This is a genomic window from Massilia consociata, from assembly GCF_042432755.1.
Classification (GTDB): Bacteria; Pseudomonadota; Gammaproteobacteria; order Burkholderiales; family Burkholderiaceae_D; genus Telluria; species Telluria consociata.
This window is the reverse complement of record NZ_JBHLWP010000013.1, coordinates 1-57,254: the sequence shown is the minus strand read 5'-3', so window position 1 is coordinate 57,254 and position 57,254 is coordinate 1. Positions and strand designations below refer to the sequence as shown.

Below are 57,254 nucleotides of genomic sequence, written 5' to 3'. Positions count from 1 at the left end.
GGTGCGCGCCAGCCGCAAGGGAGGCAGCGTGAGTTCGGTGCGCGCGCCCTTCCTGCTCGCGCCGCCGCCTGCGGACAGGCCGGAAGGCGTGATGCGCCTGGACGGCAGCTGGTTTGCCGACGGCCGCGCGCGTATCACCGGCTGGCGGCCGATCCCGGGCCTGGGGCTGGTGGGCCTGGTCGGGGTGGACGAATACTCGGCAATGGCGGCCTTCCGCGACCACCGGCAGGATGCGCTCAACCGGGCCTGGTGGAACACCGCCTGGCTCGCGCTGGCCGCGCTGCTGGCCACCAGCTTCTACGTGCATGCCAAGTGGAAGCAGCACCAGATCGAAACGATCCGCGCCACCTACCGCCTGGCCACCGAGGACGCCGGCGAGGGCTTCTTCATCCACCGGCCGCTGCGCGACGCGCACGGCCGTGTCGTCGATTTCGAGGTGGTCGACTGCAACCAGTACGGCGCCGCGATGTTCGGCAAGCAGACGCAGCAGGTGGTGGGGCACCGCCTGTCGGAGTTCTATCAGGGCGAGCTGTTTCATGCGGCCTGCGAGCGGCTGTGCCAGGCACTCGAGACCGGGTTGTTCGACAAGGAAATCCCGGTAAGGGGGGCGCCGGAGACGCTGCTGAAAGCGCTGTGGATCCGTTACAAGGCGGTGCGCGCCGGCGACGACCTCGCGGTCACGATCCGCGACATCAGCGAAAGCAAGGCCCACTTGACCGAGCTCGAGCGCAGGAGCAATTCGGATGAGCTCACCGGCCTGCCGAACCGCTACTGGATCCAGCAGTACCTGCCGCGCGCGATCGAGGCGGCGCGCGCCGGCGGGCACGGCCTCGCCGTGCTGTTCATCGACCTCGACGGCTTCAAGACCGTCAACGATGTGCTCGGACACGCGGCCGGTGACGAACTGCTGCGCACCGTCGGCAAGCGCCTGAAGATCGCGGTGCGTCCGCGCGACCATGTGGTGCGCCTGGGCGGCGACGAATTCGTGGTCGTGCTGGAAAACATCGACAGCGAGGACGATGTCGAGCACGTTGCCGGCCGCGTGCTCGGGGCCTTCCGCGACGGCTTCCACCTGCATCACACTACCCACGTGCTGAACGCATCGATCGGGATCAGCCTGTTCCCCGAGCACGGCGACGATGCGCAGACGCTGCTCAAGAATGCCGATATCGCGATGTACTCGGTCAAGACGGAAGGGAAGGGCAATTTCCGCTTCTTCCAGTCGCGCTACTTCGAGGCGATCCGCGCCCGCCTGGAAACGGAGATGGAGCTGCGCAATGCACTCGACCAGCACCAGTTCATCGTGCATTACCAGCCGCGTGTGGACCTGGCCGAGGGCAAGGCGTCGAGCATGGAGGCCCTGGTGCGCTGGGAGCGTCCGGGCAAGGGGCTGACCGGACCGGACCGCTTCATCCCGCTGCTCGAGGAGACCGGCCTGATCGTGCGCCTGGGCGAGCAGGTGCTCGACAGCGTCTGCCGCCAGCTGGCCGACTGGTCGCGCGAGGGCGGTGCGCTGGTGCCGGTCTCGGTCAATGTGTCGCCGCGCCAGTTCAGCCAGTCCGACATCCTGGCGCTGTTTCACAGCGCGATCGCGCGTTACGGCATCGACCCGTCGCTGCTGGAGATCGAGGTGACGGAGTCGTCGATGATGCAGGAGGGAATCGGTGAGTCGGCCGTGTTCAGCCAGTTGCGCGAACTGGGGATCAAGTTGTGCATCGACGACTTCGGCACCGGTTATTCCTCGCTCTCCCAGCTGCAGAAACTGCGCTTCGATGTGCTCAAGATCGACCGCGCCTTCGTGCTGCGGATCGAACATCCCGAGGGCGACACGCTGATCGCCTCCATGATCGCGATGGCGCATGCGCTCGGCATGCGCGTCGTGGCCGAGGGCATCGAGAACCGCAAGCAGATGCAGCTGCTCAAGACGCTCGGCTGCGACGAAGGGCAGGGTTTCTTCTTTTCGCGGCCGGTACCCCCCGGCGCGCGCCAGGCCGTGGCTAGCCGCGAATTCCAGCCGGCCATCGCCCCCAAATCCTGAACAATTCCTCGCATGGCCACGCCGGTGGCCTGCTCCGGCTGAGCGGTATCGGCCCGCAGCGGTCGATTTTTTGTGCGTGCCTCTTGAGACGAGCAAGCTTTTTTTATGCGCGCATCTTTACAAATTTGCTAACGCTGGTAGTAATATTACACGGTAGCGTTCGCTACTGCTGCTGCCAGATTCCCGTGCGGCCGTGAAAAAATCTTTAAAAACAATCACAAAGGAGACAACATGCGCATGAGACGTAGTTTGACTTCGAGGTTGCGCCTGGGTGCGGCCTGCGGCACGCTCGTGCTCGCGGCCGGCTTCGGCCTGCCCATGCCAAGCGCCGCCCAGCAGCCGGCGGCAACCGCCGCCACGGCTGTCGCACCAGGTACGATCCGGGTGCACTTCCGCCGCGTGCAGAACGACACGGCCCAGTGGGGCGTGTATTCGTGGGACGGCCCGGCCAACCCGAGTTCGGCCTGGATTGCGGACCGCTTCATGTTCACGGGAAGCGATGCTTTCGGCGGCTATGTCGACATCCCCCTTGCCGCCGGCAAGACCTCGATGTGGTTCCTCGTCACAGACGGTAACGGCACCAAGAACTGCGGCGCCGACCAGCATGCGCCGCTCAACCCGGACGTGGCCAGCAAAGGGCACGAGATCTGGCTGCTGGAGGGCGACTGCACCGTCTACACGGCGCCGCCGGCGCTCAGCTACGGCAACCTGGCCAATGCCAGCGCCCACTGGCTGGCAGCGGCGACGCTGGCCTGGCCCGGCGTGCCTTCCGCAGGCAGCTACAAGCTGTACTACGCGGCGAACGGCGGCCTGGGTTCCGGCGCGGGCGGCGTGACCGGTTCCGACGGCAGCATGGACCTGCATCTTGCCCCGTTGCCGCAAGCCGTGCGCGAGAAATTCCCGCACCTGGCCGGCGCCACCGGGCTGTCGCTGTCGCAAGCCGACGCGGCCCGGGTGGCAAGCCTGGCCAGCGCCCAGTTTGCGGTGGCGCAGTTCGACGCGGCCGGCAGGCTGGTGCAGGTGACGTCGCTGCAGAACGCCGGCATGCTCGACGACGTGTTCGCCGCGCGCGCGGCCGATGCGAAGCTGGGCGTGAGCTTCAGCGACAAGGGCGTGCCGACCTTCCGCGTGTGGGCGCCAACCGCGCAATCCGTCGCGCTCGACATCTACCCGGACGCCAACGCGCCCGCCACGGCCCAGGTGCCGATGCGCCTGGATCCGGCTACCGGCGTATGGAGCTACACCGCACCGGACGGCGGCTGGACCAACCGCGCCTACTACACCTATACCGTCAAGGTGCTGTCGCGCTGGGCCAACAATGCGCTGGTGACGAATACCGTCACCGACCCGTACTCATTGAGCCTGAATGCCAACAGCGGCCGCAGCTTCGTAGCCAACCTCGACAGCCCGGCGCTCAAGCCGCGCGGCTGGGACGGGCACCGCCTGCCGAAGCTGGACCATCCCGCCGATATCGCGTTGTACGAACTGCACGTGCGCGACTTCAGCGTGTCCGACGACTCGGTCCCGAGCGCCCACCGCGGCAAGTACCTGGCCTTCACCGAGCGCGACTCGCGCGGCATGCGCCACCTGAAGTCGCTGCAGAAAGCCGGCCTCACCCACGTCCACCTGCTGCCGGCCTTCGACATTGCCAACATCGATGAAGTCGGCTGCGTGACCCCGGTGATCCCCGATGCCGGCCCGGACTCCGAGGCCCAGCAGGCGGCGGTGGATGCGGTGCGCGATGCCGACTGCTTCAACTGGGGCTACGACCCGGTGCACTACAACGCGCCGGAAGGCAGCTATGCGACGAACCCCAACGACGGTGCGGCGCGCATCCGCGAATTCCGCGCGATGGTGCAGAACCTGCACGAGACCGGGCTGCGCGTGACGATGGACGTGGTGTTCAACCACACCAGCGCTTCGCAGCAGGGGCCGCTGTCGACCCTCGACAAGATCGTCCCCACTTACTACTACCGCCTGAACGCCAACGGAGCCAACCTCAACGACAGCTGCTGCGCCGACACCGCCGCCGAGCACACGATGATGGGCAAGTTGATGATCGATTCGGTGTCGCTGTGGGCGAGTGCGTACAAGGTGGACAGCTTCCGCTTCGACCTCATGAGCTTCGCGCCGCTCGGCCTGATGCAGCGCCTGAAGGCCAGCGTCGACCGCGCGGCCGGCCGCGAGATCTACCTGTACGGCGAAGGCTGGAACTTCGGCGCGGTGGGCAACGACCAGCGCTTCGTGCAGGCACGCCAGGCCAACATGTTCGGCACCGGCATCGGCTCGTTCAACGACCGCCTGCGCGACGCGGTGCGCGGCGGGGGGTGCTGCGACGGCGGCGACAACCTGATCAGGGAGCAGGGTTTCATCAACGGCGTCTGGTACGACCCGAACCACCTGGCGAACAAGTCGCGCGACGATGCGCTGCGCTTGGCGGACCTGGTGCGCGTGGGCCTGTCCGGCACGCTGCGCGACTACCGCTTCACCGACCGTTTCGGCTCGCTGCGCACGAATGCCCAGGTCGACTACTTCGGCCAGAACGCCGGCTTTGCGGCGAACCCCGTGGAGACCATCAACTACGTCGAGAAGCACGACAACCAGACCCTGTTCGACATCAACGCCTTCCGCCTGCCGCAGTCGACCTCGCTGGCGGACCGGGTACGGGTGCAGAACCTGGGCACGGCCATCGTGCTGCTGTCGCAGGGTGTGCCCTTCATCCATGCGGGGCAGGAACTGCTGCGCTCCAAGTCGCTCGACCGTGACAGCTACAACGCGGGCGACTGGTTCAACCGCCTCGATTACTCGTACACGTCGAACAACTTCGGGGTCGGCCTGCCGATGGCCGGTGTCAACCGCGACAACTGGGGGCTCATGGCGCCGATCCTGGCCAATCCGCTGATCAAACCGGCGCCAGAGCAAATGCGCGTGGCGATCCAGTCGGCGAAGACGGCCTTCGAGGACCTGCTGGCCATCCGCAAGGAAAGTACCCTGTTCCGCCTGCGCACGGCGCAGGACGTGAGCGAGCGCCTGTATTTCCACAACACCGGGCCGCAGCAGGAGCCGGGCCTGGTCGTGATGCGCATCGACGGCGAGCGGCCGAGCCGCTACCCGGGCGCGAAGTACCGCAGCGTGGTGGTGCTGTTCAACGTGGACAAGGAAGCGAAGACCATTGCCATTCCGGCACTGAAGGGCCTGAAGCTGTCGCTGCACAAGATCCAGCGCAAGTCGGACGACCCGGTCGTCAAGGCGTCCGGCTACGACCGCGGCACCGGCAGCTTCACCATCCCGGCACGCACCACCGCGGTGTTCGTGGAGAAGGGCGAGGGAGACGGCGACGACGACTGATGTTCGCAGGGCGGGCGGGGTTTCGCCCGCCATGGGCTCACTTCAGGCTCACTTCCAGTCCTTCGAAGGCCAGGTGGACCTGCAGGCCGCCGAGGCGGTCGCGGTGGCGTGCCAGCGCTTCGGCGAACACCGCCTCGAGTTCGTCGTCGCCGCGGCTCGGCTCATGGTGGGTGCAGTACAGGGCGCCCGCGCCGACGCGCAGCGCCATCTCGATGGCGGCGTCGATGGTGCCGTGACCCCAGCCCGCCCTGGCCGGGTATTCCTCGCGCGTGTACGAACAGTCGACGATCAGGGCGTCGACGCCTTGCATCGCGGCGTCGATGGCGCGCCGGCGTTCCTCCAGGTGCTGTTCAAACCCATCGAAGGCGGCATCGCCCGGCCGATACGGGTTGTGCCAGGGTTCGTGGTCGCCCGTGAAGAACAGCGATCGGCCGGCGCAGCCGATGCGGTAGCCGAGGTTGGTCACCGGGTGGTTCATCAGCACGTTGCCGACCACGGCGCCGCCGACCTCGACCGGCACACCGATATCGAGGGTGCGGTACGCGATGGTGGCGTCCATCTGGGTCTCGCTGACCGGGAAGTAGCTGTTCTGCAGCTGCACGCCCATGACGTGTTCGATGCCCTTGTTCGTCACCGGGTCGTGCGCGCCGTGCAGGCACACCCGGCTGCCCTTGACGAACAGCGGGGTGAAGAAGGGCAGGCCGTGGATGTGGTCCCAGTGGCTGTGGGTGATGAAGATGTTGGCGTCGACCGGACCCCGCTCCTGCGCCAGCAGGTGCTGCGCCAACGGAAACAGGCCGGTTCCGCCGTCGAGGATGATCAGGGTGTTGTCGTCGGTGCGCACTTCGATGCACGTGGTGTTGCCGCCGTAGCGCGCGGTACGTGGACCGGGGGACGGTATCGAACCGCGCACCCCCCAGAAGCGGAATTTCATCTGTACTCCCAGCCCGGCTGTCGTGATGTTGTTGGCACCTTATTGGCACCTCGGCCATGATAGCGATAATGTAACCGATGAGCATGCAGGCGGGTGGACGGCGCCACGCATGCCGTTCACTGAGTATTCTCTCCGCGCGCCCGCGCCAGCAGCAGCGCGCGCTCGCGCGCATTCGCCGTCATGTTCGCCGCGCGCAGGAATTCGGCGCGCGCCTCCGCATGGCGTCCGAGCTTGTGCAGCAGGTCGCCGCGCACGCTCGGCAGCCAGTGGTAGCCGTCGAGCCTGCCGCCGGCGGCAAGCCGGTCGGCCAGCGCCAGGCCGGCGGCGGGACCGTCGGCCATCCCGACCGCCACCGCCCGGTTCAGTTCGACCACGGGCGAGGGCTGGGCCAGCGCCAGTTCGCCGTACAGCGCCGCGATGCGCTGCCAGTCGGTGGCCTCGGCGCCGGGCGCGCGCGCATGGCAGGCGGCGATCTCGGCCTGCAGCACGTACGGGCCGCGCGGCAGGCCGAGCCGGGCTGCGCGCGCCAGGGCTGCCAGGCCGCGCCGCACCAGCACGCCGTCCCAGCGCGAGCGGTCCTGGTCGAGCAGCAGCACGGGCCGGCCTTGCGCATCGAGGCGCGCCGCCGTGCGCGACGCCTGCAGTTCCATCAGCGCGACCAGGCCGAGCGCTTCCGGCTCGCCGGGCGCCAGTTCCGCCAGCATGCGCCCGAGGCGCAGGGCTTCGTCGACGAGGGCCGGGCGCATCCAGTCCTCGCCGGCGGTGGCGGTGTAACCCTCGTTGAAGATCAGGTAGACCGCTTCCAGCACGGCGCCGAGGCGCTCGCCCAGTTCCTGGGGCGGAGGCAGCTCGAAGGGCACGCGCGCCTCGGACAGCGTACGCTTGGCGCGCACGATGCGCTGGGCCATGGTTGCCTCGGGCACCAGGAAGGCGCGCGCGATCTCGGGCGTGGACAGGCCACCCAGCAGTTTGAGGGTGAGCGCCAGGCGCGCGTCGAGCGACAGCACCGGGTGGCAGGCGCTGAACATCAGGCGCAGCAGGTCGTCCTGGAACACGTCGTTGCGCGCGGCGTCGAGGCCGTCGACGAAATCGGGAACGATGAGCGCCTCCTGTGCCTCCAGGTCGAGGCCGATCTGCTCGAGCTTCTGCTGCAGAAGCCGGTCGCGCCGCAGCCGGTCGAGCGCGGCGTGCTTCGCCGTGGTCATGAGCCAGGCACCGGGCTTGTCCGGGATGCCCGCCTGCGGCCAGTGTTCCAGGGCAGCCACCAGCGCGTCCTGGGCCAGTTCCTCGGCCAGGCCGACGTCGCGCACGATGCGCGCCACCGCGCCGACGATCTTCGCCGATTCGATGCGCCAGACGGCGGCGATGCTGCGCTCGACCTGGGCGTCCATCAGATCTGCGGGTCCGCGGCGGCGGCCTCGCTGGCTTGCGGCTGTTGTTCCGGCATGCTCTCCATGTATGCCAGCTCCCACAGGTGGCCGTCGAGGTCTTCGAAGCCGTGCTGGTACATGAAGCCGTAGTCCTTCGGCGCGTTCGGCAACGCCCCGCCGGCGGCCCTGGCCTTGGCGGCCAATTCGTCGACCGCCGCGCGGCTGTCGCACGACAGGCACAGCAGCACTTCGGTGCTCGTCTTCGCATCCGAGACGGGCTTGTTGGTGAAGGTCTGGAAGAAGGGCTCGGCCAGCAGCATCACGTAGATGTCCGGCGAGACGATCATGCATGCCGCGTTCTGGTCGCTGAACTGCGGGTTGAAGCCGAAGCCGAGGGTGCCGAAGAAGGCCTTGCTGCGTTCGAGGTCTCCGACCGGGAGGTTCACATAGATCTGCTTGTTCATGGCGGTTCCTTTCGTGAAGAGGGGACGCGTTACAGGGCGCGCAAGCGTTCGCGGGCTTCCGGTATGCCCGCGGGCAGCTCGTCGGGCTCGTAGAGCCGGCGCACTTCGATCGCGCCATCCTGCAGCGCGCCGTGCGGGGCGGGGAAACGGCGCGACCATTCCATTGCCTCCTCGCGGCTGCGGACCTGGATCAGGGTGTAGCCGGCAATCAGCTCCTTGGTTTCGGCGAACGGGCCATCCGTGATGCTGCGGTGGCCTTCGCGGTAACGGATGCGCCAGCCGTCCCGGGTCGGGCGCAAGCCGTTGGCGTCGAGCAGGACGCCGGCACGGGCCAGCTCCTGGTGGTAGGCGGCCATGGCCGCGAACAGGGGCTCGCCGGGCAGGATGCCGGCTTCGGTGTCGGCGGTGGACTTGACGATGATCATGAAGCGCATGTCGGACTCCTTTGTCGTGGGTGGGAGCGTTTTGGAACGCTCATTGGTACGACGAATGAGGGGTGGAAAATCGACATCGGGATTCAGTTTTTTGCGAGTTCTCTTGCGAGTGACTGCAGCACGAAATTGGGTTCCGGCCTCCGCCGGAACGACGGTTTCCGAGCTGGTGATACCAGTAGGGACGTCGTCCGGCGAAGGCCGGGACCCAACTTTGTATGCGTGGCCACTAGCGATCAAAACACGGCGCCAGCCCCCGCACCTCTACGGTCGCCCACTCCGCCGCTGGACACTGCTGCGCCAGCTTGATCGCCTCCTCGCGCGAATCCACATCAACGAGAAAGAACCCTCCGACCATTTCCTTCGCTTCCGCAAACGGCCCGTCCACGATGCGCGCCTTGCCGCCCGGCGCCGTCACGCGCGCCGCGTTGTCCGTCGATGCCAGCGATTCGGCCGCCAGCAGCAGGCCGCGGCGGCGCAATTCGTCGCCCCAGCGCAGCATGCGCTCATAGGCGGCGCGGCCTTCAGGCTCTGAGCGGGTGGCGCGCTGGCCGACGGGTTCGTGGATCAACAGCATGTACGGCATCGGGAACTCTCCATCACGGGGGAACCCGGCTATTCTAAGCCGCGCGGCGCCTGCGGGCACGCTGCAGCGCGCAAGGCGAGGGCGCGTGCCGGCCGTCCCGCGTGGTGAATAGGGGCTGGAAATGAAAAACGCCCGCCTTGCGGCGAGCGTTCCGGGTTGGCGCCTGCCGCGCCGGGTGCAGCGCGACAGGCGGACAAGACGGGCAGGCTTACAGCACGTCGCTGGCGTGGTCCGCCAGGCGCGAGCGTTCGCCGCGCGCCAGGGTAACGTGGCCGCTGTGGCTCCAGCCCTTGAAGCGGTCGACCACGTAGGTCAGGCCGCTCGAACCTTCGGTGAGGTAAGGCGTGTCGATCTGGGCGATGTTACCGAGGCACAGGATCTTGGTGCCGGGACCGGCGCGCGTGACCAGGGTCTTCATCTGCTTCGGCGTCAGGTTCTGCGCCTCGTCGATGATCAGGAACTTGTTCACGAAGGTACGGCCGCGCATGAAGTTGAGCGACTTGATCTTGATGCGCGAGCGGATCAGGTCCTGGGTCGCGGCGCGGCCCCAGTCGCCGCCGTCGCTGTCGGACTTCATCAGGACCTCCAGGTTGTCGTCGAACGCGCCCATCCACGGCGACATCTTCTCTTCCTCGGTGCCCGGCAGGAAGCCGATGTCCTCGCCCACCGGCACCGTCACACGGGTGACGATGATCTCGTTGTACTGCTTGGTTTCCAGCACCTGGGCCAGGCCCGCGGCCAGGGCCAGCAGGGTTTTACCCGTACCGGCCTGGCCGAGCAGGGTGACGAAGTCGCACTCGGGGTTCATCAGCAGGTTGAGCGCGAAATTCTGCTCGCGGTTGCGCGCCGTGATGCCCCACACGTTGTTCTTGTTGTGGCTGTAGTCGCGCAGGGTCTGGAACACGGCGGTCTTGCCGTTGATCTGCTTCACCTGGCCGTAGAAGGGCGCCTCGCCGTTCTGCGGCTCGATGAACACGAACTGGTTCACGAGCAGGGTCGGGATCACCGGGCCGGTGAGACGGTAGAAGGTGCTGGAATAGCCGTTCTTGTTCTCCTGCCAGGACTCCATGTCCTTGCCGTGCTTGTTCCAGAAGTCGTCCGGCAGCTGGACGATGCCCGAGTACAGCAGGTCGGTGTCTTCCAGCACGTGGTCGTTGAAGTAGTCCTCGGCCGGCAGGCCCAGGGCTCTGGCCTTGATGCGCATGTTGATGTCCTTCGACACCAGCACGATGGCGCGGCCCTTCATCTGGTCTTCGAGCGCGCGCACGACGCCCAGGATCTGGTTGTCGGCCTTGCCCGACGGCAGGCCTTCCGGCAGCGGCGCGGCATCCAGCTTGGTCTGGAAGTACAGGCGGCCCTTGGCGTCCTTGTTGCCGAGCTTGGCCAGCGGGATGCCGGCCTCGATCGCGTCGTCGTCGACGTTGGCGATCAGGGCGTCGAGGGTGCGCGAGACCTGGCGCGCATTGCGCGCGACTTCCGACATCCCCTTCTTGTGGTTGTCGAGCTCCTCCAGCGTCATCATCGGCAGGTAGACGTCGTGCTCTTCGAAGCGGAACAGCGAGGTCGGGTCGTGCATCAGGACGTTGGTGTCGAGGACGAAGACCTTGCCGGCGCCGGCCTTGTCGGCCTTGCGGCTGGTGGACGACTTGACGGTCACCTCGACCGGCTTGTGCTTGGCCGGATGCGGCTGGTCGGCATCGGTTTCGCGCAGGCGTGCGCCGACGCCTTCCTTGCCCTTGCGTGCGGGCGCTTGCGGGCGTTCGGCGGCGGGTGCGCCGGCCTGGCCTTCCGCGGCAGCGTTGGCCACCACGGTCAGTGTCGGGGCGGCCGGGCTTGCAGCAGCGCTTGCGGGAGCGGCTGCAGCCTTGGCCTTGCGTGCGCGGGTCGCCTTCGGCGTGGGCACGGCTTCGCCGCTGATCAGGTCCTCGACGTCTTCGTCGGCCTTGGCAGCCGCGGGGCGAACGGGTGATTTGCCCGTTTCCGCTTTTGGATAATCTTTTGCCAGCAGCATGGTCGCTGGCTTGGTAGGCATTTTTGGCAGTGGCATCTTGTTCTCAATCTAAAAAAGTCTTGGGGAGGACGCGCACGGGCGCAGCCACGGGGCGCGCGCGCTGCACGGGAACGATGCTACTAGGGGAGTTGCACGATGAGTTGCCAGGCAAACTGCCGGGCGGATTGCTGCGCGGCTTGCGCAGCGAATGACTAAAGGATGGTGCTGGGGTGCGGGCCGCCGCCGGAGGATGCCGGTCCGGCGGGCCGGCCGGGTGGGAGTGCTGCGGATGTGATGCGGTTTGACTCAAAATAGGCGGCAGGTATCCAGCAAAGTTAATCGACTGGATTGTTCTGGAGCCATCCGTTGTTCAGGGCTGGCCCTTCACAAATTCCAGCACTTCGGCCACATGGTCGTTGACCTTTACGCCACGCCATTCTTTCACCAATCGGCCGTGAGCGTCAATGATAAACGTACTGCGCTCGACCCCCCGCACTTGTTTGCCATACATGTTCTTCATTTTCATGACGCCGAACTGCTGGCACACCGCTTCTTCCGGGTCGGAGATCAGTTCGAAGGGCAGGCCGAGCTTGCCCTTGAAGCTCTCGTGCGAACGCATCGAATCGCGGCTGATGCCGTAGATCTCGGTGTTCGCCGCCTGGAATTCCGGGTAGGCTTCGCGGAAGGCGATGCTCTCGGTGGTGCAACCCGGGGTGTTGTCCTTCGGGTAGAAGTACAGCACGGTGTACTTTGCCGGCCGGCCGGCCAGTTCGAAGGTCTGGCCACCGGTCATGGGGGCGGAAAAATTGTCGACGGGTGCGGCGGTTGGGCTCTCGGCCACGGGGCTCTCCTGGCGGTTCATGGCGGCGGCAAGGCCGCCGGGTTCCTGGCGGGGCAGGGGTCAGCCAGAATGATAATCGGCGCCGCGCCCCCTTGCCAGTCCTGCGTGATCAAATGATTAAATGATCAAGCGGCAAGTTGCGGCAGGATTCTATTCTTTCAAGATGCATATGTGAAATTATTGTTGGGTCAGCTTCTTGCGAGCAGCACGACCCCGAGCATGATCACGCCGATGCCGAGCAGGCGCTGCAGCGAGATCGCTTCACCCAGGAACATCCAGGCGCCTACCGCGCCGATCACGTAGCCGAGCGAGAGCATCGGGTAGGCCACGGTCACGTCGGTGCGCGACAAACCGAGGATCCAGACCACCAGTGAGACGCCGTAGCAGACCAGGCCGGCAACGATCGGCCATTGCGTAGCGACCTTCAGGCCGGTCAGGAACCAGTTGTCGCGGGTAAGGTGGATGGCGCCGCCGAGGGCGTTGGTGCCGGCTTTGAGCAGGAGCTGGGCTGCGGCGTTCAGGATGACGCCAGTGATGATGAAAGCGAATGCGGAAGGACTCATGTTCTTCTTGGTTGGTGGGGCACGGCCGGACCGGCCGCATTCTTGCGAAGGCGGCCTGGTTGTGCGGCGATGCGGGCACTTAGCCGGGCTCAGGCGTCGGCGGCGCCTTCGATGATCAGGGCCAGCGTGACCTTGCGGCCTTCGCCCATCAGGACGTTATAGGTGCGGCAGGCGGCCTGGCTGTCCATGCAGTCGACGCCGACGTGCCGGCTCGACAGGCTGGCGACCAGCTTCGGATGCACGAAGCGCTGGCGCGCCCCGGTGCCGAGCACCACCACGTCGGGCGTGTCCTGGGCGATCTGTTCGAAATGCTCGGCGTTCAGGTCTTCGAAGCGGGTGACGTTCCAGGGGCGCGGCGCCACTTCCGGCATGACGATCAGGCTGAAGTTGAAACGCTGGGCGTTGATCTCGACCCCGTCGGCATCGTAGCCAGTGACGGTCTGGTATTGCTGGTTGTTGTCGGAATGGAGCTTCATGGCAAATTGGGGTGCAAACTGGTGGGCCGCAGGCGGCGCGTTTGGGCGAACCGGGCGGTCCGCAACAGGGTGCCATTGTAACCGGGAAGGCAAGGTTGCTTAAATCGTGCGCTTTCGGCAGAATGGTATTTTTCGCAGTGCAACAAAGCGGGTGCCTCGTCGACGGGACCTTTGCGGGCACATCGCGTGCAACTGAGCCAGGGGATACTTTGCGACCGATTCTGAAATCGAACAAGCTGGACGACGTCTGCTACGAAATCCGTGGCCCGGCCCTGGAACAGGCCAGGGCGATGGAGGATGACGGCCAGAAGATCATCAAGCTCAACATCGGCAACCTGGCCGTGTTCGGCTTCGACCCGCCCGACGAGATCGTGCACGACATGATCCGCAACATGCACGGCGCGGCCGGCTATACCGATTCGAAGGGCATGTTTGCGCCGCGCAAGGCGGTCATGCACTACACCCAGGGCAAGAAGATCGCCGGCGTCGGCATTGATGACATCTACTTGGGCAATGGCGCATCGGAACTGATCGTCATGGCGATGCAGGGCCTGCTCAATACCGGCGACGAAGTGCTGGTCCCGGCGCCGGACTATCCGCTGTGGACCGCGGCCGTGAGCCTGGCCGGCGGCGCCCCGATCCATTACATCTGCGACGAGGGCGCCGGCTGGCTGCCCGACATCGAGGACATGCGCCGCAAGATCACGCCCAACACGCGCGCGATCGTCGTCATCAACCCGAACAACCCGACCGGCGCCCTGTACCCGCGCGAGGTGCTGCTCGAGATCATCGAGCTGGCGCGCCAGCACCAGCTGATCGTCTACGCGGACGAGATCTACGACAAGACCCTGTACGACGGCGCGGAACACGTGTCGATGGCTTCGCTGGCCGACGACGTGCTGTTCGTTACCCTGAACGGCCTGTCGAAGAACTACCGTTCCTGCGGCTACCGTGCCGGCTGGATGGTGGTGTCGGGCGAGAAGCGCCATGCGAAGGATTACATCGAAGGCCTGAACATGCTGGCCTCGATGCGCCTGTGCGCCAATGCGCCGGGCCAGTTCGCGATCCAGACCGCGCTCGGCGGCTACCAGAGCATCGCCGACCTGGTCGGCCCCGGCGGGCGCCTGCTCAAGCAGCGCGACCTCGCGCACTCATTACTGACCGATATTCCCGGCGTGTCCTGCGTCAAGCCAAAAGCGGCGCTGTACATGTTCCCCCGCCTCGATCCGAAGATGTACCCGATCACGGACGACCAGCAGTTCATCTGCGAACTGCTGGCAGAGGAAAAAGTGCTGCTGGTGCAAGGCACCGGCTTCAACTGGATTGCCCCGGACCATTTCCGGCTGGTGTTCCTTCCCAATTCCGACGACCTGGCCGACGCATGTGGACGCATCGCGCGCTTCCTCGACGGCTACCGGCGGCGCCATGCGCGCTAGCGGTGAGAACTCACGAGAACGAGAAACAAGACCATGAAACCCATCAAAGTAGGCCTCCTGGGCATCGGCACCGTCGGTGCCGGCACCTTCAACGTTCTTCAACGCAACCAGGAGGACATCCGCCGCCGCGCCGGCCGCGGGATCGAGATTACGATGGTGGCGGCGCGCAACCTGGACAAGGCTCGCAAGATTGTCAACGCCGGCGTCGGCGCCGGTGTGGAGGTCGTCAGCGATCCCTTCGCGGTGGTGAACCATCCGGACATCGACATCGTCGTCGAGCTGATCGGCGGCTACGAATTGCCGCATGAACTGGTGCTGCGGGCGATCGCCAACGGCAAGCACGTGGTGACGGCCAACAAGGCGCTGCTGGCGCTGCACGGCAACGAGATCTTCGCCGCGGCCCAGGAAAAGGGGGTGATGGTGGCCTTCGAGGCGGCTGTCGCCGGCGGCGTGCCGATCATCAAGGCGCTGCGCGAAGGCCTGACCGCCAACCGCATCGAATCGGTGGCCGGCATCATCAACGGCACCACCAACTTCATTCTGTCGGAAATGCGCGAGAAGGGCCTGGATTTCGCCACCGTGCTGAAGCAGGCGCAGGAGCTGGGTTATGCCGAGGCCGACCCGACCTTCGACATCGAGGGCGTGGACGCCGCGCACAAGCTCACCATCATGTCGGCGATCGCCTTCGGCATCCCGGTGCAGTTCGACAAGGCCTACATCGAAGGCATCAGCCAGCTGCAGGCGGTCGACATCCGCTACGCCGAGCAGCTCGGCTATCGCATCAAGCTGCTGGGCATCACGCGCCGCACCCGCACTGAGGACAAGGAAGGCGGCGAGGGCATCGAGCTGCGCGTGCACCCGACCCTGATCCCGGCGTCGCGCCTGATCGCCAACGTGGAAGGCGCGATGAACGCGGTGCTGGTGCAGGCCGACGCCGTCGGTTCCTCGCTCTATTATGGCAAGGGTGCGGGAGCGGAACCGACGGCATCAAGCGTGATCGCCGACCTGGTGGACGTGACGCGCCTGGCCACTGTCGACCCGTACTGCCGCGTGCCGCACCTGGCCTTCCAGCCGAACGAGATGACCGACGTCGCCATCGTGCCGATGGCCGAGATCACGACCAGCTACTACCTGCGCGTCTACGTGAAGGACCAGCTCGGCGTGATGGCCGACCTGACCCGCATCCTGGCCGACGCCGGCATCTCGATCGACGCCGTGCTGCAGAAGGAGCCGGGCAACCAGGTCAACCTGGACATCATCATGCTGACGCACCAGACCCGCGAGAAGAACATCGATGCGGCGATCGCGAAGATCGAGGCATTGCCGGCAGTGATCGGCAAAGTGACGCGCATCCGCCTCGAAGCACTGAGCTGACCGGCACCGTCCGCCGGCGGGAACATGATTCGGATTTGGCGGCAAGTGCCGCCAAACCGAATCATTTTTTTTGGTCCCCGTGCCGGCATGGGCCTGCTCTCAAGTCTGCGGGATGTCCATTCGCTGGGGCATGTGCGGCAGCACAGCATCAAGCAAGGGTGCAGGGGAAGCCTCGTCATCGTCGATGAACGCGCAAGCAAGTGCCAGCATGTCGTGCTCGATGTGATCGAACAGCGCGGTTGTCACGCTGGCGTAGCGGAGGAGGAAGTCGGAAGAAGTCATCCGCGGATTCTACCTGCGCTGCGCTGCACAATTCCGGCGTATGCAAACTCGGTTGAGACGTTTCAATGGCGCTTCTTGACACCCCCGATTCTCGCGGGACGCCGCTTGTAGCAGGCTGCGGTCTATGCTTTTTACCCATTCGGTATCGCCAGCCGAGACTTTACGGTTTAGTATCGGCGACGCAAAGATGAGAGAGGGCAACAGCCTTTGTGCATGCCTCGCTTACCTTGTAGAGTATGACTTCCTTGACGACGAGCCTAGCCGCATGAGCCAACCGAGCCAGTTTTCCCTGCTGACACAACGCCGTTTCGGCCCGTTCTTCTGGACCCAGTTCCTCGGCGCCTTCAACGATAACCTGTTCAAGACGGCGCTGCTGGTCATCCTCACCTATGACGCGCTGAGCTGGACCACCATCAGCCCGTCGCTGCTGAACAACCTGATCCCCGGCCTGTTCATCCTGCCTTTCGTGCTGTTCTCGGCCACGGCCGGCCAGATTGCGGACAAGTTCGACAAGGCGCGCCTGGCCCGCTTCGTCAAGGTGTTGGAAATCGCCATCATGCTGGTGGCGGGCATCGGCTGGATGACGCACACGCTCTGGATCCTGGTCCTGGCCGTGGTCGGCATGGGCCTGCATTCGACCCTGTTCGGCCCGGTGAAATACGCCTACCTGCCGCAGCAGTTGAAACCGGAAGAACTGGTGGGCGGCAACGGCGTGATCGAGATGGGCACCTTTGTCGGCATCCTGCTGGGCGAGGTGATGGGCGCGGTGCTGGTGGCCTACAAACCCTGGGGCATCGAACTGGTGGCGGGCGCGACCTTGCTGTGCGCCCTGCTGGGCCTGATCGCGAGCTGGCGCATTCCTCCGTCGCCGGCCCCGGTGCCCGAGCTCAGGATCAGCCGCAACCCATTCGCCGAATCGATCCGCAACCTGAAGTTCTCCGCGCAGAACCGCACCGTGTTCCTGTCGATGCTGGGCAATTCCTGGTTCTGGTTCTACGGCGCGCTGGTGCTGTCGCAGTTCCCGGTGTATGCCAAGGATTACCTGCACGGCGACCACAGCGTGTTCGTGCTGCTGCTGACCGTGTTCTCGCTCGGCATCGGCGCCGGTTCCTTGCTGTGCGAAAAATTGTCGGGTCACAAAGTCGAGATCGGCCTGGTGCCGTTCGGCTCGATCGGCCTGTCGGTGTTCGGTATCGATTTGTATTTTGCGAGCGTGGCCTTCATGGATGCCAACCTCACGGCGACGGTGGATGCGTTCGCGCTGCTGGCGCTGCCCGGCGTGTGGCGCATCCTGGGCGACCTGGTGCTGATCGGCGTGTTCGGCGGCTTCTTCATCGTGCCGCTGTTCGCGCTGATCCAGACCCGCTGCGACCAGAAGCACGTCTCGCGCACCATCGCCGGCATGAACATCCTGAATGCGATCTTCATGGTGGCGGCGGCCGGCGTGGCCATCCTGCTGCTGGGGCAGGGCTTCACCATTCCCGAGTTGTTCCTCGTCACTGCGCTGCTCAACGCCTGCGTGGCCGTGTACATCTTCTCGCTGGTGCCGGAATTCCTGATGCGCTTCCTGGCCTGGATGCTGATCCACACCGGCTACCGCGTGCGCACCGTGGATGCGGACCGCATTCCCGAGCACGGCCCGGCGGTGCTGGTCTGCAACCACGTGAGCTATGTCGATGCGCTCGTGATCGGCGCCGCCAGCCCGCGCCCGATCCGCTTCGTGATGGACCACCGCATCTTCAGGACGCCGTTCCTGCGCTGGATCTTCCGCGCCGCCAAGGCGATCCCGATCGCGCCCGCCAAGGAAGACCCGTTCCTGATGGAGCGCGCCTTCATCGACATCGCCGAAGCGCTGCACCAGGGGGAACTGGTCTGCATCTTCCCGGAAGGGAAGCTGACGCATACCGGCGAGATGAACGCCTTCCGCAGCGGCATCGCCAGGATCGTCGAGCGCAGCAAGGTGCCGGTGATCCCGATGGCGCTGCGCGGGTTGTGGGGCAGCATGTTCACGCGCGACCCGTCGAACATCTTCGAACGCTCGTTTGCACGCGGCATCCGCTCGAAGCTGGCGCTGGCGGTCGGGCAGCCGGTGGCGCCGGAGGCGGCCTCGCCGGAGTACCTGCAGCAGCAGGTGATGGCGTTGCGGGGAGATTGGAAGTAAGCGGCTGGCTTGTCCATGGTGGCCCAAATCACCCACGGAGGGGCCGTCAGGCCGGTGGCGATCGCCCGGGAGTCCAGGGACACATGATGATCGACGACGAACTTCGCCGCAGACTGTTGAGGGATTACCTCGGCCAGTTTGCGGCCATCCTGGTAATGGTGGACTTTGTTGCCTATATTTGCTGGCCGCTGCTTACGCTGGCGTTCGAAAAAGACGCGCTTGTACTCAACGCCGGTAGCCGAACTGGTCCGTAGGTACCAGTCGTGCTGACGTTCGCCGAATCGCCATAGCTCGACGAATAATGAAAAAGGCCAACCCGAAGGCTGGCCTAAGTCATTGAATCTATATGGTCGGGGCGAGAGGATTCGAACCTCCGACCCCCTGCACCCCATGCAGGTACGCTACCAGGCTGCGCTACGCCCCGACTAACTCCGAAATTATATCAGAGCTCGTCGGAATGCTTGAGTTTTTGTTATACGTTTGCATCGTTCTTGCGCTTTCCCTCAGCATTCCATGCCTTGTGGGTCGCGCATCACAGGCACTCGCTAGGGGAAGGCCAGTGCTTCGTCGTCGGTACGGGCCGGCCGGGATGGCGCTGCCGCCACCAGCTCGACGGCCGCATCGGCTACGGCCTGCGGCGGCAGGCTGTCGAGGCAGGCATGGTGGCCCTGCGGGCAGCTGCTGCGCAGGCAGTTGCGGCAGCTGACGTCGTGGAACAGCAGGCGATGCGCGACGCGCCAGGGCGTGTGCTGCGGGTTGGTCAGCGCATACAGGTCAACCAGCGGGGTACCGACAGCCGCCGCGATGTGCGCCGGCCCCGTGTTGCCGGTGATGAGCAGGGCCGAGGACCGGATGAGGGCGCCCAGTTCGCCGAGGTCGAGCTTTCCGATCAGGGAACGAACCAGCCCGCCCTGGGTTTGCAGCAGAGGATGCAGGGAGTCGGCATCGCCACGGTCGCCGGTGAGGATCATCGGATAGCCGAGCCGTGCTCCCAGCATGCCGATGAGCACAGGCCAGTGGCGGACCGGATAGCGGCGCGAGGCCGCGGTCGCGCCCGCGTTCAGCACCAGGTAGGGCGAGGCCGGGTCGATGCCGGCATCGGCCAGCATGGCCTGCATGCGGCCCTGCGCGGCCTGGGGAACGGCGAAGGAAAGCGAGGTGTCCGCCACCGTGCAGCCGATTTCCGCGACGAGGTCGAGCTGGCGCTGGACTTCGTGCCGCGTCGCTCGCCCGTGCTCGCGTTCCGGCACCCAGTGCGTGAGCAGCTGGTAGGGATTCTCGCGGCACGCGGCCAGGCGCAGCGGGATGCCGGCCAGGTGGCACAGCATGGCGGCCGGCAGCGGGCTCTGCGAGTACGAGGTGAAGATGACTGCCGCATCGAAGCGGCTGGCCGACAGTTGCGCCACGCAGTCGTGCAGCAGGGCGGCGCTGGCTGGCCCGTCGTGCTTCATCCATGGCGCCCGGTAACTGATGAAGGCATCGATTTCCGGGACGTACTGCGCCACCGCCGCGCCGGACGGTGACGTGAGCAGTGTCAGCTTACATTCGGGCAAAGCTGCACGCAGGGCGCGGAAGGCGGGCGTGCACATGAGCACGTCGCCCATCGAATCGAGCCGTACGCACAGGATGCGCCGGGCGGCCGGCCACGTGGTGTGCCCTTCAGTGCTCACGGGCTTCCTCGTGGCTGGCAATGAGCACGGCGGCCGCATACAGGTCCGGCGCCATGCGGGTAGGCACACGCCGCGGGCCGAGCCGCCATTCGGTCTCGTTGCCGTTGTCGATCAGGAGCGTGCGGCAGCCGGCGCGGTTGCCCGCTTCCACGTCGTGCAGGATGTCGCCGACCATCCATGACTGGCGCAGGTCGATGCCGTGTTCGTGGGCCGCCTTGATCAGCATGCCGGGCGAAGGCTTGCGGCAGGCGCAAACCATCGCGTAGGCATCGACCGTGCCGAGCGGGTGGTGCGGGCAATAGTAGAAGCCGTCCAGCGACAGGCCCTCGCGGAACAGCAGGTCGGCCAGCCGGTCCGCCACCGGCCCCAGGGCTTCTTCGCCGAAGCAGCCGTGCGCGACGCCAGACTGGTTGGTGACGACGAAGAAGCGGTAGTCGAGCCGGGCCAGCAGGCGCAGCGCGGCGCCGGCGCCGCTGACGAGGCGGATGCGGCGCGGCTCGACGTTGTAGGGCAGGTCGTCCACCAGCGTGCCGTCCTTGTCGAGGAAGATCGCCTTCATGTCAGGGCCAGGAGGTTTCGCGCAGCGGCAGGACGGTGAGCTCGGCCACGACGGTGGTCGGCGGCAGCAGCAGGACCGAGTGGATGGCGTCGGCCACGTCGGCCGGGTCTTGCAGGGCGGAGGCATCGAGCTCGGGGAAGCGGTCGAGCAGGAAGGGCGTGCGCATGCCACCCGCGATGACGGCCGTGACCCGGATGTTGTCGGGCCGCAGTTCGGCATGCAGGGCATGCGACAGGCCGAGCAGGCCCCATTTGCTGGCGTGATACGCGCTGGCGTTTGGCCAGGCGCGCTTGGCGGCGGTGGACGCGATGTTGACGATGTGGCCGCCGCCTTCGCGGCGCATCGCGTCGGCCGCGTGCTTCGACAGCAGGAAGGGGGCGGTCAGGTTGGTGCCGACCACGCGCATCCAGTCCGCTTCGGCCATCTCGCTGATCGGCAGCGTGACGTCGGTGCCCGCGTTGTTGACGAGGATATCGAGGCGGCCGAGCAGGTCGAGGGCATTGCCGACGAGCCTGGATGCAGCGGCGGGATCGGCGATGTCGGCCACCAGTGCGTGGGCCTGCACGTCGCGTTCGCGCAGGCGCGCCATGCTGTCGTCCAGCCGGCCGGCCTGCAGGTCGACGCCGACGATGTCGGCTCCGGAAGCAGCCAGCCGCTGCGCCAGCGCGGCGCCGAGGCCGCTTGCCGCGCCGGTGACGAGAACGGCCTTGCCCTGCAGGGAGGGCGGATGCGTTGTGCTCATGCTCATGGGTTTCCTCAGGTTGGGAAGGCGGTTGGCCGGATGGCGGGCCGGGACGCGTCGGGCCGGGTTTGGTGCACGACCTCGTTGTAGATGGCAGCCAGCTGCGCGGCAACATGGCGCCAGGTGTAGAGCTCGCAGGCACGGCGGCGCCCGGCTTCGCCCATCGCCTGCGCCAGGTCGGGATGCCGGTGCAGCCGCGCGAGCCGCTCGGCCAGCGCCGCCGGGTCGCGCGAAGGAATCAGGAAGCCGGTCACGCTGTCGTGGACCGTGCTCTTGATGCCGCCCACTTCGGAGCCGATCACGGGGCGGGCGCAAGCCATCGCCTCGACCGGGGTGATGCCGAAGGGTTCGTACCACGGGGTGCTCGCGAACACGTTGGCGGCGCTGTAATAGTCGCGCAAGATGGCGCGCGGCTGCTGGCCGGCAAAGCGGACGTGGGCAGCGACGCCGAGGTCGCTGGCGACGCCCTGCAGCCGTGCCAGTTCGAGGCCGTCGTTCCCGCTGGCGGCCGCGTCGCCGCCCACGATCAGCAGTTCGGCGTCGATGCCGTAGTGGCGGCGCAGCATGGCCACTCCCTGGATGACGGTGTCGACGCCCTTGCGCGGGACCATGCGCCCGAGCTGGAGGACCACGAAGCGGCCATCGGCCACGCCAAGGCGGGCGCGTGCCTCGGGCATCGGCACCGGCCACAGTTCGTCGGGCGAGAAACCGCAGGGCGCCACCGCGATGCGCGAGGGCGGGGCGCCATACAGCCTTTCCATGTCATGGCGGTCCTGGGGGCACTCGGCGATGATGCGGTCGGCCGCCCGCATCAGCATCGCTTCGATGCGCATGCGTTCGACAGGGAAGGTGTCCGCCGTTCCCTGCGCCAGCCTGCGCACGCGGCCGAGCGCGTGGAACGTGATCACGAACGGGAGCCCGAGCGCCTGTTTCAGCTGCTGCGCGACCATGCCGGACATGAAGAAGTTGGCGTGCACGATATCGTAGGCGCCGTGCTGGCGCCGTACGAAGCGGGTGACGAAGCGCGCGAACGTGTCGATATGCGGCAGCATCTGTTCCTTGGGCACGTAGCGGGGCGGGCCCGCCGGCACATGGATGACGCGGATGTTGTCTGCCCATTGCACCACTTGGCGCTGCTCCGGCGCATCGCGCCGCGTGAACACGTCGACCTGGTGCCCGGCCCGCGCCAGCTCGCGCGCAAGCTGGGCGACATAGACGTTCTGGCCGCCGCAGTCGACGCTGCCGGGAGCGGCCAGCGGCGAGGCGTGGTCGCTGATGATGGCAATGCGGTGGCGCGGGGCGCCGGCGCCGGCGAGGGGGGAAGGGTGGATCCTGGCCTGGGCCTGGAGGTCGACCTGCACTGCGGCCTGGACTTCGTTGAGTTTCATGCTCTCTCCTGCCGGGTGAAACCGGAGCCGGTGCCGTAGCCGCAACCGGTAATGTGGCGCAGCGCTGCGTCCCAGTCGCTGCTGAATCGGCCAATCGAAAAGCGGTCGCGTGCGGTGCGGCGGGCGCCTTCGCCAAGGCGGCGCGCCAGGCCAGGATCGTCGAGCAGGGCCTGCATGTGGCCGTACAGCGGCTGCAGGCTGGTGTCCGCATAACCCGATACGCCGTTCTCGATGACGGTTGCCATTTCGGCGGTGGCCAGCGCCACGACGGGCATGCCGGCCATCATGGCTTCGACGACGGCCAGGCCGAGGCTGGAATAGCGGATGGGGCTGAACAGGAAGCGGTAGCGCGCCATGAAGGCGGGCAGCAGGGCGTGTTCGATTTCGCCCAGCCCGCCCAGTTCATCCGCGCCCATGCCGACCAGGTCGAGCGGGATGGCGCCGCGCGCCTGCACGAACAGGTCGGGCCCCATGCGGCGGCCGCGGCGTGCGAGATGGTTGGTGACCACCAGGCCGCGCGTCAGTTCGCCGCTGTAGCGGACCCCCGGCACCTCGGGGACGCCGTGCTCGATGACGCGGGTGGGCGTGCGTCCGCTGTCCCACATCAGGGCGTTGAACGGGGTCACGTGTACCAGCAGGACGTCCGGGTCGTCGACGGGGTGGCGGGTATTGGTGGGGTGCGCCAGCGGCGGGTCGTGCTCGAGGTAGATGCGCGGCAGCGCGCGCTGCGCCGGGCTCAGGAGTTCATACTGGTCCTTCTCCCACTGGTGATCGTCCTGGAACAGGATGCAGTCGAATTCGTGTTCTCGCGCCAGCTCCGCCGGCAGGTCGTGCACGTTGTCGCGCCAGGGCATGTGGCCGCAACGGCCGCCGTAGCCCGGCGGATGGCCGGGCTTGGACAGCACGTAGAAATCGTGCGGCGCATGCGACAGGTAGTGCAGGTAGCTGCCGTGGGTATGCCAGGTGAGGACTTTCAGTCTGCGCATGGTGGCCTCACGCGAACCGGACGCGGTAGCGCAACGCGCCGGCCAGGCGCCAGAACACCGACAGCGGCGGCAGCAGCGCGGAGGTGACGATCATTTCGAGCACGTGCGACGGGGTGCGGGCGGCCCCGCGCAGCCGGTGTACGCACAGGCGCGCGGTCAGCACGAACCAGACTGCGAGCGCGAGCCAGGTCAGGAAAGGCAGCCCGAGGAGCTGGCCGGCAAGGGCGACGAGGAGCGCGCCGACGATGGCGTAGTAGTCCCAGCGCGGTCGCGGCTCCACCTTCTGGCGGTACAGGGCAGGGTGTTTCTTGTACAGCAGCGCGTCGGACACGGCGTGCCGGATCTGCAGCAGGCTCGCACCCCACGGCACCGGCCGTACCGGGTAGACCACGAGTGCGCGCGGCGCGCGTCCGAGGGCGATACCGTGCTCGAGCAGCCGGAAATGCATGTCGGCGTCGCATCCGCGCGGCACGTCGAAACGCTCGTCGAAGCCGTCGAGGCGTTCGAGCACTTTTTTTCGGAAGAAGCAGTTGGCGCTCGTGAAGTCGGCCGCTTCGTGGCCGCGCGCGCTGCGCTGGTGGTCGGTCGGCCGGGAGGGCACCGGCGTCTGGATGCGTCCACAGGCCACATCGAGGCCGTCGCCGAGGGCGGCCAGCCCCTCTGTCAGCCAGTTCGGTTCCGGCACTGCGTCGTCGCCCGTGAACGCGACGACCGGCGCGCGTGCCGCCTGCCAGCCGCGGTTGCGGGCGGCGCCCGGGCCGCTGGGCCCCGGGTTAGCGACATAGGACAGGCGCGGCCCGCGCTCGAGCGTGCGGGTGCGCCAGCCGGCGACCAGGTGCAGGGTATTGTGGTTGGGCTCGTCGTCGACGACGATGATTTCGTACTGGACCGGGTCAAACTGCTGGCGCATCAAGGCGTCAAGGTTGCGGTCGAGCAGGTCCATCCGGCCACAGGCCGGCACCACCACCGAAACCGCGATCGCTGCGTCATCCGTCGTTGCTGCCATGGCTCGTCTCCGCGTCTGCTGCCCGTGTCGCGATATGCGTACAACGAGGCGTGTTGAGTGCGGTTGGAGTCGAAGGGGAACGGCCGGGTTCCGACGCGCTCATGCAGCTTGGAGGTGGATCAAGCGTCAGTGCGTATCGGTCGAGAGAAGATGCGCTCCAGCACACCGGAGCGCGATAACGGAGGGGGCGTTACGATCGGGAAGGAAGGATTGCGAGAAGGCGGGCAATGCAGAGGCACAGCGGTGCAGGCATCGGTGTGTGCCGGTAAACGGGCGCAGCGTACCGCTGCCGCCGGCCCGCCGCAGCTGCCCGGCGGCAACGCCACGCACCGCTGGCAGGCGGCGCGTGTCCTGCCGATTGATCGGTGTCTCAGCGAGCCTTATCCACGCGAAAAACCGGTGTCGTCATCCATCTTGCGGTCTCCCGCGAGACGGTTGGCGCCGGCCGGGCTCTTCGGCAAGCCGCCGGCCACGTCGTTCGATTCATGGACCGGGTTGGTTTCGGCCTGCATGCTCTGGCCCGGCAGCCAGCCGGGATTGTCGCTGCGCGGCCCTGTATTGCCGGGGCTGCGCGGCAGCCCGCCGGCCGAATCGTTCGACTGGTGAACGTCGGGACTGCCTGCGTCGCGCCCTGCGGGGCCGGTCTGCGAGCCGTTGCGGTCGGTGCTCGCCTGCTGGTTCGCTTGCTGGTCTTGTTGCTGGTTCGTCTGCTGGTTCATATGCGCTCCCTGGTGCTGACTGATTTGCTGGCTCATCTGTTGTCCCATCTGCCGGTTCGTCTGGTAGGGGCCGACCGCCATCCCGGTGCCCTGGCCGCTGCCGGCCGCGGCGCTTTGCTGGTTGCCATAGCCGACCTGGGCGGTCGTGCCCTGGGACTGGTAGGTCCTCGGCGCCACGCCATGGTGGCGGCCGAGCGAGCCGCCCTGCAGTTCAGGCTGCGCCGCATCGTGCGGGTTCATCGCATGCACGTCCTGGCTGTGGCCCGCCACGTTGGCCGGGTGCGCGCGCAGGTCGGTGCCGGAATCGCCGGGTCGATGGCCGACCGGTTGCTCGAGCAGGCCCCATGCCGGCGAGCGCTGTTCCATCTGGCGCTGGTGGCTGTCGGTGATGCCTTGTTGCGGGCCGGAACCGCCGGTCTGCTGGCTCTGCATCGAGCCGCCCGGCAGGTCGCCCGGAATGGCGCGCGGCAGGGTGGTTTCGTAGTCGGCGCGCCCGCCGTCCTCGGCCGCGACTTTCTGCTGGTCCATGATCGACGGGTCGTGGCCGCCCTGCATTTCATTTTCGCCGCGGATCACCTGCTGCTGGCCCGGCCCCTGCGGGTAGGTGTGGTCCAGCGGGCCGGTCTGGGTATTGCCCTTGGAGCCCGGGGTCCATTTCTCGTTCGCGCCGTTATTGGTCTGGTTATTGAATTCGCTACGTTGGTTCGCGTCCATGTCGACTCCTTTCGGTGTATGGCGGGCCGCAGTGGCACAAGCGCCGCCTGATATTGCCATGATGCGCGCAACTGCCTGCGGACAGTATAGGAAGACGTAGGGGTGCCGTGTAGGACTGTTACCGAAGGGTTTGTTGACTACTGGAAGTACATTTTCGTCAATGCATTTTCTGTCGCGTGAAGTCCTACAAAGTCATCTGAAAACGTCCTATACCCTCATCAATCGGGCCTGCCTAAGATGATTTCGCTGGTCAGTTATCGGATAGCCGAGCTGAACGGCATCAGCCTGCCGCAGGACGCGGCGGTTTAAAAGTGAACAGGGAGAAGATGATCATGGCCTCGAGCAACCAAGGTAACAAGCAAGGCAGCAATCAAGGTGGTAACAGCCAGAGCAGCGGCACCCGCAATCGCGGTTTCGCATCGATGGATCCGGCCCGCCAGCGTGAAATCGCCAGCCAGGGCGGCAAGGCTGCCCACGCCAAGGGCACCGCGCACGAATTCACTTCGGAAGAAGCCCGTCGCGCCGGCAGCATGAGCCACGGCAACCGCCAATCGGCCAATGCCGGTTCGGGCAGCGCGTCGCGCAGCTCGAGCAAGGGCGGCCGCGGCGGCTCGAAAGAGTAAGCCTGTACTAGCGGCAATATCGCCGGCGACGCTGCCAGGAGCGCCGACCGGATCAGCAACGGGGAGCCACGCGCTCCCCGTTTTTGTTTTGAAACCAGGCAAGGGAGTCCCAACTGGACGGTGGGATGCGGTAGAATCGCTGCGCCTTTTTCAACCTTTTCCCTAGGATCATCGTCGTGAAACCAGCGGTTATTCGTCAAGTCAAGAGCATGTCCATGTCGTGCGACCGGGTCGGCAACCTGTTGCTAGTCAAGTTCTCCAACAAAGGCGCCAGCGACGTGGCCATCCATGTGCCGGCGTCGATCGTATTCTGGCTGCTCAGGCACCTGCCGCCGAACCGCGACCCGCAACTGCAGCCGCCGCCGGCCGGCCCGTCGATCACGCAGCAGGACTGGGACAATCCCTACATTCCGCGCGCGGAATACGTGAACTGCAAGGAACTGCAGGGTGCGATCCGCATGACTTTCGCATCGAACGCGAAGGAAGACCTGACGGTCGTCCTCGACCGCAGCAATGTCGAGTTGATGCGCCAGATCATGATCATGTACGCGCAAAAGGACCTGATCGACCTCGACGCACAGTAATCGACACGCCGCAAGGGAGCGGCACGGCGCCGGGACGGGCAGCGCGCGGTCCGGCATCATGCTTATCCTTGAGCCTTTCCGTTGAACGCCATCCAAGGACCAGCCATGCCCATCAAAATCAGCCAGACCTTCGACTCCGGTGCCATCGAGGTCGTCAGTGCGAACAGCCCGAAGCAGATCGACCTGAACCTGCGCAAGGATTCGCATGCGGACATCCACCAGTGGTTCCATTTCCGCCTGCAGGGCGCGCGCGGCCAGGCCTGCACGATCCGTTTCCTGAACGCGGGGCAGGCCACCTACCCGAAGGGCTTCGAGGACTACCAGGTCGCCGCCAGCTACGACACCGAGAACTGGTTCCGCGTCCCGACCACTTTTGATGGGCAGGTGATGACGGTCAACCACACGCCCGAGCTCGACAGCATCTACTACGCCTACTTCGAGCCCTACACCTGGGAGCGCCACCTGCGCCTGCTGGGCGAAGTGGCCGAGAACCCGATCGCGCGCGTGCACGACATCGGCACCACGGTCGACGGCCGCGACATGAACCTGGTGGTGATCGGCAACCCGCAAGCGGAAAAGAAGATCTGGGTCATTGCCCGCCAACACCCGGGTGAGACCATGGCCGAGTGGTTCGTCGAGGGCATGATGGACGCGCTGCTCGACAGCGCGAACCCGGTCGCGCGCAAGCTGCTTGCCCGCGCCGTGTTCTATATCGTGCCGAACATGAACCCGGACGGCTCGGTGCGCGGCAACCTGCGCACCAACGCGGCCGGCGCCAACCTCAACCGCGAGTGGATGACCCCGTCGCTCGAGCGCAGCCCGGAAGTGCTGTGCGTGAAGAACAAGATCATCGAGACCGGCGTCGACATGTTCTTCGACATCCACGGCGACGAAGCGCTGCCGTACAACTTCGTGGCCGGCAATGAGATGCTGGCCGACTTCACGCCGGAGCGCCAGGCGCGCCAGGATGCCTTCGTGCAGCAGTACATGGCGGCCAGCCCGGACTTCCAGAACGTGTATGGCTACGCTGCCAGCAAGTACAACGAAGAACTCCTGACGCTGGCGTCCAAGTACATCGGCCACACCTTCAAGTGCCTGTCGCTGACGCTGGAAATGCCGTTCAAGGACAACGCCAACCTGCCCGACCCGCACACCGGCTGGAACGGTGCGCGCAGCGCGGCGCTCGGCGCGGCGATCCTGCAGCCGATCCTGCAGTCGCTCGACTGAAGGAGGGGACATGGGCGTCGAGATCGAGCGCAAGTTCCTGCTGACCGGCGACGGCTGGCGCGCGTTGGGCGAGCCGGTGCTGCTGCGCCAGGGCTATTTATGCTCGGACCCGGTGCGCACCGTGCGCGTGCGCATCGAGGGTGACGAAGGGGTGCTTACCATCAAGAGCAAGGGCACCGGCGTGAGCCGCGGCGAATGGGAGTATCCGATTCCCCTGCAAGAGGCGCAGGAACTGCTCGACACCCTGTGCGAGCGCCCGCTCGTCGAGAAATACCGGCGCCGCATCGCGCACGCCGGCTTCACCTGGGAAGTCGATGAATTCCTGGGGGAGAACGCCGGCCTGGTGGTGGCCGAGATCGAACTGCCCTCCGAGGACGCCGTGTTCGAGAAGCCCGACTGGATCGGCCAGGAGGTCAGCGGCGACAGGCGCTACTACAACTCCAGCCTGATCCGTTTCCCATTTTCACAGTGGACTAATCAATGATTCGTGTTTCACGTCGCGGCGTGCTCATTTTGAGCCTCGCCGCGGTGCTGCCGGCGCTCGCCGGTTGCGCCACAAGCGCAAGCACCTCCCCATCGGCACCATACTTCCCGCCTGCCGGCGAATGGGCCCGCAAGTCGCCCGCCGAACTCGGCATCGATCCGAAGGCCCTGGCCGCCGCCGTGCAGTTCGCGCAGTCGCGCGAGACCACCCGCGCCGTCGATTTCTCGGACCAGGAAGCCACCTTCGGCAGCCGCCTGGGCTCGATGCCGACCGAGCGGGCCCGCACCAACGGCCTGGTGATCTACAAGGGCTATGTGGTTGCCGAATTCGGCGATACGCGTTTTGTGGACCCGACCTATTCGGTGGCCAAGAGCGTGCTGGCTACCGTCGCGGGCGTGGCCGTGCGCGACGGCCGCATCGCAGTGGACGAACCCGTGGGCAAGCGCGTCACCGACGGCGGCTATGCTTCGGCACGCAATGCCCAGGTCACCTGGAAGCAGCACCTGCAGCAGGAGACGGAGTGGGAAGGCAGCCTGTGGGGCAAGAACGCCGACTTCATCGGCAAGGAAGCCTTCGGCGCCGGCGAGCGCAAGCCGCGCGCGCTGCAGGCGCCGGGCAGCTTCTACGAGTATAACGACGTGCGCATCAACCGCTTCGCGCTGTCGCTGCTGCGCGTGTTCGACCAGCCGGTGCCGCAGGTGTTCCAGCAGCAGGTCATGGACCCGATCGGCGCATCGAACAGCTGGAAGTGGGTGCCCTACCATAACAGCTACGTAGAACTGAACGGCAAGCAAGCGCCATCGGTCAGCGGCGGCACCCGCTGGGGCGGCGGCATGTGGATCAATTCCTGGGACATGGCGCGCCTCGGCTACCTGTGGCTGCGCGGCGGCGCCTGGGACGGCAAGCAGATCCTGCCGCCGTCCTACGTCAAGGACGCGCTCACGCCGAGCGTCCACGGTCCGGACTATGGCTACCTGTGGTGGCTCAATACCAAGGGCAAGAACCTGCCGGGCCTGCCGAGCAATGCCTATGCCGCACTGGGCGCGGGCAGCAACACCGTTCTCGTGTCGCCCGACCACGATCTCGTGATCGTATGGCGCTGGCACGCCGGCAACGCTGCCGAGTTCGCGAACAAGGTCATCGCCAGCCTGCCGCGCTGATACGGCATTGATCCTGCGCTAGTCGGCCAGGCGCGGGATGCCACCGCCGCAGATCGGGGCGGCCGCGGCGACATACCCGGGGTAGCGCGAGGCGAGATCCCGGGCATTGTAGCCGCCCATGCTGATGCCGGTCAGGTAAACCCGCTTGGGATCGACGTTGTAGCGCTTGAGGACATCGTCGAGCATCGACTTGAGCCGGTAAGAGTCCCACCACTCCCTTCGGGAATCTGGGGCGACACCACCATGAAGGGACGACGTGCATGGTTGGCGGGGAAAGGAAGCGATGTGGCTGGCACGCGATGTGCCGGCCACATCGCTTTTTAATGGAAGTGCTCGGTCCCGCTCGGCGCGTCTTCCGGCATCTCGGCGTGCACCAGTTCGCCCGTGGGGTCGGCGAACAAGGGCGCGCCGCAGTCGTCGCAGTATTCGGCGACGTAGCGTTCGCTGATGCGCTTGATGTGGGCGATGCCGGCTTCGTTCAGGTGCGCGACGATCTCGTTGATCGGGGTCAGCGGGGCGGGGGCGATCGCGAACGGGCCTTCCATCGGCGTGCCGTTCTCGTCTTCCTGGCCGTACAGCGGCCAGACGATGCCGTACAGGACGTCGTTGTCCTGGCGCATGGTGAACGAGACGCGGTACTCGTCGATCTGGATGTCGGCCGACTCTTCGCCGAAGCCGGCGATCACGGCGCGCAGGTCCGACGCTTCCACGCCCAGCGTGTGGGTCAGGTAGTGGACGGCGGCGCGGATCGAGATCGGGCGGATCAGCTTGTCCGCTTCGCGGCAGGCCACGTAATAGGCTTCCGGCAGCAGCAGTTCCACCCCGCAGCCCGGCAGCAGGCGCGCGATGTTGGCCGTGCCTTGGGTGCGCCACTGCTCGAGTGCGCGGTTGCGTTCCTCGGCGAAACCGATGTGGTGCTGTGGCTCCTGCCAGCGGAACATGGGCGCGCCCTGCGGGGCGACGATGGCCACCAGCAGGTAGCGCGTGTCGGCCAGGAAGGGCGCGGTTTCTTCCACGCGCGCGGCCGGCTTGACGGTGCCGCCCTTGTGCGCAGCGGCGGCCAGCTTGTGCGTCAGCGCGTAGGTCTCGGCGTGGGTGCGCGGCAGCTGGTCGATCGAGTACAGCGTCGGCGCCATCGCGATGCGCGTGCCTTCGGCCAGCAGGTGGGCCGAGAAATGCGCTTGCAGCGTGCTCAGCATCTCTGATGGGATATTGCCCGAAGCAATGTTGAATCGGGTCCAGGCGAGTACGGGCGCAGCCACCAGCAGGGCCTGCCAGGTGACGTCGCCGTTGGCCGTCTGTTCGACCATGGTGGCCGACTCGCTGACCGCCTCGACCGCATCCATCAGCACATCGTAGGAGGCGAGATCGTCCTTGAACAGGGCGTTCAGCGCGGCGTCGATGCTGTCCTGGTGGTTGGTCTTGAGCAGTTTTTGCAGTTGCGTGTCCAGCTGGCGTTCCCAGGTCCGTTCCTCGACACGGCTGGCGGCCTGCATGATGGCTTGCGCAATGCTGACGAGACGCTGGCTTTCGGCGGAGAGTTTAGGGGATGAATCTTTGGAAGGACGACGCATGGCGCTAGAGAGTCTCTTTTTATATGAAGGTGAAAGGTGATGCGGTGTGACCGGCACGGGTCATGATAAACCCTTGTCCACGGTATTGTAGTTGATTCGGCCACATGCCATGAACACAAGGCATCCCGGTCCGGACAGTAAAGCACGGCGCGCGCTTGCAAAAATCCTAAATACGAAAGATAATGCGAATCGTTCTCATTTAAATTCGCAAATGCCTGGCAACGGGCATTCACCAACAAAAAGCACGGACCCATGACCACGACCACTCCGCAGGCAAGCCGTACCTTCATCAAGAGCAAGAAACACAACCGTCCTTCCGCTCCCTCGTTGGCGGCCCCCGCGCTGGCCGTGCTGGCCACGCTGGCGATGCCGCTGGCCTATGCCGGCGGGGGCGGCGACGATGCACCGGAGCTGGCTGCGGACGCCAGGCTGCCGCAGGTGCACGTTAGCGGCGGCCACGACCGTTCGGTGCAGGGTCCGGTGCGCTCGAGCTCGGACAAGTTCACCGCGCCGCTGCTCGACACCCCGAAATCAGTCACGGTCGTGACCTCGGAAACCATCTCGCAGACCGGCGCCGTGTCGCTGACCGACGCGCTGCGCACCGTCCCGGGCATCACCATCGGCGCCTCCGAAGGCGGCAACCCGGTGGGCGACAACCTGTTCATCCGCGGCTACAACGCCCAGACCGACACCTATATCGACGGCGTGCGCGATTCCGGCTCGCAGTCGCGCGAGATCTTCGCGATCGAGCAGGTCGAAGTGGTCAAGGGCCCGAACTCGGCGCTGGGCGGCCGTTCCTCGGCCGGCGGCGGCATCAACATCGTCACCAAGACGGCCAAGGACACCAACTTCAGCAACGCCACGGTCGGCCTGGGCACCGACAAGTACGCCCGCGTCACCACCGACATCAACCGCGTCATCGGCGAGAACACCGCCTTCCGCCTCAACACGATGGTCCACGGTAACGACATCGCCGGCCGCGACATCGTCGGCGGCGAACGCTGGGGCATCGCGCCCACCGTGACGTTCGGCCTGAACGGCCCGACCCGCGCGATCCTGAGCTACTACCACATGAAGAGCAGCGAGATCCCGGATACCGGCATCCCGTTCAACAACCCGGTCACCACCGGTCCGGACGTCGCGAAGAATGGCGGCGGCACGCCGTTCACCGTGGACCGCGAAGCCTTCTACGGCCTCAAGAACCGCGACTTCCGCGATACCCGGACCGATGTCGCCACCGTCGACCTGCGCCACGAGTTCAGCCCGAACCTGGCCATCCGCAACGTGACCCGCTGGGGCAAGACCGGCCAGGATTACATCTACACCCAGCCGGACGATTCGAAGGGCAACACGGTCCGCTACGGCACCGTCTGGCGCCGCGCCAACACCCGCGACGTCGACACCCGCACGCTGGCCAACGCAAGCAGCCTGACCGGCACCTGGAACACCGCGGGCATCAAGCACAGCTTCAACGTCGGCGTCGAATTCTCGCGCGAGGACACCGACCGCGGTAGCTTCGTGTTCACCCCGGGCACCAACAACCCGCTGACCGGCAATTTCAATTGCCCGAACGCCGGCGCGGCCACCCTGTACAACTGCACCACGCTGGTCAACCCGAACCCGTACGACCCGTGGGCCTATACCCGCACCAAGTCGCCGACCCAGACCACGGTCGAGACCCGCACCCGTGCCGTCTACGGCTTCGACACCATCGAGTTCACTCCCCAGTGGCTGCTGAACATCGGCGCGCGCTGGGACGACTTCTCGAGCACCCTGAACACGGCGGCGACCAACACCCGCGCCCGCGTCGAGTCCACCTTCGACACCTACCAGGCAGGCCTGGTGTACAAGCCGAAGGCGAACGGCAGCATCTACCTGTCCTGGGCGACTTCGGCCACCCCGCCGGGCAACGACGGCGGCGACGGCCTGGACGCGCTGACCGTGCAGATCCAGAACCTGCAGCCGCAAACGAGCCGCAGCGTCGAGCTGGGCACCAAGTGGGAAGTGCTGCCGGGCGGCCGCCTGTCGGTGAGCGCAGCGGTCTTCAAGAGCGACATGGACAACGCCCGCGTCACCGCGCCGGACGGCACCACCCAGAACGTGGGCCGCAAGGAACTGAAGGGCGTCGAACTCGGCCTGTCGGGCCGGATCACCAACGCCTGGACCGTGTTCGGCGGCTACACCTACCTGGACGGCATCATCGCCGACAACGGTTACGTGAACACCGGCACCACCGCCAACCCGGTCTGGACCGCCTCGCCGTTCAACGGCAACGCCTTCCCGACCACGCCGAAGCACAGCGCCTCGCTGTGGAGCACCTACGCGGTAAACAAAAACTTCACGGTCGGCGCCGGGGCCAATTATGTGGATCGCCAGTTCGCCAACGTGAACAACAACAAGTATTCACCCTCGTACACCCGCTTCGACGCGATGGCGACGTACACGCTGAACCCGAACGTGTCGTTCCAGCTGAACATCCAGAACCTGACGGACAAGCTCTACTTCGACCGCGTCTCGTCGCCGCACTATGCTGGCGTGGGCCCGGGCCGCTCGGCCAGCCTGATGGCCAACCTCAAGTTCTGATATCGGGTACCACCCCCGCCGGGCAACCGGACTTCGCCCTCCTGATACCATCGGGAGGGTTTTTTTCGTTCGAGAAGGGAAGCGAATCATGATGCTGCATATCCCGGGCGTGCTCACGCCGGAACAGGTGGCGCACATCCGTGCGCGCATGGCGGGCGCGCCGGAATGGGTGGACGGCCGCGAAAGCGTCGGCACCCAGGGCGCCCGGGTCAAGCGCAACCGCCAGCTGAAGGAAGGCTCGCCGTTGGCGCAGGAGCTGGGACAGGTGGTGAGCGCCGCCCTGATGGCCCATCCGCTGTTTTTCTCGAGCGTGCTGCCGCTGCGCATCCTGGCGCCGTACTTCAATGCCTATGGCGGGGGAGAGCACTATGGCCTGCACGTGGACGGCGCCGTGCGCGCCCAGCGCGGTGGGCTGCCGCCGCTGCGAGCGGACGTCTCCACCACTGTCTTCCTGAGCGATCCGGATGAGTACGACGGGGGCGAGCTGGTGGTGGTCGACGCCTACGGCACGCACGAAGTCAAACTGCCGGCGGGCGACGCGATCGTGTATCCGTCGGGGAGCGTGCACCAGGTGCTGCCGGTGACGCGCGGCGAGCGCGTGGCCTCGTTCCTGTGGACGCAGAGCATGGTGCGCGACGACGGGAAGCGTGCCTTGCTGTTCGAGCTGGATACCAACATCCAGAAGCTGCGCGGGCAGGTGGGGGAGACCGAGGCAGTCGTCGGCATCACGGGGCATTATCACAACCTGCTGAGGATGTGGGCGGAGATGTGAACGCTGCGGTCCGCCCTGCAAGAAAAAAGCCGGCACCCAAGGGGGCCGGCTTTTCTATTTCAGGACGCTATTCGTCAAAGGACTTTTCTGCCAGTAAAGAGGCGAATCAGGATGACGACGGCGGCAGCGACGAGAAGAATGTGGATCAATCCACCGGCCACAGAAGTGGCCATGCCGAGCAGCCACAGAACGAGCAGGATGATAGCAATGGTATAGAGCATGTTGGCCTCCGCTTGGGATGAGGGGGGCAGACCCGATGTGCTGTCTGCTTTCCCGATAAGCCATCATCCGCCTTATTGCCGGCCTGCTCGGTGCGCGGCCGTACACACGGCTTGTTTCCAAGATAATTCTTGAATTTACATGGGCGGTTGTCCGTTCGACGCCGTCAATCCGGCATCGACCGGCAGGTTCACGCCGGTGATGAGGCGTGCATCGTCGCTCGCCAGGAATGCCATCGCGGCCGCAATCCCCTCCGGATCCTCGGGCGCGCCGAGCGGCATGCGTTCCCTGAATTTGGCGACCAGCGCAGGATCGTTCACCATGTCCTCGGTCATCCTCGTTGCTGTGAAGCTAGGATTGACCGCATTCACCCGCACGCCATCCTTTGCCGCATCCATCGCCATCGCGCGCACCATGTTGCTGACCGCGCCCTTCGAGGTGTTGTAGGCGAACAGCTCCCAGTCCCCACCGAGCCCCGAGACGGAAGAGGTCATGACGATCGAACCGCGTGTCTTCACGAGTTCGGGCATCGCCGCCTTGGCCATGTGGAAGTAGCCGGCCACGTTGACCGCCATGACGCGTGCGAAGTCTTCCTCGCTCGTCTGCATGATGTCGCCTTCGGTTGCGACGCCGGCGTTGTTGATGAGGATATGCAGTCCGCCGAAGCGCGCGACGGCCGCCTTGACGGCCGCGGCCGCGGTTTCCTTGTCGGCGGTATCGCCAACCTGCACGAGCACGCAGTCCGGCGGGAGTCCGGCAGCGGCTTGCCTGAGCGTGGCTTCATCGATATCGAGCATCACGACCCGGGCGCCTTCGTCGAGAAAGCGGCGGGCGGCCGCCAGGCCGATGCCTGACGCCGCACCGGTAACGAGTACGACTTTGTCTGTGAAACGATTCATCCTTTCTCCTTCGGTGTCGGCCAACGTGGCTTGATCGACCATATCACAGCCGGTCGAACAGGACGTTTCAGTGCTGGCGGGCAAGCTCAAGCACGGTGACGGTGCCGTGTCCGCCGTCGACCTCGACGAACTGGCCATCATGCAGGCGGCGCAGCACATCGGCGATTCCTGCGACGCAAGGCTTGTTGAACTCCCGCGCCACCAGTGCGCCATGCTGCAGCACCCCACCGACTTCGAGGACGATGGCGCCGGCGCTGACGAACAATGGCGTCCAGCCCGGATCGGTGGTCCGCGCGACAAGAATATCGCCAGGTTCGATGGATTTTTCATGGGCGTTGCCCAGGCATTTCACGCGCCCCCTCGCCACCCCGGGCGAAAGCGGCACGCCGCGCAGTTGCCCGGGCACATCCGCCCCTGGGGGCGCACGCAGGATACGTCCGCGCGAGTCGATCAGGGCAGGGAAGGCATGCACCTGGCGCGCCAGCAGGTCGGCAAAGGCGGTGCGCTGCGCGCGGCGCGCGCGCAGGAAACCGGCAGCGCCGGCGCCCGCCGCTGCCAGCTCGGCTTCCAGCTCGGCTTCCAGGTCGGCGTGGCACAGCCCGAAGACGTCCTCGGGCCTGTCCAGCCGGCCCTTGGCCACCAGCGCTTCGCCTGCTGCCAGAGCCTGGCGCCGCACCTGCTGGCGCGCCAGCAGCTTGAAATACTTCGGCGTGTCGCGCGTCCCGGCAAACAGGCCGCTGATCCGGTACAGGCGCCGCAGCAGCAGGCGCCGCAGCCAGCCGAAGCGCGCCTGCAGCTGGCGATAGCCATCCTCGCGCCGGGCCGCCAGTTCGCGTTGTGCCTGCTCGGGATCGACTTCTGCCGGCGCAGCAGCCATGAACGACATCTGCCGCAGCAGCATCAATGGATCGTCCGCGTAAGCCGGATTGGCCAGGTCCATTTCGCCGGGGCCGCGGCAACCGTGACGGTCGAGAAACGCGTCCCATGCATGGAGGAAGGCGGGCGGCATCTCGCGGCGCGCGATCCTCGCCTTCAGCGCATCGAGGTCGGCATAATCGGCGGGCGCCAGCATGCGGGCCAGGCGGAACATGGCGATACCCATCCCTACCACCAGGTTGCCGGACGTTCCAAGCATCAGCTGCGCCATCAGGCTTTGCTCGTCGGGCCGCCGCTTGTGCGCCAGGCCGGCCATCATGCCCATCGCACCGACGCCGGCGAGCATCGCCGGCATGGCGACTTCGAGGATTGCTTTCATCGCCTGCGGGGCGAGCTCCTCGCCGGCCTGGGCCGGCGTCAGGTCCGCAGCCACGGGGGCCTTGAGCCGGTCGATACAGGCACGTTCACGGGCCAGATACCGGCGGTGTGCGCGTTCGGGCGCGACGAAGGCGACGGCGCTGCGCCACAGCCCGCGCCGCAGCGTCCACAGCACGCGCGGCAGGAGCCGCAGTGCCGGCAACAGCGGCGGCCGCACAGGCGCGCGGTAGCGCGCGACATCGATGGTGGCGAGCGTCTCGGCGAGCAGGCGGTCGGTCGGCGCATTGCTGCGCGCAAGCTTGGCGGGCGTTGCCAGCCACAGTAGCCTGGAGAGATTCAGGTACATGCGCCCGCCTCCGATGCAGAGCCAGCCGTCGGGGCGGTCGAGCGGGAAGTCGACAGGGCCGGCGCAGTGGGCGATCATCCGGCCGATGACCTGCTTCAGCCAGTCCTGTCCCATCGGCGAGACCGGGGCATCGAGCGTGAGCCCTTTGGCGAGCGCCACGTCCATGTAGAGCCGGCGCGGCGCCCCGGGCGCGGTGCACATCTCGGGCGCCAGCGGCACGTACGCCGTCACCGGCCTTGCCTGCAGGAGGTGCAGGGCGCCGCCTGCGCAGGCAAACTCGACGTCGACAGGGAATCCGAACAGCGCTTCCAGGCGCAACAGCACCTCCTTCAGGGCCGCCAGCTGCGCCATGCTCAGGCAGAACCCGTCGCGCCGGGTCTCGTCCCGCCGCGTGCCTCCTTGCGGCGCCAGTACGGAGCGGGACTGCTTGCTTCCCAGGGTTTGCGCCAGCAAGTGTCCGTTGGTCTTGTCGAGGACGAACTGGTCCGGCATCACGCTGCCGTCGACCACCGATTCTCCCAGCCCCCAACTGGCGCTGACAAGCATCTCGTCGAAGTCGTTCGTCAATGGGTTGATCGAAAATCCCACGCCGGCCACCTCGCTGTCGACCTGATGCTGGACGACGACCGCGATGGCGGGCTCGAACACGGGCAGGCCGCGTGCGGCCTTGTAGGCCAGCACGCGCGCATCGAGGCAGGAAGCGAAGCAATCGCGGATGGCTCGCTCGAGTTCCGGCCCCGGCACGCCGAGCAGGCTGCGGTACATGCCGGCGTACGACGCGCCGGCCAGGTCTTCGTCGGGAGAGGACGAGCGCACCGCGAAGCGTGCGCCTTCGCAGTCCGCGCCGCACAGGCCGCGCAGCTGTGCGAGCGCGTCGCGTTGCGCCGCTTCGAGGGCGAGGCCATGGATCTGCGCCGCCAGCGCCGCGCAATGCGGTGCCCACCCGGACCGGGGCGAGCCGAGCAGGGCTTCCCATGCAGGCGTCGCTCTCAACCGGGCGACCCAGGGGGCGAAGAAGCCGGTTGTCAGGATCACGGCGGGCGGCACGGCGAAACCGGCCGACGCCAGCTGCTGCAACGACCATGCCTTGCCGCCGATCGCGGCGCGCGGAACCTCACCGTCGGACGGCAGGGGGAGCAAGAGTGGGAGCGGCGAGGCAAGCTGTTCGTCGCGCACGACTACGCGCGCCGCATGGTCCCGCTGTTCCGCGCCTGCATGCATGGCCGACCCCGCTGTTTTGTCGATTCGGCAATACTAAATCGAAACGCCGGGCATGACCAGCGGCATGTGAGGCACAGTCCGGGCACTCCTTGATGGACTGGCATTGCCTCCTGGGCTCACGCGCGCGGGTGCGCTCCAGGCGCGGCTTTCAGGCGTGCAATGGTGTCGATCAATTCGTCCGCCACGATCGGCTTGACCAGGTGGTCCGCAAAGCCGGCCTGCAGCGACATCCGGCGATCCTGTTCCTGGCCGTAGCCGCTCACGGCAATGAGCGTGGAGCCGGCGCAGCGCGGCAGCTGCTTCAAGGCCTTGGCCAGCGCATGCCCGCTCATGTCCGGCAGGCCGATATCGAGCAGGATGAAGTCGAAATCTTCCCGTCCGGCCGCCGCCAGCGCGGCCTGCGCCGAATGCCCGGTCGTCACCCGGTGCCCCGCGGACCGCAGCAGCATGGCCAGGGTGTTGGCGGCGTCGACGTTGTCGTCCACGACCAGGACGCGGCTGGCATCCGTTCCGGCGCCGGTGGGGGCGGCAGGATCGGCAGGAGCGGCAGAAGTGGCAGGAGCTGCGGCGGCAGCAGTGGCAGCGGCGGACGCGGGCGCGCCCTGGACGGCAGGCAGCAGCGGCAGGCGGATGGTAAACGTGCTGCCCTGGCCGGCGCCAGTGCTGTGCGCCTCGACGCTGCCGCCATGCAGCTCGACCAGCTTCTTCACCAGGGCCAGCCCCAGCCCGAGCCCGCCCTGCGCACGGTCGGGCGTGCGCTGGCCCTGGGTGAACAGGTCGAACACGGCCGGCAACAGGTCCGGATCCATGCCGATGCCGTTGTCCTGCACCCGCAGGACTGCGCTCCCGCCCTGCTGCTGCAGGCAGACGCGCAGTTCGCCGCCGTCGGGCGTGTATTTCGCGGCATTGTTGAGCAGGTTGGCCGCCACCTGGATCAGCCTGGTCCGGTCGCCGCTCACAGGCAGGGGATTTGGGGCGATGTCCAGCGCCAGGCGGTGTCCCCGGGCTTCGATCACGGGGACGACCTGCTCGACGGCTTCGCGCAGCACGGCGCCGAGTTCCACTTCCGATTTGTTGATCGTGACCAGGCCGCGCGTGACGCGCGAGACGTCCAGCAGGTCGTCGACGAGGTGCGTCATGTGCGTCACCTGGCGGCCGATGACCTCGCTGGCCTGCCGTACCCGGGGCTCGTGCGCAAAGAGCATGCGCAGCAGCTGTGCGGCGCTGCTGATCGGCGCAAGCGGATTGCGCAGCTCGTGCGCCAGCATGGCCAGGAACTCGTCCTTGCGCTGGTGTTCCCGCTGCAGGTGCTCCTGCTGCAGGTGCAGGCGGTCGAGCATCTGGTTGATCGACCTGGCGAGCGTGATCGTTTCGCTGCTGCCAACAAGTTCGGCACGGTGCTCGGTAATGCCTTCTTCGCCAAGCCTGCCGGCAAACTGTTCGAGCTTGCGCAGGTCCTGGGTCAGGCCAAGCGACAGGCGCGAACCGAGCAGGAACACCACCAGGGCAAGCAGCACCGCGATGCCGCCGATCAGGCCGTATTGGGACGAGGGCGTCTCGAGGATATCGCCGAGCCTGGAGGTGTCCACGCGCAGCATCAGGCCCAGATTCCCCAGCTGGGCCGGCACCTTGACCGGTATCTCCAGGTAAGGGGCCGCCGGGGTGGCCTGCGCCTGCGTCTTCCATGTCAGCATGGCGGCGGGCCCGGGGTGCAGGTCCTGCACCCTGACCTTGTAGACCAGCGCGCCTTCGGGGGTATTGGTACGCGAGTAGCGCAGCAGGCTCACGCCGACGAGTTCCGCGCTGTCGGGCCGGTTGAAGATGGCCGCCGTTTCCACCCCCTGGTCGATGCGCGCGCGCAGCCAGGCCAGTTGTTCCTGGTCGAAGCGCTCCAGGCCATTGCCCGCGACCGCCTTGCCTTCGAAATCGGTGAACAGGACCTGGACCGGGATGCCGTTGATCTGGCGCAGGCCGCCGAGGAAGGGAGCCAGGTAGGTTTCCCTTCCCGCGCTGTCGACGAGGCCGGTTGCCAGGATAGGGCTGTCCGCCACCTCCTCCATGCGCGAGACGAGCGTGGCGAGCGTGTTGCCGACCGTCCGCGCGTGGAACGCCGCTTCGCGCTGCTGCAGCAGCGCGACCGCTGCGTCATGCTGGCGATCGACCAGCCAGAGCGAGGCCGCCGTCGCCAGCAGGACGGCGGCAGCGGCCAGGATCGCCGATGCGAGCGCAAAGCGCCGCGTCAGGCTCGCGGTGCCGAGCTTCGACCAGGGGTTCATGATCAGTCGTCGGTCGGCACGAGCACGCCGTCTGCGCGGTAGCGCGCAATCAGGAGTTCCCGCTCGCCCAGGGCTTCATGGCGGGTCGGCGAGAACGGCGGCGCATAGGTCTTGATCAGGCCGCGATGCACGCGCACCTTTTCCAGGGCATCGCGCACCGCCTTCCTGTCGGTGCTGCCGGCCAGGTCGATCGCCTTGGCCAGGATGTGCATCAGGTCGTAGGCATGCGCCACGCCCACCGGTCCGTGGATGTCCTCGATCCTGCGCACCGGAGACACCGTCGCGACGCTGGCCATGAAGCGGGCGAGCTGCTTCTTGTCGGCCCTGAAGAACGAAAAGGTCTGGATCACGGAAAAGTCCACCTCGTTCAGGGCCGGCCCCGCCTGCCTGACGAACTCGCCCCCGGTGACGCCCCAGTGGCTCAGGATCGGGATACGTTCGGCTTTGGGCAAGGCCGCCACTTCGCGCACCAGGATGGCGGCTTCGTCGTCGTTGGCGACCAGGACGATCGCCTGGGCGCCGGCGCTGCGCAGTGCCTTGTACTTGGCGACCAGGGTCTGGTCGCGCCAGTTGTACCAGGCGGTCTGCACGATCGTGATGTTCTTGTTTGCCGCGGCAAATTTTTCGGCCGCGGCCAGGTTGCTGCGTCCCCATGAGGTGTTCGTCAGCAGCAGTCCGACTCGCGGCAAGCCCCGCTTGTGCGCCGTTTGCAGCAGCTTGGGCATGGCCAGGCTGTCCCGCAGCGACAGGCGGTAGACGTAATTGGGCTGCATGCCGTTATCGATGATCCCGTCAGCCGACGACCAGGTCGCCATGAACAGGGTCCTGGTGGCTTTCAGGGTCGGCAGCTCTTCGATGATCACCGGACTGAAGCGGCCGCCGAACACGGCAACGAGGTCCGGCATGCGCGCGAATTCTTCGATATTGCGGATGCCACGGGCCGGGATCGAGCGATGATCCTTGGTGACAAGCTCGATCGGCCTGCCTTTCAATACGCCGCCGGCGCGGTTGATTTCGGCGATGGCCGTGCGCAGGCCCAGCTCGACGGCCTGGGCCGAGGTGCTGTTGTCCAGGCCGAATTCGGCATCGAGGCCAATGCGGACCGGCACCGGCTCGGCCCTTGCGCCGACGGACCCCACGATCATGAGGATGATACCGGCCAGCATGCCAGCCAGGGCCTTGCTCAAACGGGAAGCGATCAGGTTCAGCATATCATTCGAGAAAAAATCGGTTCAGTATTGTAATCGGCAAACTCGCAGGAGGGGGCGCGACACGTTACTGGACGCAAGGCGCTCGGCGCGGCACGGCAGCTGCAGAAGTGCCGTTGCGGCACCACCTGGCAAAGACAAAAGGCCGGAACCCTCGCGGGTCCCGGCCTTTTCACTTGCGCGGCAAGCAGCCCGCTCGCGCGGGCCCTGCCAATTACGCAGCCAGCAGCTGGCGCAGCACGAACGGCAGGATGCCGCCATGCTTGTAGTAGTCGACTTCGATCGGGGTGTCGATACGCAGCAGCACTTGCACTTCCTGCGATTCGCCGTTTTCGCGGTGGATCACCAGGGTGGCCAGTTGTTGCGGCTTGATCTCGCCTTCCAGGCCCTTCAGGTCGTAGGTTTCCTTACCGGTAATGCCCAAGGACTCGACGCTGTCGTTGCCGATGAACTGCAGCGGCAGCACGCCCATGCCCACCAGGTTCGAACGGTGGATACGCTCGTACGAACGGACCACCACGGCCTTCACGCCCAGCAGCTGGGTGCCCTTGGCTGCCCAGTCGCGCGACGAGCCGGTGCCATACTCTTCGCCGCCGAAGATCATGGTCGGGGTGCCTTCCGCCACGTACTTCATTGCCGCGTCGTAGATCGACATCTGTTCGCCGGTCGGTTGGTGGATCGTGATGCCGCCTTCGACCGCCGAACCGTCCGCTTTTGGCGGGATCATCTTGTTCTTGATGCGCACGTTGGCGAAGGTGCCGCGCATCATGATCTCGTGGTTGCCGCGGCGCGAGCCGTAGGAGTTGAAGTCGGCCTTCAGGACGCCATGGTCCTTCAGCCACTTGCCTGCCGGGCCGTCTTCCTTGATCGAACCTGCCGGCGAGATGTGGTCGGTGGTGATCGAGTCGCCGAACACGCCCAGCGCGCGCGCGCCGGTGATGCCGGTGGCGGCAGCCTTCGGGGTCATCTCGAAGTCGGCGAAGAACGGCGGCTCGGCGATGTAGGTCGATTCCGGCCAGTTGTAGACCTGGCCTTCGGTCGACGACACGCGCTCCCACAGTTCGCCCGGGTTGCCCTTCACGTCGGCGTAGTTCTTCTTGTACACCTCCGAGTTCATCGCCAGGCGCATCAGTTCGCCGACTTCCTGCGACGACGGCCAGATGTCGCCCAGGTAGACGTCGACACCGTTCTGGTCGCGGCCAACCGGCTCGCTCATCAGGTCCTTCGTCATGTTGCCGGCGATCGCGTAGGCGACGACCAGCGGCGGCGAGGCCAGGAAGTTCGAGCGGATGTTCGGGTGGATACGCGCTTCGAAGTTACGATTGCCCGACAGGACGGCCGACGCGACGATGTCGTTCTCGACGATCGCGGCGTTCAATTCCGGGGTCAGGTCGCCGGCGTTGCCGATGCAGGTGGTGCAGCCGTAGGCGGTCACGCCGAAGCCCAGCTTTTCCAGGTAAGGCAGCAGGCCGGCGGCGGTCAGGTATTCGGTGACCACGCGCGAGCCGGGGGCCAGCGAGGACTTGATGTGCGGCGCCACGGTCAGGCCGCGCTCGACCGCTTTCTTGGCCAGCAGGCCGGCAGCCAGCAGCACGCTCGGGTTCGAGGTGTTGGTGCACGAGGTGATCGCGGCGATCAGGACGTCGCCGTTCTTCACGCGCACGCCGTTGCTGGTCTCGTAGACTTTCGACAGGTCTTCCGGCGACTTGTTGAAGCCGTTCTGGGTGGTCGGCTTGCTGAACAGTTCGGTGAAGGTGTTCTTCACGTGGCCCAGCTCGATACGGTCCTGCGGGCGCTTCGGGCCGGCCAGCGACGGGGTCACGGTCGACAGGTCCAGTTCCAGCACGCGGGTGTAGTCGATCTCGCCTTCCTGCGGGATGCCGAACATGCCCTGGGCCTTGTAGTAGCCTTCGAAGGCAGCCAGTTCTTCTTCGGTACGGCCGGTGCCGCGGAAGTAGTCGACGGTTGCTTCATCCACCGGGAAGAAGCCCATGGTCGCGCCGTATTCCGGGGCCATGTTGGCGATGGTGGCGCGGTCGGTGGTCGACAGCGAGCGGGTGCCTTCGCCGAAGAACTCGACGAACTTGCCCACGACTTTTGCATGGCGCAGCATTTCGGTGACCGTGAGGACCAGGTCGGTCGCGGTGCAGCCTTCGCGCAGCTTGCCCTTCAGGTTGACGCCGATGACGTCCGGGGTCAGGAAGTAGACCGGCTGGCCCAGCATGCCGGCTTCCGCCTCGATGCCGCCCACGCCCCAGCCGACAACGCCGACGCCGTTGATCATGGTGGTGTGCGAGTCGGTGCCCACCAGGGTGTCCGGGTAGAACACGTCGCCCTGGCGCATCACGCCGCGTGCCAGGTATTCCAGGTTGACCTGGTGGACGATGCCGAAGCCCGGCGGCACGACGCCGAAGGTGTCGAATGCCTGCATGCCCCACTTCATGAACTGGTAGCGCTCGTTATTGCGCTGGAATTCCAGTTTCATGTTCAGGTCGAGCGCGCCCGGCTCGCGGAAGTGGTCGATGGTGACCGAGTGGTCGACCACCAGGTCGACCGGCACCAGCGGCTCGATCTTCTTCGGATCGGCGCCGGTCTTGGCGGCGACGTTGCGCATGGCGGCCAGGTCGGCCAGCAGCGGCACGCCGGTGAAGTCCTGCAGCACGACGCGGGCGACGACGAACGGGATCTCGTCGGTACGCTCGGCGGTGGCGCCCCAGTTGGCGAGCTGCTTGATGTGCTCTTCGGTGACCTTCTTGCCGTCGCAGTTACGCAGCACGGATTCGAGGACGATACGGATCGACACCGGCAGGCGCGACAGGTTCACACCGAGGGCTTCACCCAGGGCTGGCAGCGAGTAGTACTGGCCGGTACGGCCGGCGCCGGCCGGGAATTCCTTCAGAGTGTTGAGGGTGTTGTGAGACATTATCTCTCCTTCAGTGGGGATATTGTTATTTCAATACCGTTAGTGCAGCTTAAGTAGTGCAGCTTAAACTCAGGCGATACCCGGCTTGCGCCGTGCATCATCCGTTCTTTTGCGCAGGCGCCGCGGCCGTGACCGTCGCAGCCTGCTCGGCGTTCTTGCATTCGTTGGCCAGCTGGCGGTTCAGCTTCGAGTCCAGCAGGATGCCCTTGGACGGGATGCCGATCCAGACCAGGCCCCAGTACGGATTCTCGAAGCGCAGCGCGCCCGTGGTGGTGCCGACGCGGTTCATGCGGTGCAGGCGCTTCTTCCAGCGCAGCGCGATGTGGGCGTCGTCGCTCGCGTTCGTGTAGATCGTGAGCTTGTTGCCGAGTTCGCACGCATACTCGGTGACGACCGTGTCGGTGATGTCCGGCTCGGCTTCGTCTTCCGGCTTGTGCGCCACCGCCGCGGCTGCGCCGGCAGCGCCGGCAACCGCGGCGCCGGCGGCGGCTTTCGCCGCCTTCTTCGGTGCCGCTTTCGGCTTGGCCTTGGCTTTCAGGACCGCTTCGGCTTTCGGGTGTTTTTCGGGTGCGGCAGACGCGGGCGCGCATATGCCGGCAGCCGCGAGCGCACATGCGCAGGCGGCCAGGAGTCGGGGGAGGAGGGGGGCCATCAGTTGGATTCCGTGTGGTTGACGATTGCCGCGGCGGCTTCCGGCAGCGCCAGGCCAGCCAGTTTCGCGCGCTGCAACACGGTCCAATAATATCGGTAGCTCGCACGGTCGTGCAAGCGGCCGTGCTGGGCGATGGGGCCCCATCCCGCATTCATCGCTTCGGTCAGGATGTTGGTGGCTTCGTTCACTTCCGACAGGCGCGGCGTGAAGGCTTTCAGGATCGGCTTGATCTGGTCCGGATGGATGCTCCACATCCGGGTGAAGCCAAATTCGGCGCCGGCGCGCTGGGCGTCGTTGGCCACCACCGCGCTGTCCCTGATGTCGGTAGTCACGTTATGCGAGGCCACTTTGCCGTGCGCATGGCAGGCCGCGACCATTTCGAGCTTGGCGCGCACCACCAGCGGGTGCGTGAACTGGCCCGGGGTGCGCATGGCGCTGGCCGGCACGGCGCCGTAGTGGCTTGATACAAAGTCCATGATGCCGAAGGACAGGCACTCGACCTGGGGCAGGGCAGCGATGTCGTAGGCCGCGCGCAGCGCGCCATGGGTTTCGATCAGCACGTGCACCGGCAGGTCCGACCGGCCGGCCCTGGCGGCATGCTGGTTGATCAGGTCGATGGCGCCGCGGACTTCGTCGACGCTCTCCACCTTCGGCAGCACCACGTAGGCCAGGCGCGCAGCGGTGGCGCCGACGATGGCGGCCACGTCGCCCGCGAAGTGCACGCTCTTGGTGTCGTGCAGGCGCACGCCGATGCGGTTGAAGCGATTGTCCTCGCTGTTGATCAGTTGGGTCACCAGCAGGGCGTGTTCGGCCTCTGCTCCGGCAATGGCGCCGTCTTCGCAATCGAAGGTGATGTCGAACAGGGGCCCAAGCTCTTGTTGCAGGGCCATCGATTTGCGCATCAGCTTCTCCGAGCCGGCGTAGTGGTCGCAGGCGGGGAGCAGGAGCGGCTGGCGTTTGCCCTGGAATAAAACCTCGGAAGGATGCATGGTCGGTCTTGAAACGAATCGGCCATGCCGGCAGGATGGACGCTGCACGGCACGGCACGGGTGGCGCAGGCAAGGCCTGCACCGTTCTTAAAACACGCTGCCGGCGCTTATGCCAGCAGGTGAGCGACGCCGGCGCGCTCTTCTTCGAGCTCTTTCAGCGTCAGGTTGATGCGCTCTTGCGAGAACTCGTCGATCTCCAGGCCCTGGACGATCTTGTACTCGCCGTTCTCGGTGGTCACCGGGAAGCCGAACATCACGCCTTCCGGGATGCCGTACGAACCGTCCGACGGGATGCCCATGGTGGTCCACTTGCCGCCGGTGCCCAGCACCCAGTCACGCACGTGGTCGATCGCCGCGTTGGCGGCCGATGCCGCCGACGAGGCGCCACGCGCTTCGATGATCGCTGCGCCGCGCTTGCCGACGGTCGGCAGGAAGGTGTCGCGGTTCCAGGCGTCGTCGTTGATCATTTCCTTGACCGACTGGCCGTCGATGGTCGCGAAGCGGTAGTCGGCGTACATGGTCGGCGAGTGGTTGCCCCACACGGCCATCTTCTCGATGGCGCCGACCGGCTTGTTCAGCTTGGCGGCAACCTGCGACAGGGCGCGGTTGTGGTCCAGGCGCAGCATGGCGGTGAAGTTCTTGGCCGGCAGGTTCGGGGCCGACTTCATGGCGATGTAGGCGTTGGTGTTGGCCGGGTTGCCGACCACCAGCACTTTCACGTCACGCGAAGCGACGGCGTCCAGCGCCTTGCCCTGCACGGTGAAGATCTGGGCGTTGGCTTCGAGCAGGTCCTTGCGCTCCATGCCCGGGCCGCGCGGACGGGCGCCGACCAGCAGGGCCACGTCGGCGTCCTTGAAGGCGGTCATCGGGTCGGCGTGGGCGGTCATGCCGGCCAGCAGCGGGAATGCGCAGTCGTCGATTTCCATCATGACGCCCTTGAGCGCCTTCTGTGCCTTCTCGTTGTCGATCTCGAGCAGCTGCAGGATGACCGGCTGGTCCTTGCCCAGCATGTCGCCGTTGGCGATGCGGAACAGCAGGGAATAGCCGATCTGGCCGGCCGCGCCGGTGACGGCAACGCGCATTGGGGTTTTAGCCATGATGAATCTCCAAAGTGGGAATGAAAACGGTCGAGCCGAGGAATGCCTGTTTGGGAAAACAGCAATGATACCAAAAGAGGCACCCTGTCAAATGGATATCGCGCGCGACCATTGAGGGCCTTGCCAGCATGGGCGCGCCGAGGTCCAGCCGACCGCGAGTTTATGCCTCGAGTATTCTATCTGTCAATTCATATCATATGTCTTATATAAGACACATGTCTTGGCAGTCATATACTGGACGGATATGCACATTTGTGGTGAAATCGCGGTCTATGAACCCCCATCCGTCCACCAGCAGCGATGCGAGCGGCACCGACGCATCGCCGTCGTTCCGCCCGCTGTACCAGCAGATCAAGGCATTGATCACCCAGAGCCTGCAGTCGGGCGAATGGAAGCCTGGCGAGCTGATGCCGAGCGAGGTCGAACTGGCGGGGCGGTTCAAGGTCAGCCAGGGCACGGTGCGCAAGGCGATCGACGAGCTCGCGGCCGAGAACCTGGTGGTGCGCCGCCAGGGCAAGGGCACGTTTGTTGCCAGCCATGCCGAAGAGCGCGCGCATTTCCGCTTCCTGCGCCTGATGCCCGACGAGGGCATTCCCCACCATCCGGACAACCGCTTCATCGCCGTGCTGCGCATCCGCGCCACGGCCGAGGTCGCGCGCCTGCTCGAACTGAAGTCGGGCGACGCGGTCGTGTACATCAAGCGGGTGCAGTCGTTCGACGGGGTGCCGACCATCCTGGAGGAGTTGTGGCTGCCGGGGCAACTGTTCAAGGGCTTGAGCGCCGAGCGCCTGGTGGAATACAAGGGGCCGATGTACGGGCTGTTCGAGTCCGAGTTCGGCACGCGCATGATCCGCGCCACCGAAAAGATCCGCGCGGTGGCGGCCGATGCCGCCGCCAGCGAACACCTGAAGGTGCCCGAGGGCACGCCGCTGCTGTGCGCGGACCGGGTGTCGTTCACGTACGGCGACAAGCCGGTCGAGCTGCGGCGCGGGATCTACTCGACGGCGCGCCACCATTACCAGAACGAGCTGTCGTAACGGATGTGAGAACGAAATCCGTAGGGTGGGCGGGGGAAAAGAGTCCGGTGGACTGTTTTCCCGCCCACGCGGTGATAGGTTTCGGTTGAATTGTCGCGGCAGTGCCGCCGATAGTTGGCCGCGTGGGCAGGAAACCTGCCCACGCTACAAGGGCTAGAGCCTCTGCAGGGATCGCACGGAGCGATTAAAATAAGTTGGTTTTGCGTAAGCGACGAACAGTGCCCGGTTCGCCGCAGGGATGCCCCGGTTTTCTTCTACTGGATGCTTGGTGCCCCGTCACAAAATCGGCGAAAATGAAGGGTTCATTAAAAAACTGTCGTCATAGAGGGAGGTGTACCATGTCCGAAGCCGTGAGAGAAGCAAGCAAAAAAGGGCGGCCGGAGTTCCGCAACGTTGGCATTGGGGATATTACTAGCAAATATCGCATGCCACCATCGGCCATCGTGTCGATCCTGCACCGCGTCAGCGGGGCGGGCCTGTTCCTGTTCCTGCCGTTCCTGCTGTACCTGCTGCAGCAAAGCCTGGTGTCCGAAATCTCGTTCGAGCATTTCCGCGGTATCGTCGATAACCCGTTCGCCAAGATCATCCTGCTGGGCCTGTCCTGGGCCTACCTGCATCACTTCGTCGCCGGCGTCCGCCACCTGTTCATGGACAACCACATTGCCCTGGACAAGGATGCTGCGCAGAAGACCGCACGCTGGGTGCTGGTCATTAGCCTGGCGCTGACCGTGCTGGTCGGCCTGAAACTGTTCGGAGTCTTTTAATCATGGCAAACAAGAATAATATCGGACCGCGCCGCCTCGTCGTCGGCGCCCATTATGGCGTGAAGGACTGGCTGGCGCAGCGCGTCACCGCCATCGTCATGGCCGTCTTCACCGTTGTCCTGCTGGTCGCCTTCCTGACCGGCCAGAATTTCACCTACGAAGGCTGGGCGGGCCTGTTCGCCAAGCAGTGGTTCAAGCTGTTCGCGCTGGTGACCTTCCTGGGCCTGTTCTACCACGCCTGGGTCGGCGTCCGTGACATCTGGATGGACTACGTCAAATCGGCAGGCCTTCGCCTGATGCTGCAACTGGCGACCATCTTCTGGCTGCTCGCCTGCGCCGCCTGGACCGTGCAAATTCTCTGGAGTGTGTAATCGTGGCAGCAATCAAAACTGCAATCCCTACCCGCCGCTTTGACGCGGTCATCGTTGGCGCCGGCGGTTCCGGCATGCGTGCATCGCTGCAGCTGGCCGAAGCCGGCCTGAACGTGGCGGTGCTGTCGAAAGTGTTCCCGACCCGTTCGCACACCGTGGCTGCCCAGGGCGGCATCGGTGCTTCGCTGGGCAACATGAGCGAGGACGACTGGTACTGGCACATGTTCGACACCGTCAAGGGTGGCGACTACCTGGGCGACCAGGATGCAATCGAATTCATGTGCCGCGAAGCACCGAAGGTCGTGTACGAGCTCGAACACTTCGGCATGCCGTTCGACCGCAACCCGGACGGCACCATCTACCAGCGCCCGTTCGGCGGCCACACCGCGAACTTCGGCGAAAAGCCGGTCCAGCGCGCCTGCGCGGCGGCCGACCGTACCGGCCACGCGCTGCTGCACACCCTGTACCAGCGTAATGTCCGTGCCCGCACCCACTTCTTCGTCGAGTGGATGGCCCTGGACCTGATCCGCGACGCCGAGGGCGACGTGGTCGGCGTGCTGGCCCTGGAAATGGAAACCGGCGACGTGATGATCCTGGAAGCGAAGACCACCATCTTCGCCACCGGCGGCGCAGGCCGCATCTTCGCCGCATCGACCAACGCCTTCATCAACACCGGCGACGGCATGGGCATGGCGGCGCGCGCCGGCCTGCCGCTGCAGGACATGGAGTTCTGGCAGTTCCACCCGACCGGCGTGTCCGGCGCGGGCGTGCTCATCACCGAGGGCGTGCGCGGCGAGGGCGGTATCCTGATCAACTCGAACGGCGAACGCTTCATGGAGCGCTACGCGCCGACCCTGAAGGACCTGGCGCCACGCGACTTCGTCTCGCGTTCGATGGACCAGGAGATCAAGGAAGGCCGCGGCTGCGGTCCGAACAAGGACCATGTGCTGCTGGACCTGCGCCACATCGGCAAGGACACCATCGAAAAGCGTCTGCCGTCGATCCTGGAAATCGGCCACAAGTTCGCCAACGTCGACGCGACCAAGGAACCGATCCCGGTCGTCCCGACCATCCACTACCAGATGGGCGGCATCCCGACCAACATCCACGGCCAGGTCGTCGCACCTGACGGTGCCGGCGGCCAGAAGATCGTGGGCGGCCTGTACGCGATCGGCGAATGCGCCTGCGTGTCGGTCCACGGCGCCAACCGCCTGGGCACCAACTCGCTGCTCGACCTGGTGGTGTTCGGCCGCGCGGCCGGCAACCACGTGGTGGCGCAGAACCTGAAGCAGAAGGTCAACAAGGCCCTGCCGAAGGACGCCGCCGACGTCGCGCTGGAGCGCCTGAACCGCCTCGAGACCTCGACCGGCGGCGAGAAGGTCCAGCACGTGGCCAACGACATCCGCGCCGCCATGCAGAAGTTCTGCGGCGTGTTCCGTACCCAGGAACTGCTCGATGCCGGCGTCAAGGAAATCATGAAGCTGGACGAGCGCCGCAAGCACGTCTCGTTCAAGGACAAGTCGAAGGTGTTCAACACCGCCCGCGTGGAAGCGCTGGAACTCGACAACCTGATCGAGACCGCCAAGGCGACCATCGTGTCGGCCGCGGCGCGCAAGGAATCGCGCGGCGCCCACGCCCACAGCGACTACCCGACCCGCGACGACGAGAACTTCATGAAGCACACCTTGTTCTTCTCGGAAGGCAACCGCCTCGAGTACAAGGCTGTGGTGACCAAGCCGCTGACCGTCGACACCTTCAAGCCGAAGGCCCGTACTTTCTAATTTTGCGAAGGGCCGCGATTTCCGTTCGCGGCCCGCGCAGTGAAGCAAAACCTACAGGTAAAAACATGGCACGCACCGTCCAACTGAAGATTTACCGCTACGATCCGGACAAGGATACGAAGCCTTACATGCAAGACGTCACCGTCGAGCTGCAAGACACCGACAAGATGCTGCTCGACGTTCTCCAGCGCATCAAGTCGGACGTCGACGATTCGCTGGCCCTGCGCCGCTCCTGCCGCGAAGGCGTGTGCGGTTCGGACGCAATGAACATCAACGGCAAGAATGGCCTGGCCTGCACCACCAACCTGAACGAGCTGACCCAGCCGATCGTGCTGCGTCCGCTGCCGGGCCTGCCGGTCATCCGCGACCTGATCGTGGACATGACCAACTTCTTCAAGCAGTACCACTCGATCAAGCCGTACCTGATCAACGATTCGATCAAGCCGGAAAAGGAACGCCTGCAGACCCCGGAAGAGCGCGAAGAGCTCGACGGCCTGTACGAGTGCATCCTGTGCGCCTGCTGCTCGACCTCGTGCCCGTCGTTCTGGTGGAACCCGGACAAGTTCGTCGGCCCGGCAGGCCTGCTGCAGGCCTACCGCTTCATCGCCGACTCGCGCGACGAAGCGACCAACGCGCGCCTGGACAACCTGGAAGACCCGTACCGCCTGTTCCGCTGCCACTCGATCATGAACTGCACGGACGTGTGCCCGAAGGGCCTGAACCCGAACAAGGCGATCGGCAAGATCAAGGAATTGCTGGTCCGCCGCGCGATCTAAGGTTCTGCCCGCGTTTCGACACGCCCGCGTGGGTTGACCGCGTGGGTGACAAGCCGCCCACCCTGCAGGACCGCGATACCGTAGGGTGGTCGGCTGCGCCGACCGCGCGTCCAAGCGGCAGAAGCATTGCCGCGTAAATTGCAGCATCTGTATATAAAGATGCCGCAAATACAGTAAAAGTACCGTACTGCCTAATATCGGCATGCGGAGTATGATGTTGACCCAACAACGGACCAACGGACTCTAGTGAAAACGCATCAATCCGACCCCACGAACCGTGCCCGCCTGCGCTGGCGCGCCCGCCGTGGCCTGCTCGAGAACGATTTGATCCTCACGCGTTTTCTGGACGCGCATGAAGAAGAATTGACCGACGAGGAAGTCGATGCGCTGACCCGCTTGCTGGACCTGGCGGACAACCCGCTGATGGACCTGCTGCTGGGTCGCGCCGAGCCGGAGGGCGAGGTCGACCTGCCGCACGTGCGCGCCTTGCTGGCGCGGCTGCGGCAAGCGTAGTCCGGCCTACCGGTTCAGCTGAGCCGCTCGGCCGACCCGCCGGCCGGATCAGCCGGCGAGTTTTCGTTTTTTGTTTTTAAGATCCACTCCCACAAGAAGGAAGTGCCATGAATATCTCTGATACCAAAGCCACCCTGTCGTTCTCCGACGGCAGCCCGTCGGTCGACATGCCGATCTACAAGGGCACCATCGGCCCGGACGTCATCGACATCCGCAAGCTGTACGGCCAGACCGGCAAGTTCACCTACGACCCTGGCTTCATGTCGACCGCCGCTTGTAACTCGAGCATCACCTACATCGACGGTGACAAGGGCGAGCTGCTGTACCGCGGCTACCCGATCGAGCAGCTGGCCGTCAACTGCGACTTCCTGGAAACCTGCTACCTGCTGCTGAACGGCGAGCTGCCGAACGCCGAGCAGAAGGCCGAGTTCGAGAACACCGTGACCCGCCACACGATGATTCACGAGCAGATGAACTTCTTCTTCCGCGGCTTCCGCCGCGACGCGCACCCGATGTCGGTCCTGGTCGGCACCGTCGGCGCGCTGGCCTCGTTCTACCACGACTCGCTGGACATCAACGATCCCAAGCAGCGCGAGATCTCGGCCATCCGCCTGATCGCCAAGCTGCCGACCCTGGTCGCGATGGCATACAAGTACTCGGTCGGCCAGCCGTTCATGTACCCGCGCAACGACCTGTCGTACAGCGCGAACTTCATGCACATGATGTTCGCCAACCCGTGCGAAGAGTACAAGGTCAACGACGTGCTGGTGCGCGCCCTGGACCGCATCCTGATCCTGCACGCCGACCACGAGCAGAACGCATCGACCTCGACCGTCCGCCTGGCCGGTTCGTCGGGCGCCAACCCGTTCGCCTGTATCGCTGCCGGCATCGCCTGCCTGTGGGGCCCGGCACACGGCGGCGCGAACGAAGCCGCACTGACCATGCTGAAGGAAATCGGCTCGGTCGAGAACATCCCGGCCTTCATCGCCAAGGTCAAGGACAAGAACTCGGGCGTGAAGCTGATGGGCTTCGGTCACCGCGTGTACAAGAACTTCGACCCGCGCGCCAAGCTGATGCGCGAAACCTGCCACGAAGTGCTGAACGAGCTGGGCCTGCAGGACGACCCGCTGTTCAAGCTGGCGATGGAACTGGAACGCATCGCGCTGGAAGACGAATACTTCGTCTCGCGCAAGCTGTACCCGAACGTCGACTTCTACTCGGGCATCGTGCAGTCGGCCCTGGGCATCCCGGTCTCGCTGTTCACCGGTATCTTCGCCATGGCCCGTACCATCGGCTGGATCGCCCAGTGGAACGAGATGATCGCCGATCCGGAACAGAAGATCGGCCGCCCGCGCCAGCTGTTCGTGGGCTCGCCGGTGCGCGACGTGCCGACGATCGAAAAGCGTTAATCACTACGCGACGTCACTAGGGAAGCGGACTTCGGTCCGCTTTTTTTTGGTGCGCCGGCAATGCTGCGGCCGATGGAAGGCCTTGCGAGTACACTCATCGTCAGCCTTCGCCTTCACGCACCGGGAGCCAAGCATGGCACGCCTACCGATCAAGACCGTCGACGTCTTCACCACCGTACCGTTCAAGGGCAACCCGGTCGCCGTCGTGCTCGACGCCGCCGCACTTTCGGCGCTGCAGATGCAGCAGATCGCCCGCTGGACCAACCTGTCTGAAACCACCTTCGTACTGCCGCCGACGGAGCAGGGCGCCGACTACCAGGTCCGCATCTTCACGCCCGGCGCCGAGCTGCCGTTCGCGGGCCATCCGACGATCGGCACCGCGCATGCCCTGATGGAAGCGGGCATGGTGCAGGCGAAGGATGGCGTCCTGGTGCAGCAATGTGCTGCCGGACCCGTCAGGCTGCGGGTGGAGCAGGACGAGGGGGCAGGCCAGGGCGCTCCCTGGATTGCGTTCGAACTGCCCACGCCGAGCCTGACGGCCCTAAGCGCCGCCCAGGCCGGGCAATTGGAATCGATCCTCCGGGCAGACCTCGACGTGAACACCGAGCCCTACCTGGTCGATGTCGGCCCGCGCTGGATGGTTGCCCAGCTGACCAGCGCGCGGGCGGTGCTGGCTTGCGAGCCGGACCTGCAGCGCATGAGGGAGCAGGACAAACACAGCAGGCGCACGGGCGTGGTCATCTTCGGCGAGCACGATCCGGGCAGCCCCGCGGGCATCGAGGTGCGCGCCTTCGCGCCGGCCCATGGCGTCAATGAAGACCCGGTGTGCGGCAGCGGCACCGGCGCGGTGGCGGCCTACCTGCGCCATACCCGGCAGCTCGGGCGCTTCGGAAGCGCGTTATTGGCTACGCAAGGCGAGATGGTCGGGCGTGCCGGGCTGCTGCGCCTGTCGATCTCGAACGAGGCGATCTGGGTTGGCGGCAATACGATCACCTGCATTGACGGCACGCTGACTTGTTGAACGCTGTCAGCCCCCACTCAGCGCGATGCGCGTCGGCGCATCGCGCTCCACCCGCAACGTGTCGCCGGACAGGAACAGCTCCGTCACCTGGATCGTGCTGCGGCGCTGCTCGGGGCCGTCCGTGCCGCTTCCTGCCCCACTACCCGCGCCGCCCTGCACGCCGCCGCGCCCGGGATGGGTGAAGTAGAACAGCCAGGCGCGGTTGCCGTTCACCACCACGTCGCAATGCCCGCCGATAGCGCCGTCGTCAAGGCCGCGTCCCGGCTGCTGCAGCAGGTTGCCGGGCTGGCGGGTCCAGTGCATGGCATCCGGCGAGCGGTAGACGGCCAGGCCGCGCCAGACGTCGGTGATCATCCACCAGGCGCCGCGCCATTGGAACACCTTCGGCCCCTCGCCGGCCTGGTCGGCCACCACGCGGCCGCGATCAAGCCAGTTGGCCAGGTCCGGACTGTCGGCGTAATAGATCGCCTTGCGGTCGCGCTCGTTGTTGTACCACATGCGCCAGCCGCCGCCGGGGAGGCGGGTGACGGCGGCGTCGATGACGCGGTCCGAAGCCAGTTTGATCTCACGGGCGTTGCGCCAGGTGCGCAGGTCGGGGCTGGTGAGCTGGACGATGCGGCGCGGGTGGTTCCAGTCCGTGAACACGCCCGGCACCACGGTCAGGAACATGCGCCAGCTGCCATCGTCGGCGCGCACCACGTCGGGTGCCCAGTGCGTCGCCCCCGCGCCGCCCAGCGCCGCCGGCAGTTCGATGTCGGCCGTGCCGACATAGGACCAGGTGGCGCCTTCGTCGCGCGATTCGGCGATGCCGATCCGGGTGCCGTGCACCCACGATACGCCCGGCAGATCCGCGGCGTTGGCGCGGCGGTTGGTGTAGAACATCCACCAGCTGCCCCGCGCGGGGTTGTGCACGACGACGGGATCGGCGGCGCCGTCGAAGACCGGGTCGCGGAACAGCGGCTTGGCCGCGATGCGGCCGCGCGCGGGCGTCGGCTGGACGGCCGCAGGATCAGCCGCATGCTGCCCGGCGGGCTGGCGCGACGGCGGGCTGGCCGGTCCGGTTTGCCCAGCCGCGTGCGCGCTGGCGAGCAGGGAAGCACAAACGAGGTTACGTAGCAGAGCATTCATCGGCAGGCACGCAATCAGAAGCAGGAAAGAGGCAGCAGGGCCAGGCCTGCCGTGCCGGTCCTGTGTCGAGGCACGGCCTTAGTACGCCTAACAAAACCCTCTCGTTGCTCTATCGGCAACAGCCGGATACACTGAGCCTTGCCGAACGTCCGCAATCGGCCCAGACTGTGTAAAAACTCATCAGCTGGATCCGTAAGCCGAATTGTACGGCTCACGGTCTATTTAGAAGCCTATAAAAGCGCCATAGTCGTGGCCGACCTGTTTTTCAGTCCTCGACAAGACCAG

General features: G+C 65.9%; 50 protein-coding genes and 1 tRNA gene (1 of these 51 running past the window's edge). 21 read left to right on the top strand and 30 right to left on the bottom strand.

Annotation, left to right across the window (positions count from 1 at the left end; genetic code table 11):
- A protein-coding gene (locus ACFFJK_RS13625) for a bifunctional diguanylate cyclase/phosphodiesterase (protein WP_379679815.1) crosses the window boundary here: on the top strand, positions 1–2,038 show its 3' portion. The gene continues 698 nt to the left of window position 1, outside the view; 2,038 of the gene's 2,736 nt are visible here — the last part of the coding sequence; its start codon lies beyond the left edge, outside the window; it ends in the stop codon at positions 2,036–2,038.
- A 231-nt stretch (positions 2,039–2,269) separates the two neighbouring features.
- Positions 2,270–5,386 (top strand): pullulanase-type alpha-1,6-glucosidase, encoded by a 3,117-nt coding sequence (pulA, locus tag ACFFJK_RS13620; protein WP_379679813.1) that lies wholly within the window; start codon positions 2,270–2,272, stop codon positions 5,384–5,386.
- 37 nt (positions 5,387–5,423) lie between these two features.
- Here pulA and ACFFJK_RS13615 read toward each other — a convergent pair whose 3' ends face one another.
- The 9 genes from ACFFJK_RS13615 to ACFFJK_RS13575 form a co-directional block, all read right to left on the bottom strand.
- Positions 5,424–6,320 carry an MBL fold metallo-hydrolase gene (locus ACFFJK_RS13615; RefSeq protein ID WP_379679811.1) on the bottom strand — a complete coding sequence of 299 codons (897 nt, stop codon included), beginning with the start codon at positions 6,318–6,320 and terminating at the stop codon, positions 5,424–5,426.
- A 116-nt stretch (positions 6,321–6,436) separates the two neighbouring features.
- Positions 6,437–7,714, bottom strand: coding sequence for an RNA polymerase sigma factor (locus tag ACFFJK_RS13610; RefSeq protein WP_379680558.1), 1,278 nt, complete (start codon positions 7,712–7,714; stop codon positions 6,437–6,439).
- Complete coding sequence (locus ACFFJK_RS13605; RefSeq protein ID WP_379679809.1) at positions 7,711–8,154, bottom strand: VOC family protein; 444 nt, start codon at positions 8,152–8,154, stop codon at positions 7,711–7,713. Before ACFFJK_RS13605 ends, ACFFJK_RS13610 begins: the two co-directional genes overlap by 4 nt.
- Before the next feature lie 29 nt (positions 8,155–8,183).
- Positions 8,184–8,588, bottom strand: a complete 405-nt coding sequence (locus ACFFJK_RS13600) for a YciI family protein (protein WP_379679808.1) — start codon at positions 8,586–8,588, stop codon at positions 8,184–8,186.
- A gap of 226 nt (positions 8,589–8,814) precedes the next feature.
- Positions 8,815–9,171, bottom strand: a complete 357-nt coding sequence (locus tag ACFFJK_RS13595; protein WP_379679806.1) for a YciI family protein — start codon at positions 9,169–9,171, stop codon at positions 8,815–8,817.
- 208 nt (positions 9,172–9,379) lie between these two features.
- Positions 9,380–11,218 carry a PhoH family protein gene (locus tag ACFFJK_RS13590; RefSeq protein ID WP_379679805.1) on the bottom strand — a complete coding sequence of 613 codons (1,839 nt, stop codon included), beginning with the start codon at positions 11,216–11,218 and terminating at the stop codon, positions 9,380–9,382.
- A 313-nt stretch (positions 11,219–11,531) separates the two neighbouring features.
- Positions 11,532–12,023: a peroxiredoxin gene (locus tag ACFFJK_RS13585; RefSeq protein WP_379679804.1), complete on the bottom strand. Its 492-nt coding sequence runs from the start codon at positions 12,021–12,023 to the stop codon at positions 11,532–11,534.
- Between the two features lie 167 nt (positions 12,024–12,190).
- Positions 12,191–12,565 (bottom strand): SMR family transporter, encoded by a 375-nt coding sequence (locus ACFFJK_RS13580; protein ID WP_379679803.1) that lies wholly within the window; start codon positions 12,563–12,565, stop codon positions 12,191–12,193.
- An 89-nt stretch (positions 12,566–12,654) separates the two neighbouring features.
- Positions 12,655–13,041: an Mth938-like domain-containing protein gene (locus ACFFJK_RS13575; protein ID WP_379679802.1), complete on the bottom strand. Its 387-nt coding sequence runs from the start codon at positions 13,039–13,041 to the stop codon at positions 12,655–12,657.
- A 209-nt stretch (positions 13,042–13,250) separates the two neighbouring features.
- Here ACFFJK_RS13575 and ACFFJK_RS13570 point away from each other — a divergent pair, with 209 nt between their 5' ends.
- Positions 13,251–14,477, top strand: coding sequence for a pyridoxal phosphate-dependent aminotransferase (locus tag ACFFJK_RS13570; protein WP_379679801.1), 1,227 nt, complete (start codon positions 13,251–13,253; stop codon positions 14,475–14,477).
- Positions 14,478–14,510: 33 nt separating this feature from the next.
- A complete protein-coding gene (locus tag ACFFJK_RS13565; RefSeq protein ID WP_379679800.1) occupies positions 14,511–15,851 on the top strand; it encodes a homoserine dehydrogenase in 1,341 nt (446 codons plus the stop codon).
- Positions 15,852–15,950: 99 nt separating this feature from the next.
- Here the strand turns inward: ACFFJK_RS13565 and ACFFJK_RS13560 are convergent, their stop codons facing one another.
- On the bottom strand, positions 15,951–16,133 hold the full coding sequence (locus ACFFJK_RS13560; protein ID WP_379679799.1) for a hypothetical protein: 183 nt from the start codon (positions 16,131–16,133) through the stop codon (positions 15,951–15,953).
- 265 nt (positions 16,134–16,398) lie between these two features.
- Here ACFFJK_RS13560 and ACFFJK_RS13555 point away from each other — a divergent pair, with 265 nt between their 5' ends.
- Together ACFFJK_RS13555 and ACFFJK_RS13550 are read left to right on the top strand one after the other, a co-directional pair.
- Positions 16,399–18,294, top strand: coding sequence for an MFS transporter (locus tag ACFFJK_RS13555; RefSeq protein ID WP_379679798.1), 1,896 nt, complete (start codon positions 16,399–16,401; stop codon positions 18,292–18,294).
- Positions 18,295–18,377: 83 nt separating this feature from the next.
- The gene (locus ACFFJK_RS13550; protein ID WP_379679797.1) at positions 18,378–18,548 is read left to right on the top strand and encodes a hypothetical protein; all 171 of its coding nucleotides are present in this window, start codon (positions 18,378–18,380) and stop codon (positions 18,546–18,548) included.
- A 93-nt stretch (positions 18,549–18,641) separates the two neighbouring features.
- Here ACFFJK_RS13550 and ACFFJK_RS13545 read toward each other — a convergent pair.
- The 8 genes from ACFFJK_RS13545 to ACFFJK_RS13510 form a co-directional block, all read right to left on the bottom strand.
- A tRNA-Pro gene (locus ACFFJK_RS13545) sits at positions 18,642–18,718 on the bottom strand.
- A 121-nt stretch (positions 18,719–18,839) separates the two neighbouring features.
- Positions 18,840–19,964: a glycosyltransferase family 9 protein gene (locus ACFFJK_RS13540; RefSeq protein ID WP_379679796.1), complete on the bottom strand. Its 1,125-nt coding sequence runs from the start codon at positions 19,962–19,964 to the stop codon at positions 18,840–18,842.
- On the bottom strand, positions 19,954–20,523 hold the full coding sequence (locus ACFFJK_RS13535) for a D-glycero-alpha-D-manno-heptose-1,7-bisphosphate 7-phosphatase (RefSeq protein WP_379679795.1): 570 nt from the start codon (positions 20,521–20,523) through the stop codon (positions 19,954–19,956). The genes ACFFJK_RS13540 and ACFFJK_RS13535 overlap by 11 nt, the downstream gene beginning before the upstream one ends.
- 1 nt (position 20,524) lies before the next feature.
- A complete protein-coding gene (locus tag ACFFJK_RS13530; RefSeq protein WP_379679794.1) occupies positions 20,525–21,271 on the bottom strand; it encodes an SDR family oxidoreductase in 747 nt (248 codons plus the stop codon).
- A gap of 8 nt (positions 21,272–21,279) precedes the next feature.
- Positions 21,280–22,653, bottom strand: a complete 1,374-nt coding sequence (locus tag ACFFJK_RS13525; protein ID WP_379679793.1) for a glycosyltransferase — start codon at positions 22,651–22,653, stop codon at positions 21,280–21,282.
- On the bottom strand, positions 22,650–23,639 hold the full coding sequence (locus ACFFJK_RS13520) for a glycosyltransferase family 4 protein (RefSeq protein ID WP_379679792.1): 990 nt from the start codon (positions 23,637–23,639) through the stop codon (positions 22,650–22,652). Before ACFFJK_RS13520 ends, ACFFJK_RS13525 begins: the two co-directional genes overlap by 4 nt.
- Positions 23,640–23,646: 7 nt before the next feature.
- Positions 23,647–24,645, bottom strand: coding sequence for a glycosyltransferase family 2 protein (locus ACFFJK_RS13515; RefSeq protein ID WP_379679791.1), 999 nt, complete (start codon positions 24,643–24,645; stop codon positions 23,647–23,649).
- Positions 24,646–25,025: 380 nt separating this feature from the next.
- Entirely contained in the window at positions 25,026–26,078 is a 1,053-nt protein-coding gene (locus tag ACFFJK_RS13510) for a hypothetical protein (RefSeq protein WP_379679790.1), read from the bottom strand.
- 332 nt (positions 26,079–26,410) lie between these two features.
- Here ACFFJK_RS13510 and ACFFJK_RS13505 point away from each other — a divergent pair, with 332 nt between their 5' ends.
- The 5 genes from ACFFJK_RS13505 (at position 26,411) to ACFFJK_RS13485 (ending at position 30,156) form a co-directional block, all read left to right on the top strand.
- Positions 26,411–26,701, top strand: a complete 291-nt coding sequence (locus tag ACFFJK_RS13505) for a KGG domain-containing protein (protein WP_379679789.1) — start codon at positions 26,411–26,413, stop codon at positions 26,699–26,701.
- 176 nt (positions 26,702–26,877) lie between these two features.
- Positions 26,878–27,285, top strand: coding sequence for a hypothetical protein (locus ACFFJK_RS13500; protein ID WP_379679788.1), 408 nt, complete (start codon positions 26,878–26,880; stop codon positions 27,283–27,285).
- 105 nt (positions 27,286–27,390) lie between these two features.
- Positions 27,391–28,512, top strand: a complete 1,122-nt coding sequence (locus ACFFJK_RS13495; RefSeq protein ID WP_379679786.1) for a M14 family metallopeptidase — start codon at positions 27,391–27,393, stop codon at positions 28,510–28,512.
- A gap of 10 nt (positions 28,513–28,522) precedes the next feature.
- Positions 28,523–28,996, top strand: a complete 474-nt coding sequence (locus ACFFJK_RS13490; protein WP_379679785.1) for a CYTH domain-containing protein — start codon at positions 28,523–28,525, stop codon at positions 28,994–28,996.
- A 20-nt stretch (positions 28,997–29,016) separates the two neighbouring features.
- Entirely contained in the window at positions 29,017–30,156 is a 1,140-nt protein-coding gene (locus tag ACFFJK_RS13485) for a serine hydrolase domain-containing protein (protein WP_379679784.1), read from the top strand.
- Between the two features lie 18 nt (positions 30,157–30,174).
- Here ACFFJK_RS13485 and ACFFJK_RS13480 read toward each other — a convergent pair whose 3' ends face one another.
- Both ACFFJK_RS13480 and ACFFJK_RS13475 read right to left on the bottom strand, forming a co-directional pair.
- On the bottom strand, positions 30,175–30,342 hold the full coding sequence (locus tag ACFFJK_RS13480) for an alpha/beta hydrolase family protein (RefSeq protein WP_379679783.1): 168 nt from the start codon (positions 30,340–30,342) through the stop codon (positions 30,175–30,177).
- 134 nt (positions 30,343–30,476) lie between these two features.
- Positions 30,477–31,730, bottom strand: coding sequence for a DUF2863 family protein (locus ACFFJK_RS13475; protein ID WP_379679781.1), 1,254 nt, complete (start codon positions 31,728–31,730; stop codon positions 30,477–30,479).
- A 252-nt stretch (positions 31,731–31,982) separates the two neighbouring features.
- Here ACFFJK_RS13475 and ACFFJK_RS13470 point away from each other — a divergent pair, with 252 nt between their 5' ends.
- Complete coding sequence (locus tag ACFFJK_RS13470) at positions 31,983–34,313, top strand: TonB-dependent receptor (RefSeq protein WP_379679780.1); 2,331 nt, start codon at positions 31,983–31,985, stop codon at positions 34,311–34,313.
- Positions 34,314–34,401: 88 nt separating this feature from the next.
- A complete protein-coding gene (locus ACFFJK_RS13465; RefSeq protein WP_379679778.1) occupies positions 34,402–35,085 on the top strand; it encodes a Fe2+-dependent dioxygenase in 684 nt (227 codons plus the stop codon).
- 74 nt (positions 35,086–35,159) lie between these two features.
- Here the strand turns inward: ACFFJK_RS13465 and ACFFJK_RS13460 are convergent, their stop codons facing one another.
- The 9 genes from ACFFJK_RS13460 to ACFFJK_RS13420 all read right to left on the bottom strand — a co-directional run bounded on the left by ACFFJK_RS13460 (position 35,160) and on the right by ACFFJK_RS13420 (position 48,169).
- A complete protein-coding gene (locus tag ACFFJK_RS13460; RefSeq protein ID WP_379679777.1) occupies positions 35,160–35,306 on the bottom strand; it encodes a lmo0937 family membrane protein in 147 nt (48 codons plus the stop codon).
- A 135-nt stretch (positions 35,307–35,441) separates the two neighbouring features.
- Entirely contained in the window at positions 35,442–36,203 is a 762-nt protein-coding gene (gene budC / locus ACFFJK_RS13455; RefSeq protein ID WP_379679776.1) for a meso-2,3-butanediol dehydrogenase, read from the bottom strand.
- Between the two features lie 67 nt (positions 36,204–36,270).
- Positions 36,271–39,024 carry a PEP/pyruvate-binding domain-containing protein gene (locus ACFFJK_RS13450; RefSeq protein WP_379679775.1) on the bottom strand — a complete coding sequence of 918 codons (2,754 nt, stop codon included), beginning with the start codon at positions 39,022–39,024 and terminating at the stop codon, positions 36,271–36,273.
- Positions 39,025–39,140: 116 nt separating this feature from the next.
- Positions 39,141–41,300 (bottom strand): hybrid sensor histidine kinase/response regulator, encoded by a 2,160-nt coding sequence (locus ACFFJK_RS13445; protein WP_379679773.1) that lies wholly within the window; start codon positions 41,298–41,300, stop codon positions 39,141–39,143.
- Positions 41,301–41,302: 2 nt separating this feature from the next.
- Positions 41,303–42,511 carry an ABC transporter substrate-binding protein gene (locus tag ACFFJK_RS13440; RefSeq protein ID WP_379679772.1) on the bottom strand — a complete coding sequence of 403 codons (1,209 nt, stop codon included), beginning with the start codon at positions 42,509–42,511 and terminating at the stop codon, positions 41,303–41,305.
- 211 nt (positions 42,512–42,722) lie between these two features.
- Complete coding sequence (acnA, locus tag ACFFJK_RS13435; RefSeq protein ID WP_379679771.1) at positions 42,723–45,431, bottom strand: aconitate hydratase AcnA; 2,709 nt, start codon at positions 45,429–45,431, stop codon at positions 42,723–42,725.
- 97 nt (positions 45,432–45,528) lie between these two features.
- Positions 45,529–46,083 (bottom strand): hypothetical protein, encoded by a 555-nt coding sequence (locus ACFFJK_RS13430; protein WP_379679770.1) that lies wholly within the window; start codon positions 46,081–46,083, stop codon positions 45,529–45,531.
- The gene (locus ACFFJK_RS13425) at positions 46,083–47,072 is read right to left on the bottom strand and encodes an HpcH/HpaI aldolase/citrate lyase family protein (RefSeq protein ID WP_379679769.1); all 990 of its coding nucleotides are present in this window, start codon (positions 47,070–47,072) and stop codon (positions 46,083–46,085) included. The genes ACFFJK_RS13430 and ACFFJK_RS13425 overlap by 1 nt, the downstream gene beginning before the upstream one ends.
- A 107-nt stretch (positions 47,073–47,179) precedes the next feature.
- Entirely contained in the window at positions 47,180–48,169 is a 990-nt protein-coding gene (locus ACFFJK_RS13420) for a malate dehydrogenase (protein ID WP_379679768.1), read from the bottom strand.
- A gap of 272 nt (positions 48,170–48,441) precedes the next feature.
- On the opposite strand from ACFFJK_RS13420, the gene ACFFJK_RS13415 reads away from it, so the two are divergent.
- From ACFFJK_RS13415 to ACFFJK_RS13380, 8 genes are all read left to right on the top strand, one after another.
- Positions 48,442–49,206: a GntR family transcriptional regulator gene (locus ACFFJK_RS13415; RefSeq protein WP_379679767.1), complete on the top strand. Its 765-nt coding sequence runs from the start codon at positions 48,442–48,444 to the stop codon at positions 49,204–49,206.
- 338 nt (positions 49,207–49,544) lie between these two features.
- Complete coding sequence (sdhC, locus tag ACFFJK_RS13410) at positions 49,545–49,970, top strand: succinate dehydrogenase, cytochrome b556 subunit (RefSeq protein ID WP_379679766.1); 426 nt, start codon at positions 49,545–49,547, stop codon at positions 49,968–49,970.
- A gap of 2 nt (positions 49,971–49,972) precedes the next feature.
- A complete protein-coding gene (gene sdhD, locus ACFFJK_RS13405; protein ID WP_379679764.1) occupies positions 49,973–50,341 on the top strand; it encodes a succinate dehydrogenase, hydrophobic membrane anchor protein in 369 nt (122 codons plus the stop codon).
- Positions 50,342–50,343: 2 nt separating this feature from the next.
- On the top strand, positions 50,344–52,122 hold the full coding sequence (gene sdhA, locus ACFFJK_RS13400) for a succinate dehydrogenase flavoprotein subunit (protein ID WP_379679763.1): 1,779 nt from the start codon (positions 50,344–50,346) through the stop codon (positions 52,120–52,122).
- 65 nt (positions 52,123–52,187) lie between these two features.
- Positions 52,188–52,898, top strand: coding sequence for a succinate dehydrogenase iron-sulfur subunit (locus ACFFJK_RS13395; protein WP_379679762.1), 711 nt, complete (start codon positions 52,188–52,190; stop codon positions 52,896–52,898).
- Between the two features lie 246 nt (positions 52,899–53,144).
- A complete protein-coding gene (locus tag ACFFJK_RS13390) occupies positions 53,145–53,411 on the top strand; it encodes an FAD assembly factor SdhE (RefSeq protein ID WP_379679760.1) in 267 nt (88 codons plus the stop codon).
- Between the two features lie 107 nt (positions 53,412–53,518).
- Positions 53,519–54,820: a citrate synthase gene (gene gltA, locus ACFFJK_RS13385; protein WP_379679758.1), complete on the top strand. Its 1,302-nt coding sequence runs from the start codon at positions 53,519–53,521 to the stop codon at positions 54,818–54,820.
- Positions 54,821–54,953: 133 nt separating this feature from the next.
- Positions 54,954–55,841: a PhzF family protein gene (locus tag ACFFJK_RS13380; RefSeq protein ID WP_379679757.1), complete on the top strand. Its 888-nt coding sequence runs from the start codon at positions 54,954–54,956 to the stop codon at positions 55,839–55,841.
- 6 nt (positions 55,842–55,847) lie between these two features.
- Here ACFFJK_RS13380 and ACFFJK_RS13375 read toward each other — a convergent pair whose 3' ends face one another.
- Positions 55,848–56,969 carry a glycoside hydrolase family protein gene (locus tag ACFFJK_RS13375; RefSeq protein ID WP_379679755.1) on the bottom strand — a complete coding sequence of 374 codons (1,122 nt, stop codon included), beginning with the start codon at positions 56,967–56,969 and terminating at the stop codon, positions 55,848–55,850.
- Between the last annotated feature and the right edge of the window lie 285 nt (positions 56,970–57,254).

Coding starts and splice junctions, on each gene's coding strand:
- ACFFJK_RS13375 (WP_379679755.1), bottom strand. CDS start 56,969: ATGAATGCTCTGCTACGTAACCTCGTTTGTGCTTCCCTGCTCGCCAGC.
- ACFFJK_RS13565 (WP_379679800.1), top strand. CDS start 14,511: ATGAAACCCATCAAAGTAGGCCTCCTGGGCATCGGCACCGTCGGTGCC.
- ACFFJK_RS13425 (WP_379679769.1), bottom strand. CDS start 47,072: ATGCATCCTTCCGAGGTTTTATTCCAGGGCAAACGCCAGCCGCTCCTG.
- ACFFJK_RS13465 (WP_379679778.1), top strand. CDS start 34,402: ATGATGCTGCATATCCCGGGCGTGCTCACGCCGGAACAGGTGGCGCAC.
- ACFFJK_RS13510 (WP_379679790.1), bottom strand. CDS start 26,078: ATGGACGCGAACCAACGTAGCGAATTCAATAACCAGACCAATAACGGC.
- ACFFJK_RS13420 (WP_379679768.1), bottom strand. CDS start 48,169: ATGGCTAAAACCCCAATGCGCGTTGCCGTCACCGGCGCGGCCGGCCAG.
- ACFFJK_RS13585 (WP_379679804.1), bottom strand. CDS start 12,023: ATGAACCGCCAGGAGAGCCCCGTGGCCGAGAGCCCAACCGCCGCACCC.
- ACFFJK_RS13530 (WP_379679794.1), bottom strand. CDS start 21,271: ATGAGCATGAGCACAACGCATCCGCCCTCCCTGCAGGGCAAGGCCGTT.
- ACFFJK_RS13395 (WP_379679762.1), top strand. CDS start 52,188: ATGGCACGCACCGTCCAACTGAAGATTTACCGCTACGATCCGGACAAG.
- ACFFJK_RS13380 (WP_379679757.1), top strand. CDS start 54,954: ATGGCACGCCTACCGATCAAGACCGTCGACGTCTTCACCACCGTACCG.
- ACFFJK_RS13525 (WP_379679793.1), bottom strand. CDS start 22,653: ATGAAACTCAACGAAGTCCAGGCCGCAGTGCAGGTCGACCTCCAGGCC.
- ACFFJK_RS13505 (WP_379679789.1), top strand. CDS start 26,411: ATGGCCTCGAGCAACCAAGGTAACAAGCAAGGCAGCAATCAAGGTGGT.
- ACFFJK_RS13475 (WP_379679781.1), bottom strand. CDS start 31,730: ATGCGTCGTCCTTCCAAAGATTCATCCCCTAAACTCTCCGCCGAAAGC.
- ACFFJK_RS13580 (WP_379679803.1), bottom strand. CDS start 12,565: ATGAGTCCTTCCGCATTCGCTTTCATCATCACTGGCGTCATCCTGAAC.
- ACFFJK_RS13470 (WP_379679780.1), top strand. CDS start 31,983: ATGACCACGACCACTCCGCAGGCAAGCCGTACCTTCATCAAGAGCAAG.
- ACFFJK_RS13445 (WP_379679773.1), bottom strand. CDS start 41,300: ATGAACCCCTGGTCGAAGCTCGGCACCGCGAGCCTGACGCGGCGCTTT.
- gltA (WP_379679758.1), top strand. CDS start 53,519: ATGAATATCTCTGATACCAAAGCCACCCTGTCGTTCTCCGACGGCAGC.
- ACFFJK_RS13595 (WP_379679806.1), bottom strand. CDS start 9,171: ATGCCGTACATGCTGTTGATCCACGAACCCGTCGGCCAGCGCGCCACC.
- ACFFJK_RS13615 (WP_379679811.1), bottom strand. CDS start 6,320: ATGAAATTCCGCTTCTGGGGGGTGCGCGGTTCGATACCGTCCCCCGGT.
- ACFFJK_RS13605 (WP_379679809.1), bottom strand. CDS start 8,154: ATGAACAAGCAGATCTATGTGAACCTCCCGGTCGGAGACCTCGAACGC.
- ACFFJK_RS13495 (WP_379679786.1), top strand. CDS start 27,391: ATGCCCATCAAAATCAGCCAGACCTTCGACTCCGGTGCCATCGAGGTC.
- ACFFJK_RS13600 (WP_379679808.1), bottom strand. CDS start 8,588: ATGCGCTTCATGATCATCGTCAAGTCCACCGCCGACACCGAAGCCGGC.
- ACFFJK_RS13415 (WP_379679767.1), top strand. CDS start 48,442: ATGAACCCCCATCCGTCCACCAGCAGCGATGCGAGCGGCACCGACGCA.
- ACFFJK_RS13480 (WP_379679783.1), bottom strand. CDS start 30,342: ATGCTCGACGATGTCCTCAAGCGCTACAACGTCGATCCCAAGCGGGTT.
- acnA (WP_379679771.1), bottom strand. CDS start 45,431: ATGTCTCACAACACCCTCAACACTCTGAAGGAATTCCCGGCCGGCGCC.
- budC (WP_379679776.1), bottom strand. CDS start 36,203: ATGAATCGTTTCACAGACAAAGTCGTACTCGTTACCGGTGCGGCGTCA.
- ACFFJK_RS13575 (WP_379679802.1), bottom strand. CDS start 13,041: ATGAAGCTCCATTCCGACAACAACCAGCAATACCAGACCGTCACTGGC.
- ACFFJK_RS13590 (WP_379679805.1), bottom strand. CDS start 11,218: ATGCCACTGCCAAAAATGCCTACCAAGCCAGCGACCATGCTGCTGGCA.
- ACFFJK_RS13520 (WP_379679792.1), bottom strand. CDS start 23,639: ATGCGCAGACTGAAAGTCCTCACCTGGCATACCCACGGCAGCTACCTG.
- sdhD (WP_379679764.1), top strand. CDS start 49,973: ATGGCAAACAAGAATAATATCGGACCGCGCCGCCTCGTCGTCGGCGCC.
- ACFFJK_RS13430 (WP_379679770.1), bottom strand. CDS start 46,083: ATGGCCCCCCTCCTCCCCCGACTCCTGGCCGCCTGCGCATGTGCGCTC.
- ACFFJK_RS13450 (WP_379679775.1), bottom strand. CDS start 39,024: ATGCATGCAGGCGCGGAACAGCGGGACCATGCGGCGCGCGTAGTCGTG.
- ACFFJK_RS13490 (WP_379679785.1), top strand. CDS start 28,523: ATGGGCGTCGAGATCGAGCGCAAGTTCCTGCTGACCGGCGACGGCTGG.
- ACFFJK_RS13515 (WP_379679791.1), bottom strand. CDS start 24,645: ATGGCAGCAACGACGGATGACGCAGCGATCGCGGTTTCGGTGGTGGTG.
- pulA (WP_379679813.1), top strand. CDS start 2,270: ATGCGCATGAGACGTAGTTTGACTTCGAGGTTGCGCCTGGGTGCGGCC.
- ACFFJK_RS13535 (WP_379679795.1), bottom strand. CDS start 20,523: ATGAAGGCGATCTTCCTCGACAAGGACGGCACGCTGGTGGACGACCTG.
- ACFFJK_RS13440 (WP_379679772.1), bottom strand. CDS start 42,511: ATGCTGAACCTGATCGCTTCCCGTTTGAGCAAGGCCCTGGCTGGCATG.
- sdhC (WP_379679766.1), top strand. CDS start 49,545: ATGTCCGAAGCCGTGAGAGAAGCAAGCAAAAAAGGGCGGCCGGAGTTC.
- ACFFJK_RS13560 (WP_379679799.1), bottom strand. CDS start 16,133: ATGACTTCTTCCGACTTCCTCCTCCGCTACGCCAGCGTGACAACCGCG.
- ACFFJK_RS13460 (WP_379679777.1), bottom strand. CDS start 35,306: ATGCTCTATACCATTGCTATCATCCTGCTCGTTCTGTGGCTGCTCGGC.
- ACFFJK_RS13550 (WP_379679797.1), top strand. CDS start 18,378: ATGATGATCGACGACGAACTTCGCCGCAGACTGTTGAGGGATTACCTC.
- ACFFJK_RS13555 (WP_379679798.1), top strand. CDS start 16,399: ATGAGCCAACCGAGCCAGTTTTCCCTGCTGACACAACGCCGTTTCGGC.